Annotated in this window: 57 protein-coding genes, 1 tRNA gene and 1 pseudogene; 52 read left to right on the forward strand and 7 right to left on the reverse strand. The window is 63.1% G+C overall.

All coding sequences use genetic code 11. From position 1 onward, the window contains the following. Positions 1-279 precede the first annotated feature (279 nt). On the reverse strand, positions 280-1,065 hold the full coding sequence (locus EAV90_RS31435) for an SDR family NAD(P)-dependent oxidoreductase (protein ID WP_129145679.1): 786 nt from the start codon (positions 1,063-1,065) through the stop codon (positions 280-282). Positions 1,066-1,197: 132 nt separating this feature from the next. On the opposite strand from EAV90_RS31435, the gene EAV90_RS31440 reads away from it, so the two are divergent. Both EAV90_RS31440 and EAV90_RS31445 read left to right on the forward strand, forming a co-directional pair. Further along, positions 1,198-1,896, forward strand: a complete 699-nt coding sequence (locus EAV90_RS31440; RefSeq protein WP_164937193.1) for a histidine phosphatase family protein — start codon at positions 1,198-1,200, stop codon at positions 1,894-1,896. Between the two features lie 33 nt (positions 1,897-1,929). Continuing rightward, on the forward strand, positions 1,930-2,697 hold the full coding sequence (locus tag EAV90_RS31445) for an SDR family NAD(P)-dependent oxidoreductase (RefSeq protein ID WP_122402678.1): 768 nt from the start codon (positions 1,930-1,932) through the stop codon (positions 2,695-2,697). 175 nt (positions 2,698-2,872) lie between these two features. Here EAV90_RS31445 and EAV90_RS31450 read toward each other — a convergent pair whose 3' ends face one another. Continuing rightward, positions 2,873-4,108 carry a serine hydrolase domain-containing protein gene (locus tag EAV90_RS31450; RefSeq protein WP_164937194.1) on the reverse strand — a complete coding sequence of 412 codons (1,236 nt, stop codon included), beginning with the start codon at positions 4,106-4,108 and terminating at the stop codon, positions 2,873-2,875. 149 nt (positions 4,109-4,257) lie between these two features. Here EAV90_RS31450 and EAV90_RS31455 point away from each other — a divergent pair. Together EAV90_RS31455 and EAV90_RS31460 are read left to right on the forward strand one after the other, a co-directional pair. Beyond that, positions 4,258-4,333: transfer RNA gene (locus EAV90_RS31455), tRNA-Trp, on the forward strand. 600 nt (positions 4,334-4,933) lie between these two features. Next, complete coding sequence (locus tag EAV90_RS31460) at positions 4,934-5,125, forward strand: hypothetical protein (RefSeq protein ID WP_129145681.1); 192 nt, start codon at positions 4,934-4,936, stop codon at positions 5,123-5,125. A 294-nt stretch (positions 5,126-5,419) separates the two neighbouring features. On the opposite strand, the gene EAV90_RS31465 is transcribed toward EAV90_RS31460, so the two are convergent. Next, positions 5,420-5,605, reverse strand: a complete 186-nt coding sequence (locus EAV90_RS31465; protein ID WP_129145682.1) for a PRC-barrel domain containing protein — start codon at positions 5,603-5,605, stop codon at positions 5,420-5,422. A 187-nt stretch (positions 5,606-5,792) separates the two neighbouring features. Here EAV90_RS31465 and EAV90_RS31470 point away from each other — a divergent pair, with 187 nt between their 5' ends. Continuing rightward, complete coding sequence (locus tag EAV90_RS31470) at positions 5,793-5,975, forward strand: hypothetical protein (protein WP_122402684.1); 183 nt, start codon at positions 5,793-5,795, stop codon at positions 5,973-5,975. A gap of 132 nt (positions 5,976-6,107) precedes the next feature. Here the strand turns inward: EAV90_RS31470 and EAV90_RS31475 are convergent, their stop codons facing one another. Next, positions 6,108-6,380 carry a hypothetical protein gene (locus EAV90_RS31475; RefSeq protein WP_122402685.1) on the reverse strand — a complete coding sequence of 91 codons (273 nt, stop codon included), beginning with the start codon at positions 6,378-6,380 and terminating at the stop codon, positions 6,108-6,110. A gap of 88 nt (positions 6,381-6,468) precedes the next feature. Beyond that, positions 6,469-6,774, reverse strand: a complete 306-nt coding sequence (locus EAV90_RS31480; RefSeq protein WP_122402686.1) for a hypothetical protein — start codon at positions 6,772-6,774, stop codon at positions 6,469-6,471. A 2-nt stretch (positions 6,775-6,776) separates the two neighbouring features. Between EAV90_RS31480 and EAV90_RS31485 the strand changes: the two genes are divergently transcribed. The 43 genes and pseudogenes from EAV90_RS31485 (at position 6,777) to rplQ (ending at position 46,395) form a co-directional block, all read left to right on the forward strand. Continuing rightward, a complete protein-coding gene (locus EAV90_RS31485) occupies positions 6,777-7,856 on the forward strand; it encodes a class I SAM-dependent methyltransferase (protein WP_244607968.1) in 1,080 nt (359 codons plus the stop codon). 323 nt (positions 7,857-8,179) lie between these two features. After that, positions 8,180-8,371: a preprotein translocase subunit SecE gene (secE, locus tag EAV90_RS31490; protein ID WP_122402687.1), complete on the forward strand. Its 192-nt coding sequence runs from the start codon at positions 8,180-8,182 to the stop codon at positions 8,369-8,371. Then, positions 8,371-8,925 carry a transcription termination/antitermination protein NusG gene (gene nusG, locus EAV90_RS31495; protein ID WP_028146088.1) on the forward strand — a complete coding sequence of 185 codons (555 nt, stop codon included), beginning with the start codon at positions 8,371-8,373 and terminating at the stop codon, positions 8,923-8,925. Before secE ends, nusG begins: the two co-directional genes overlap by 1 nt. Positions 8,926-9,058: 133 nt before the next feature. Beyond that, positions 9,059-9,487 (forward strand): 50S ribosomal protein L11, encoded by a 429-nt coding sequence (gene rplK, locus EAV90_RS31500; protein ID WP_011088164.1) that lies wholly within the window; start codon positions 9,059-9,061, stop codon positions 9,485-9,487. A gap of 6 nt (positions 9,488-9,493) precedes the next feature. Then, positions 9,494-10,186 (forward strand): 50S ribosomal protein L1, encoded by a 693-nt coding sequence (gene rplA / locus EAV90_RS31505; RefSeq protein ID WP_025037003.1) that lies wholly within the window; start codon positions 9,494-9,496, stop codon positions 10,184-10,186. 90 nt (positions 10,187-10,276) lie between these two features. Continuing rightward, positions 10,277-11,229, forward strand: a pseudogene (locus EAV90_RS31510) (2-hydroxyacid dehydrogenase). Positions 11,230-11,815: 586 nt separating this feature from the next. Next, positions 11,816-12,334, forward strand: a complete 519-nt coding sequence (gene rplJ, locus EAV90_RS31515; protein ID WP_025037001.1) for a 50S ribosomal protein L10 — start codon at positions 11,816-11,818, stop codon at positions 12,332-12,334. 54 nt (positions 12,335-12,388) lie between these two features. Continuing rightward, positions 12,389-12,769 (forward strand): 50S ribosomal protein L7/L12, encoded by a 381-nt coding sequence (gene rplL, locus EAV90_RS31520; RefSeq protein ID WP_122402689.1) that lies wholly within the window; start codon positions 12,389-12,391, stop codon positions 12,767-12,769. Between the two features lie 517 nt (positions 12,770-13,286). Beyond that, entirely contained in the window at positions 13,287-17,411 is a 4,125-nt protein-coding gene (gene rpoB, locus EAV90_RS31525; protein ID WP_122402690.1) for a DNA-directed RNA polymerase subunit beta, read from the forward strand. Positions 17,412-17,540: 129 nt separating this feature from the next. Next, positions 17,541-21,737, forward strand: a complete 4,197-nt coding sequence (gene rpoC / locus EAV90_RS31530; RefSeq protein ID WP_122402691.1) for a DNA-directed RNA polymerase subunit beta' — start codon at positions 17,541-17,543, stop codon at positions 21,735-21,737. Positions 21,738-21,930: 193 nt separating this feature from the next. Continuing rightward, positions 21,931-23,985: an FAD-dependent oxidoreductase gene (locus EAV90_RS31535; RefSeq protein WP_122402692.1), complete on the forward strand. Its 2,055-nt coding sequence runs from the start codon at positions 21,931-21,933 to the stop codon at positions 23,983-23,985. Positions 23,986-24,117: 132 nt separating this feature from the next. After that, positions 24,118-26,097: an ABC transporter ATP-binding protein gene (locus EAV90_RS31540; protein ID WP_129145683.1), complete on the forward strand. Its 1,980-nt coding sequence runs from the start codon at positions 24,118-24,120 to the stop codon at positions 26,095-26,097. A gap of 905 nt (positions 26,098-27,002) precedes the next feature. Continuing rightward, entirely contained in the window at positions 27,003-27,374 is a 372-nt protein-coding gene (rpsL, locus tag EAV90_RS31545) for a 30S ribosomal protein S12 (RefSeq protein WP_007603006.1), read from the forward strand. A 15-nt stretch (positions 27,375-27,389) separates the two neighbouring features. Further along, on the forward strand, positions 27,390-27,860 hold the full coding sequence (gene rpsG / locus EAV90_RS31550) for a 30S ribosomal protein S7 (protein WP_018647239.1): 471 nt from the start codon (positions 27,390-27,392) through the stop codon (positions 27,858-27,860). A 33-nt stretch (positions 27,861-27,893) separates the two neighbouring features. Then, positions 27,894-29,966 (forward strand): elongation factor G, encoded by a 2,073-nt coding sequence (fusA, locus tag EAV90_RS31555; RefSeq protein WP_122402694.1) that lies wholly within the window; start codon positions 27,894-27,896, stop codon positions 29,964-29,966. 40 nt (positions 29,967-30,006) lie between these two features. Continuing rightward, positions 30,007-31,197: an elongation factor Tu gene (gene tuf / locus EAV90_RS31560; RefSeq protein WP_027574053.1), complete on the forward strand. Its 1,191-nt coding sequence runs from the start codon at positions 30,007-30,009 to the stop codon at positions 31,195-31,197. A gap of 81 nt (positions 31,198-31,278) precedes the next feature. Next, complete coding sequence (rpsJ, locus tag EAV90_RS31565; protein WP_002712302.1) at positions 31,279-31,587, forward strand: 30S ribosomal protein S10; 309 nt, start codon at positions 31,279-31,281, stop codon at positions 31,585-31,587. A 52-nt stretch (positions 31,588-31,639) separates the two neighbouring features. Further along, positions 31,640-32,353 carry a 50S ribosomal protein L3 gene (gene rplC / locus EAV90_RS31570; protein WP_122402695.1) on the forward strand — a complete coding sequence of 238 codons (714 nt, stop codon included), beginning with the start codon at positions 31,640-31,642 and terminating at the stop codon, positions 32,351-32,353. 1 nt (position 32,354) lies between these two features. Continuing rightward, complete coding sequence (gene rplD, locus EAV90_RS31575; protein WP_091894751.1) at positions 32,355-32,975, forward strand: 50S ribosomal protein L4; 621 nt, start codon at positions 32,355-32,357, stop codon at positions 32,973-32,975. Further along, complete coding sequence (locus EAV90_RS31580; RefSeq protein ID WP_025036992.1) at positions 32,972-33,274, forward strand: 50S ribosomal protein L23; 303 nt, start codon at positions 32,972-32,974, stop codon at positions 33,272-33,274. The genes rplD and EAV90_RS31580 overlap by 4 nt, the downstream gene beginning before the upstream one ends. A gap of 12 nt (positions 33,275-33,286) precedes the next feature. After that, positions 33,287-34,120 (forward strand): 50S ribosomal protein L2, encoded by an 834-nt coding sequence (gene rplB / locus EAV90_RS31585; RefSeq protein ID WP_060736369.1) that lies wholly within the window; start codon positions 33,287-33,289, stop codon positions 34,118-34,120. A gap of 12 nt (positions 34,121-34,132) precedes the next feature. Then, a complete protein-coding gene (rpsS, locus tag EAV90_RS31590; RefSeq protein ID WP_008136357.1) occupies positions 34,133-34,411 on the forward strand; it encodes a 30S ribosomal protein S19 in 279 nt (92 codons plus the stop codon). 10 nt (positions 34,412-34,421) lie between these two features. Then, positions 34,422-34,808 carry a 50S ribosomal protein L22 gene (gene rplV / locus EAV90_RS31595; RefSeq protein ID WP_008549264.1) on the forward strand — a complete coding sequence of 129 codons (387 nt, stop codon included), beginning with the start codon at positions 34,422-34,424 and terminating at the stop codon, positions 34,806-34,808. Positions 34,809-34,825: 17 nt separating this feature from the next. Beyond that, entirely contained in the window at positions 34,826-35,548 is a 723-nt protein-coding gene (gene rpsC, locus EAV90_RS31600) for a 30S ribosomal protein S3 (RefSeq protein ID WP_122402696.1), read from the forward strand. A 30-nt stretch (positions 35,549-35,578) separates the two neighbouring features. Then, entirely contained in the window at positions 35,579-35,992 is a 414-nt protein-coding gene (gene rplP, locus EAV90_RS31605; protein ID WP_008136349.1) for a 50S ribosomal protein L16, read from the forward strand. A gap of 5 nt (positions 35,993-35,997) precedes the next feature. Further along, the gene (rpmC, locus tag EAV90_RS31610) at positions 35,998-36,204 is read left to right on the forward strand and encodes a 50S ribosomal protein L29 (RefSeq protein WP_011088144.1); all 207 of its coding nucleotides are present in this window, start codon (positions 35,998-36,000) and stop codon (positions 36,202-36,204) included. A gap of 13 nt (positions 36,205-36,217) precedes the next feature. Further along, entirely contained in the window at positions 36,218-36,466 is a 249-nt protein-coding gene (gene rpsQ, locus EAV90_RS31615) for a 30S ribosomal protein S17 (protein ID WP_024342452.1), read from the forward strand. 84 nt (positions 36,467-36,550) lie between these two features. Further along, on the forward strand, positions 36,551-36,919 hold the full coding sequence (rplN, locus tag EAV90_RS31620) for a 50S ribosomal protein L14 (RefSeq protein ID WP_007603030.1): 369 nt from the start codon (positions 36,551-36,553) through the stop codon (positions 36,917-36,919). Further along, positions 36,919-37,233 (forward strand): 50S ribosomal protein L24, encoded by a 315-nt coding sequence (gene rplX, locus EAV90_RS31625; protein ID WP_122402697.1) that lies wholly within the window; start codon positions 36,919-36,921, stop codon positions 37,231-37,233. Before rplN ends, rplX begins: the two co-directional genes overlap by 1 nt. Beyond that, complete coding sequence (rplE, locus tag EAV90_RS31630; RefSeq protein ID WP_122402698.1) at positions 37,226-37,783, forward strand: 50S ribosomal protein L5; 558 nt, start codon at positions 37,226-37,228, stop codon at positions 37,781-37,783. Before rplX ends, rplE begins: the two co-directional genes overlap by 8 nt. Before the next feature lie 46 nt (positions 37,784-37,829). After that, positions 37,830-38,135, forward strand: coding sequence for a 30S ribosomal protein S14 (gene rpsN, locus EAV90_RS31635; protein ID WP_122402699.1), 306 nt, complete (start codon positions 37,830-37,832; stop codon positions 38,133-38,135). Between the two features lie 14 nt (positions 38,136-38,149). Beyond that, positions 38,150-38,548 (forward strand): 30S ribosomal protein S8, encoded by a 399-nt coding sequence (rpsH, locus tag EAV90_RS31640; protein ID WP_122402700.1) that lies wholly within the window; start codon positions 38,150-38,152, stop codon positions 38,546-38,548. A gap of 16 nt (positions 38,549-38,564) precedes the next feature. Further along, on the forward strand, positions 38,565-39,098 hold the full coding sequence (rplF, locus tag EAV90_RS31645) for a 50S ribosomal protein L6 (RefSeq protein WP_122402701.1): 534 nt from the start codon (positions 38,565-38,567) through the stop codon (positions 39,096-39,098). A gap of 11 nt (positions 39,099-39,109) precedes the next feature. After that, positions 39,110-39,472, forward strand: a complete 363-nt coding sequence (gene rplR, locus EAV90_RS31650) for a 50S ribosomal protein L18 (protein ID WP_122402702.1) — start codon at positions 39,110-39,112, stop codon at positions 39,470-39,472. A 47-nt stretch (positions 39,473-39,519) separates the two neighbouring features. After that, positions 39,520-40,116, forward strand: coding sequence for a 30S ribosomal protein S5 (gene rpsE / locus EAV90_RS31655; protein WP_014494507.1), 597 nt, complete (start codon positions 39,520-39,522; stop codon positions 40,114-40,116). Positions 40,117-40,141: 25 nt separating this feature from the next. Then, positions 40,142-40,336, forward strand: a complete 195-nt coding sequence (rpmD, locus tag EAV90_RS31660; RefSeq protein ID WP_122402703.1) for a 50S ribosomal protein L30 — start codon at positions 40,142-40,144, stop codon at positions 40,334-40,336. Between the two features lie 75 nt (positions 40,337-40,411). Then, on the forward strand, positions 40,412-40,897 hold the full coding sequence (gene rplO / locus EAV90_RS31665; protein ID WP_036011044.1) for a 50S ribosomal protein L15: 486 nt from the start codon (positions 40,412-40,414) through the stop codon (positions 40,895-40,897). A 148-nt stretch (positions 40,898-41,045) separates the two neighbouring features. Beyond that, positions 41,046-42,377 carry a preprotein translocase subunit SecY gene (gene secY / locus EAV90_RS31670; RefSeq protein ID WP_129145684.1) on the forward strand — a complete coding sequence of 444 codons (1,332 nt, stop codon included), beginning with the start codon at positions 41,046-41,048 and terminating at the stop codon, positions 42,375-42,377. A gap of 277 nt (positions 42,378-42,654) precedes the next feature. Beyond that, positions 42,655-43,518 carry an adenylate kinase gene (locus tag EAV90_RS31675; RefSeq protein ID WP_122402705.1) on the forward strand — a complete coding sequence of 288 codons (864 nt, stop codon included), beginning with the start codon at positions 42,655-42,657 and terminating at the stop codon, positions 43,516-43,518. A 187-nt stretch (positions 43,519-43,705) separates the two neighbouring features. Then, positions 43,706-44,074, forward strand: coding sequence for a 30S ribosomal protein S13 (gene rpsM / locus EAV90_RS31680; protein ID WP_027574068.1), 369 nt, complete (start codon positions 43,706-43,708; stop codon positions 44,072-44,074). A 122-nt stretch (positions 44,075-44,196) separates the two neighbouring features. Then, the gene (gene rpsK, locus EAV90_RS31685; RefSeq protein WP_007603045.1) at positions 44,197-44,586 is read left to right on the forward strand and encodes a 30S ribosomal protein S11; all 390 of its coding nucleotides are present in this window, start codon (positions 44,197-44,199) and stop codon (positions 44,584-44,586) included. A gap of 112 nt (positions 44,587-44,698) precedes the next feature. Continuing rightward, the gene (locus EAV90_RS31690) at positions 44,699-45,730 is read left to right on the forward strand and encodes a DNA-directed RNA polymerase subunit alpha (RefSeq protein WP_029674561.1); all 1,032 of its coding nucleotides are present in this window, start codon (positions 44,699-44,701) and stop codon (positions 45,728-45,730) included. 248 nt (positions 45,731-45,978) lie between these two features. After that, entirely contained in the window at positions 45,979-46,395 is a 417-nt protein-coding gene (rplQ, locus tag EAV90_RS31695) for a 50S ribosomal protein L17 (RefSeq protein WP_122402706.1), read from the forward strand. A 79-nt stretch (positions 46,396-46,474) separates the two neighbouring features. On the opposite strand, the gene EAV90_RS31700 is transcribed toward rplQ, so the two are convergent. Beyond that, complete coding sequence (locus EAV90_RS31700; RefSeq protein ID WP_122402707.1) at positions 46,475-47,452, reverse strand: Bug family tripartite tricarboxylate transporter substrate binding protein; 978 nt, start codon at positions 47,450-47,452, stop codon at positions 46,475-46,477. 186 nt (positions 47,453-47,638) lie between these two features. Between EAV90_RS31700 and EAV90_RS31705 the strand changes: the two genes are divergently transcribed. The 3 genes from EAV90_RS31705 (at position 47,639) to EAV90_RS31715 (ending at position 49,300) form a co-directional block, all read left to right on the forward strand. Beyond that, positions 47,639-48,427 (forward strand): SDR family NAD(P)-dependent oxidoreductase, encoded by a 789-nt coding sequence (locus tag EAV90_RS31705; RefSeq protein ID WP_122402708.1) that lies wholly within the window; start codon positions 47,639-47,641, stop codon positions 48,425-48,427. Positions 48,428-48,435: 8 nt separating this feature from the next. Beyond that, entirely contained in the window at positions 48,436-48,732 is a 297-nt protein-coding gene (locus EAV90_RS31710) for a DUF1330 domain-containing protein (RefSeq protein ID WP_122402709.1), read from the forward strand. 61 nt (positions 48,733-48,793) lie between these two features. After that, positions 48,794-49,300, forward strand: a complete 507-nt coding sequence (locus EAV90_RS31715) for a hypothetical protein (protein ID WP_244607970.1) — start codon at positions 48,794-48,796, stop codon at positions 49,298-49,300. Between the two features lie 196 nt (positions 49,301-49,496). Here EAV90_RS31715 and EAV90_RS31720 read toward each other — a convergent pair whose 3' ends face one another. Next, positions 49,497-50,510 carry a zinc-binding alcohol dehydrogenase family protein gene (locus EAV90_RS31720; RefSeq protein ID WP_122402710.1) on the reverse strand — a complete coding sequence of 338 codons (1,014 nt, stop codon included), beginning with the start codon at positions 50,508-50,510 and terminating at the stop codon, positions 49,497-49,499. A 121-nt stretch (positions 50,511-50,631) separates the two neighbouring features. Between EAV90_RS31720 and EAV90_RS31725 the strand changes: the two genes are divergently transcribed. After that, on the forward strand, positions 50,632-51,006 hold the full coding sequence (locus tag EAV90_RS31725) for a winged helix-turn-helix transcriptional regulator (RefSeq protein WP_122402711.1): 375 nt from the start codon (positions 50,632-50,634) through the stop codon (positions 51,004-51,006). The last annotated feature ends 165 nt before the right edge of the window (positions 51,007-51,171 follow it).

The following is a 51,171-nucleotide window of genomic DNA, read 5'->3' on the forward strand; positions in this document are numbered from 1 at the left end:
GAACGGCTCAGTTCCAATGACACAAAAATTGCGCCAAACTGCGTGCGGATAGCGGCCAGTCCGTCGGAAGGATGATCGAGCAACATCGTCGTCTCCAGGTTGAATGGATTCAGCAACCCTCAGTCTGACCTCAGACCTGGTCGCTATCCACTCCCCATGGAATCTTCGCTCCGCTCGCAATGACGATGTTGAGGCAGCTGTGCGCGACGCCTGCTGGGTCCCGGCTCTGCGCCGCAACGCTTGCGCGCTGCAGCGCGTCCGGGACACAAAGTGTACGAACTAAACCGGCTTCCCCGTATACGGCATGGATGCCGTCAAGCCTCCGTCGACGGGGAACGCCTGGCCGTTCACATAGGACGCTTCGTCGCTCGCCAAAAACAACCCCATCGCGGCGAGCTCGTGCGGCTGTCCCGCACGCTTCAGCGGGTTGAGCTGGCCGATCTTGTCATGGGTGCCGCGCTCCTTGGCGCGGTCGAAGATCGGCTTGGTCATGCCTGTTTCGATCAGGCCCGGGCATACCGCGTTGATGCGCACGCCGGTGCCGGTGAGCGAATAGGCCGTGGTCTGCACCAGGCTGATCACGCCGGCCTTGCTCGCCGCATAGGGATGCCCGCTGGCGCCGGCCTTGAGGCCCGCGACGGACGCGGTCAGCACGATCGCGCCGGACTGCTGCTTGACCATATGCGGCATCGCGTATTTCACCGCGAGGAACGGCCCGATCAGATTGACGCGCAAAATCTCCTGCCAGTGCTCCACTGTCTGCTCGGCGAGCGGAACGAGGCCGCCGGAGATGCCGGCATTGGCCCAGATCACGTCGAGCCGGCCATGCGTCTTCACCGCTTTGTCGATCACGGCGATGACGTCGGCCTCGGAGCCGGCATCCGCCACCATGGCTTCCGCAATGCCGCCGGCCTTCTTCACCTCCTCGACGGTCTCCTTCACCGCCTCGGTACGATCGACCGCGATCAGCTTTGCGCCTTCCCTGGTGAACAGCAGCGAAGCCGCACGGCCGATGCCGCTGCCGGCGCCGGTGATGATGACGGATTTGCCTTGCAGGCGGCCCATGCGTTTCTCCCTTTGCTCGCACGCGGCCCTTGCCGCGCGACGGAATTTCAAACAAGATTTCAAACGGTAAAGTGTCTTGAGACACGTTCGTTACTGACGTACAGCGACATCACACGGGATGGAAGGGTTTCGATGGCTGGTGCAGACAGGCCGAATGTGGTCATAACACGATGGTGGTGGGTCCGGCACGCGCCAGTGCGCAATGACGGCGGCAACATCTACGGCCAGTCCGACATCGCCTGCGATACCAGCGACACCTATGTGTTCAACGCTGTTGCCAAGGTGCTGCCACGCAAGGCAGTCTGGTATTCGAGCAATCTGATGCGCACGCATCAGACCGCCGAGGCGATCTGGGCCGCCGGCTTTCCAAGGCCTGCGTCGATGAAGTGGGAAGCGGATCTTGCCGAGCAGAATCTCGGCCGCTGGCAGGGCATGAACCGCGCTGAATTCATCGCGAGCCGTCCCGTCGGCGCCAGTTGGTTCGCCGATATCAACGAGCCCGCGCCAGGCGGCGAAAGCTTCATGGATCTCTACAACCGCACGCGCCGCACCATCGACCGGATCAACAACGAGGCGGCAGGGCAGGACATCATCGCGGTCGCGCATGGCGGCACCATCAAGGCGGCACTCGGGCTTGCGCTCGACGGCCAGCCGGAGCGGGGGCTCTCGTTCGACATCGACAATTGCTCGGTGACGCGGCTGGACTATTTTGCCAGTCCCGAACGCACGGTCTGGCGGCTGCCGATGGTCAACCAGCAGCCCTGGATCGCAGATGACGCGCACGCGGCGATGCATCAGCCGGCAGGACCGGAGGTCAAGAAGCTCGCCTGACACTGAATACGAAAGTCAATCTGGGAGAGAAACATGACCTTGTTCGACATGAAGGGGAAAGTCGCCGTCATCACGGGATCGACGCGCGGCATCGGGCTCGCGATCGCCGAGCGCATGGCCGAGCACGGCGCCAAGGTGGTGATCTCCTCGCGCAAGGCCGACGTGTGCGAGCAGGTGGCGAAGAGCATCAACGACAGATTCGGCAAGGCCACCGCCGTTGCGATCGCCGCGAACATCTCGTCGAAAGAGAATTTGCAAAACCTCGTCGACGAGAGCAACCGCGCCTTCGGCAAGATCGACGTGCTGGTCTGCAATGCGGCGTCGAATCCGTATTACGGTCCGCTCGCCGGCATCTCCGACGATCAGTTCAGGAAGATCCTCGACAACAACATCGTTGCCAACAATTGGCTGATCTCGATGGTGGTGCCGCAGATGATCGAGCGCAAGGACGGCTCGATCATCATCGTCTCCTCGATCGGCGGCCTCAAGGGCTCGACCATCCTCGGTGCTTACGCGATCTCGAAAGCCGCCGACATGCAGCTCGCGCGCAATCTCGCCTGCGAATACGGCAAGCACAATATCCGCGTGAACTGTATCGCGCCCGGCCTCATCAAGACCGATTTCGCGAAAGCGCTGTGGGACAATCCGGAGAACCTGAAGGCTTCGACCTCACGCTCGCCGCTGCTGCGTATCGGCATCCCCGACGAGATCGCGGGCGCGGCGGTGTTCCTGGGCTCGAAGGCCGGCGACTTCATGACCGGCCAGACCATGGTGATCGACGGCGGCGCGACGATCAGTTGAGGCGATAGAGCGCAGAAGGGAAGCGGCACGCAGCCTACCCACAACCAGTGTCATCGCCCGCGAAGGCGGGGCGATCCAGTACTCCGCGGCGGAAGTTGCGTGAACGAACTGCTGCCGCAGGTCGTACTGGATGCCCCGTAAATGTGGGTATAAGGGTCGCGCCTAAGCGCGGACCTCACTCCACCGCCGCGTAAACCAGATCCCGCACCAGGGTTCGCGTGTAGTCGCGCTGGCCCGGGCCCTGGCTCATGAAGACCGCGAACAGATCCTCCTTCGGATCGATCCAGAAGAACGTGCCGGCAATGCCGCTCCAGAAATACTGGCCGACGCTGCCAGGGAAGGGGGCGATGCCGGCCTCTCGGCGCACGGCAAAGCCGAGACCGAAGCCGTGGCCGGGCGACAGCAGCGTGCCATTCGTCACAACATGCGGCCCGAGATGATCGGACGCCATCAGCGCCAGCGTCTTGCGGCCGATGATCCTGTTGCCGTCGAGCGTGCCGCCATTGCGCAGCATCAGGCAGAAGCGGGCATAGTCCATCGTGGTCGAGACCAGGCCGCCGCCGCCGGACTCCATCACCGGCTGCTCGAGCATGTTGAACAGCGCGACCTTGTCGCCGGTCCAGGGGTCGGTCGCGAATGGCTCGGCAAGACGTCCGGCATTGGCCGCGGGGGTCGAGAAGCCGGTCTCGGCCATCTGGAGCGGCGCGAGCACGCGCTCGGTGAGGAACGTGCCGAGCGTTTTGCCGCTGACGACCTCGATGATGCGGCCAAGGATGTCGGTGGACCGACTGTAGTTGAACTCCGCGCCGGGCTGGCAGACCAGCGGAAAGCTCGCCACCAGTGCGGCATGCTCGGCATTGGTGATCTTGCGGCTGCGGACGCGGGAGTCCTGGTAGAGCTTGTGCACGGGGCCGTCGCCCTGGTGCTCGTAGGTGAGGCCGGAGGTGTGGCGGAGCAGGTCCTGCACGGTCATGGGCCGCGTCGGCGGCACCAGCTCCAACTTGCCGTCCTTGACGACGCCGACCTGCTGGCTCGCGAACTCCGGGATGAATTTTGCGACCGCGTCGCTGAGCAGGAGCTGGCCGTCCTCGACCAGCGCCATGATGCCGACCGAGACGATCGGCTTGGTCATCGAGAAGATGCGGAAGATCGAATCGCGCGCCATCGGCGCCGCGCCCGCCGGGCCCTGCTTGCCGAGCGCCTCGAACCAGCCGATTTGGCCGCCCCTCGCCACCAGTACGGTGACCCCGGGAACGGTTCCCTTGTCGATCTCGCGGCTGAAGGCATCAGACATGGCCTGGAGACGGGGGCGCGACAGCGCGAGCGTCTCGGGGCGGGCCTCCGGCAAAGGCGGGGTGTGGAGCGCGATCGGTGCCTGTTGGGCGGCTGTGGCGGTCGTTGTAACGGTCATGGGCACTCCCGATTGTTTTTCGTTATGGCCAATGGACTGTGGCCCAGAAAGCCCGGCACAAACAAGCGAAGCCGGCGCGGTTCACCCTTGCAAACCGGCCGCTCTCTGTGCTTGAAAGCGCCCCTGATCCGCGGCGACGCTGGGTCTATAGGAGTGTAGCTCAATTGGTAGAGCACCGGTCTCCAAAACCGGGGGTCGCAGGTTCGAGCCCTGCCACTCCTGCCAGTCAAATCAGTGACTTAGCGGCGGACCAGATCGAACGTTTTCGGAACGCGGACACTTTTCCGGACACTTCTCGGATCAGGTCATCGCTTTCGACAGGTTGGCGATAGCCTCGGCCACCTTCGCATCAGTTTTCTTCGTCCACCTCGCATAGGACCGCAACAGTGGGGCGATCGTCTCCGACGACCGCGGCCATAGCGGCCCAAGTCCGCCGATCGTGCTGTTCCGATAACCGAACGCACAGCAGATAATGAGACATCTGAACCCCGAAAATGAGTGCGTTTGCCTGCATCCTTTGCGTCGCCAAGTCTGGTTTCGATGAGCCACCAAAAAAAACGGCTCCAGTTGTGGGACTGGAGCCGTCACCTTCCTTAACAGCGCTTCCGAAAATTGGGGGGCTTGAGGTTCGGAAGAGCACCTTCATTCTGCGATGCGTTTTTGGATCGCGTCAATGCTTAGCACTCGTCCAGACAAAAAGTCAGACGATTGCGCTGTCATCTAAACCAGTCAAACACCGGACTTTCACTCGTCATTTTAATCTGCGAGACTTTCAATCCGACACAAACAATGGCTTGCGAAAAGCAAGTCCGAAGGAGGTTCGCAGTGGAGAAGGTGCGACGCTTGCGCGCGATGGGTTCTCTGTGCCGTCAACAGGCCGCGTACAACAGCATGAACCAATGGAAACTCCTCGCGGACGCGGAATGCTGGGAGCACTTGGCTGAGCTTGAGCTGTCGTCCCACTTCCGCGAATGCAACGTCGGTAGCTCGACCAGCTCGCTTGATCTGGCCGGGTGAGAAAACCCTTGCAACAGGGAATGAGAACCGACAAGGAGCCAACTCTTCAAACATCGGGGGGCCTGCAATGAGTAACCGTAATCGGGCGTACAACCGCGTTGTCCTGTGCCTGCGCGCTCAGGCGCTTCTTTCTCAGCTTGCCGAACTTGAGACCCTTCGAGGCCGAGTGCGAGAGGCCGAGGAGAATAGTACAGCTCTCGATCAATCGGCAGACCCGGTGAAGTCAACCATTCACTGATTGATCGCAGGTCGTCGAGCGCGCGCTGCTGGGAGGGGATGCTGCCACCGGGCGCGTCAGCCCTCAATGTGTTTCACCGTCGAAACCGGCCAGCGACCTTCATGTCCCGCGACCGAGATGCGAAGTCCGTGCTCATCATCGAGGAAGACGCGATCAATTGTGCCAGCCTTGCCGTCAGTCAAAACGACGGTCTTGCCGACCAGCTCCATCTCGGCCTCGTGCAGTTCGCGCAAGATGTTCATCGCTCGCGCGTCGCCGGTACTTGCAGCACTCACGAATGCACCCTGTTTGGTGCCAATTCTTATATCACCACTCTGGTATTTTGACGCGAGCACGCAATCGGAACTCTTGCAGTCCGCAATGAGTTACAGAGCAACGCGATTGTCGAGACAGGTTTGCGCGCCCTTCGGCGTTCGAAAGAGGCCAAAGTTGGTCGATGTGGTGGAGACTGAGACCGTGCCGAAACCGACGGTCGCCGGCTGGTTCTTCGTCACTAAAGGCGATGAACGCGAGCCGATCGGAATGCGCATCATCGAGACGCCGACGGACGTCGGGCGCTTCGTCAACCGCGACGCGCGCGTCCGCTTTACCGCCTACGTGCCGCCCCGGTAGCGTCCCCGCCGGCCGCGGGCTGGCCGCGAAGCCGGAGATCGCCTGCGCCGCCTGCCATGGCGAGAAGCTGACCGGCACCGACGTCGTGCCGGGCATCGCCGGGCGTTCGCCCACCTACATCTTCCGCCAGCTCTACGAATACCAGCACGGCTTTCGCCCGCATGGATTAGGGCGTTTGGTGAAGTCGGATACCCGCTCCCAACATGCCTCGTAAAAAGCTTTTCCCGTCAAGCTGCCCGAGGCTTGCCAGTCGGTATAGAGCCAGTACCCGGCCCCAAGTGCCAGTACCAGCCAAAACATTCCTTTCATGATTTCCCCCGCCGCGCTCTCGTCGTGTTTAACAGAGGAATCAAAGGCAATGCCCGCCAGAAGGCGCTGGAGCTTCGCCCGCTCGGCCAGCAGCAAAGTGACGGTCCCCTCGTCCCGAGCGATCGTGCGCTTTCCGCGCCACGTCTTAGGTATCTTAAAGGGATCCCGAACTTCTTGGTGATCTCTAGAGCTCGCTCGACCCTGAGGGTCTTTTGCTCTGGAGTGAAGTCGATCCAGCGGAGGCCAGAAGCTCGTTGCGGCGAACGCCAGTCGCGGCATCGACCGCGACCGGAGCGTACATGGCCGGGGAGGGCTTGAACCCGTTCACCAGGTTCTTGAGGTCCGGCTCATCAAGCGCCAAGCCGTGATCGCTCTCGCCGGCCGAGGGAAGTTGTTCGATCCGGGTCATCGGGTTGCTGGTAAGCATCCCTTTCCGCTCTGCGGTCGACAGGCACGAGTTGAAACACCGGTGCACGTGGTTGACGGTCATCGGTGCCAGCTTTTGCTCGAGCTTCCCATATAGCTCGTCAATTTCAATGGCCTTCAGATGACGAGCTCTCGCTCGGCCTGCGAGAGCATTTCGCAGGCTATGCCAACGACGTCGTCAGCCGCTTCGGCATCGCGCCGGGTTCGCTGGTCGTCGAGCTCGGCAGCAACGACGGATCGCTGCTCGGCTTCTTCAAGGAGCGCGGCATGCGTGTGCTGGGTGTCGATCCTGCAGTCGACATCGCGCGGCGCGCGACGGAAGCGGGAATCGAGACTATCGGCGATTTCTTCACCGATGCGATCGGGCACCGCATCCTGCAGAGCCATGGTGCGGCGAGCGTCGTGATCGCCAACAACATGATCGCCAATGTCGACAATCTCGATCCGCTGGTGATCGGGGTTCGCGACGTGCTTGCGCCGGACGGATTGTTCGTGTTCGAAACGCAATACGGCGTCGATGTCACCGAGAAGAACCTGCTCGACACCGTCTATCACGAGCATCTGTCGTATTTTAACATCAAGCCGCTGACGCGCTTTTTCGCCCGGCTTGGCATGGAAGTGATCGACGTCCAGCACATCTGGACCAAGGGCGGCTCGATCCGCGTGACGGTCCAGCGCGCCGGCGGTGCGAAGAAGCCGTCCGCGGAGGTCGCGCGCTTCATCGCGGAGGAGGACCGGCTCGGTGTCGATCAGCCGGCCTATTATGCGCCCTATGTGAAGAGGATCGCTGCCATCCGCGACGAGCTGGTCGCGATGGCGGATGCCGCCCATGCGCGTGGTCAGCTGGTCGCCGGCTACGGCGTCTCGGTCGGCACCACGACCCTGCTTCCGCAGTTCGGCCTGGAGAACAAGATCGACTTCCTGGTGGACGACGACCCAAAAAAGGGGAACGTGATGGCCGGCCCGGGTTACGACATTCCGATTCTGCCTCCGGCCGCCCTTTACGAGCGCAAGCCCGCCTTCGTCGTGGTCTTCGCCTGGCGCTATGTCGACCCGATCCGGGCAAAGCACGCTCGCTATTTCGCCGAAGGTGGAAAGTTCGTGGTGCCGCTGCCTGGCATTTCCATGGTGGATCGGGCCGACTGACTGTGCCGGGCTGCCGATGGTCTCCCCGGCGCCTTGCGGGCGGTGGATAACCCCTTGATCCACATGGTCTCTGCACGGCCGTCCGGGGGAAGGCGGCTTGCCCGCACGAACTCTCTATATCTTGACCTTTGGCCCCATCCGCAGTAGATACCCCGCACTCGCAGCCGGCCCGTTAGACGCGGATCTCCGGCGCGGCTTTGAAATCCCCGAACAATCGAGCCCGGTTTCCGGCTCATCCTTCGAGACAGAGGGCTGGGCCAACGTCGGCTGTTCGGATCCCTGAAATTCATTCGCGTCTGTCGACGGACGCTGGACCCTAGACGATGGCAGTCAGCCCGTTCAAGTTCTTGCAGGAAGTGCGCTCGGAGACTGCCAAGGTCACTTGGCCGACCCGCCGCGAGACCACGATCACCACCATCATGGTGTTCGTCATGGTCGCGCTGGCCTCGATCTTCTTCTTCGCCGCCGACCAGATCATCCGCTACCTCATCACCTTCGTCCTGGGCATTCACTGATGGCAACAGCAACCGCTCAAGTGTCCGACAAGCGCTGGTACATCGTCCACGCCTATTCGAACTTCGAGAAGAAGGTCGCCGAATCGATCCGCGAGCAGGCCAAGCAGCGTGGGCTCGAGGATTTGTTCGAGCTGGTGCTGGTTCCGACCGAGAAGGTCACGGAAGTGCGCCGCGGCCGCAAGATCGACGCCGAGCGCAAGTTCTTCCCGGGTTACGTGCTGGTGAAGATGAAGTTGACCGACGAGGCGTTCCATCTGATCAAGAACACGCCGAAGGTCACCGGCTTCCTCGGCGCGGAAAACAAGCCGATGCCGATCTCGGAAGCCGAGGCCATGCGCATCCTGCACCAGGTGCAGGAAGGCGTGGAACGGCCGAAGGCGTCGGTGTCGTTCGAGATCGGCGAGAACGTGCGCGTGGCCGACGGCCCGTTCGCCTCGTTCTCGGGTGTGGTCGAGGAAATCGATGAGGCGCGCTCGCGCGTGAAGGTCGCGGTGTCGATCTTCGGCCGCGCGACGCCGGTCGAGCTGGAATTCGGTCAGGTCGAGAAGGTCTGACCGGGTAACGCGTGAGGCCGAAAGGCTTCGCGCAAAGAGAGGCCGTGGGAGGGAGAGGGCGGTTGCCAGCCGCATCCGACCCAGACCACGAACCTGAAACCGCCGGCAATCGCCGGCACAACAGGAGTGATACATGGCAAAGAAAGTGACCGGATACCTGAAGCTTCAGGTCCCGGCCGGTGCGGCGAATCCTTCGCCCCCGATCGGTCCCGCGCTCGGTCAGCGCGGTCTCAACATCATGGAGTTCTGCAAGGCGTTCAACGCCCAGACCCAGAAGGAAGAGAAGAACACCCCGATCCCGGTGATCATCACCATCTATGCGGACCGTTCCTTCACCTTCGAGATGAAGACGCCGCCGATGTCCTACTTCCTCAAGCAGGCGGCCAAGATCCAGTCCGGCTCGAAGGCGCCGGGCCGTGACAAGGCCGGCAAGGTGACCAAGGCGCAGGTGCGCGAGATCGCCGAGAAGAAGATGAAGGACTTGAATTGCGACACCATCGAATCGGCCATGAAGATGGTCGAGGGCTCCGCCCGTTCGATGGGTCTGGAAGTTGCGGGGTAAGCGGCCATGGCAATCGGAAAGCGTTTGAACAAAGCCCGCGAAGGCATTGACCGCGAAAAGCTTTACCCGCTCGCGGACGCCATCAAGATGGTCAAGGAGCGCGCGAAAGCGAAGTTCGACGAGACCATCGAGGTCGCCATCAATCTCGGCGTCGATCCGCGTCACGCCGACCAGATGGTCCGCGGCGTCGTGACCCTGCCGAACGGCACCGGCCGTACGCTCCGCGTCGGCGTGTTCGCCCGCGGCGCCAAGGCCGATGAGGCCAAGGCTGCGGGTGCCGACGTCGTCGGCGCCGAGGACCTGGTCGAGAAGGTGCAGAACGGCACGATCGATTTCGACCGCTGCATCGCCACCCCCGACATGATGCCGCTGGTCGGCCGCCTCGGTAAGGTGCTCGGCCCGCGCGGCCTGATGCCGAACCCGAAGATCGGCACCGTGACCATGGACGTCACAGGTGCGGTGAAGGGTGCCAAGGGCGGCTCGGTCGAGTTCCGGGTCGAGAAGGCCGGCATTCTGCAGGCCGGTGTCGGCAAGGCCTCGTTCTCCGAGGAGAAGCTGGTCGAGAACATCAAGGCTCTCGCGGACGCCGTCTCCAAGGCGAAGCCGGCCGGTTCCAAGGGCACCTACATCCAGCGCGTTGCGGTGTCCTCGACGATGGGCCCCGGCGTGAAGGTCGAGCCGGGGACCATTCTCGGCTGAAGTTTGAAAATTGCATGAGGCGGGGGGCGGAATTGGGCGACCGATTCCGCCCCTCGTCGTTTGTGGTGGCGTTGACTGGAAACAAGAACAATGGCTGACAAGGTCCTGATCTACTCGCGCTTTCCCAAGTCGATGATGGTGCGTTTCGCCGAGCGGTTCGAACTGCTCGACACCGGCGGCAAGCCGGCGCGGGAGGTGTTTCCGGCCGACGTGCTCGGCGGCATCCGTGCGCTGCTGACCGCGGGCGGCTCGCCGCTGGGGGCAGAGGCGATGGACCTGTTTCCAAAGCTCGGCGTCATCGTCTGCTACGGCACCGGCTATGACGGCGTCGACCTGAAGGCCGCCGCCGCCCGCAATATCGCGGTCGGCCACAGTCCGGGCGCAAATGCGGCTTCCGTCGCTGACATTGCGATGACCCTGATGCTGGCGACGACGCGGCGGATTTTGGTGGCCGACCAGTATGTCCGCAGCGGCGACTGGGCGGCCTCGAAACAATCGCCGATGATGCGTCCCCAGGCCGGCATGCCCGGCCGCCGCATCGGCGTCTATGGCATGGGCGAGATCGGACGCAAGATCGCCGCGCGCTGCGTCGCTTTCGAGAGCGAGGTCGGCTACTACAGTCGCACCAAATACGATCTGCCCTATCAATATTTCCCGTCGCTGGAGGCGCTGGCCGACTGGTGCAGCGTGCTGATGATCGCGGTGCGGGCAGGGGCCGAGACCCAACATGTCGTCAACGCCGATATCCTCAGGCGAATCGGCGCGGACGGCTACGTCGTCAACATCTCCCGCGGCTCCGTCGTCGACGAGAAGGCCCTGGTCGCGGCGCTCACCGACAAGACCATCGCGGGGGCCGGCCTCGACGTCTTCGAGAAGGAACCGCACGCGCCCGACGCGCTGACCGCGCTCCCGAACGTCGTGTTCGCCCCCATATCGGCGGCCACACCCTGGACTCGCACGTTGCCATGCAGAATTGTGTGCTGGCGAACCTGGCGGCGTTTTTCGAGGGCAAGCCGCTGCCTTACGCCGTCAAATCGGCCTGAATCGGTCCCTGTTGGGCCATCCCAAGCCCTGTCGGCAATAGCTTGGAACTGGTGTGAATTTTGCTCTTGGCAAGCAGGCCCGGAGCGGTTAAAGAACCGCCTCCGGACGTGCCGGCCTCGGCTGGCGCGTCCGTGCACGCATTCCGAAAACCCGACACGGCAGGAGATCATTCCTTTTCAGGACGTCCGCAAGGATTTGCCGGAAAAGGAAGGAAAACCCGTCGGTTGGCTGGGGTGCGGGCAGAGGTCGGACGGTTCGCCGGCTGACCTTGTCCTGTCCAAGACTGCAGGCGCCCGCGGGAAATTTCGATTTCTCAACGGCTTAATCGCATGGCCTGCATAGACGGGTGAAGACCGGATTTCACTTCGCACCCAGCTTTAAGGGCTGGCTTCGCGAAAAGAGTCTGGTTCGGACCTCGACACGCCGTGGGCCTCTAACGGGCTCCCGGAGGGCAGGCTTTGAATTGTCGTCTTGCCCGGCGTGTCTGATGGGTTTTTGACCCGGAGGTTCAGGTTTGGGCGGGACGATGGGTGCAACCCGGCGGTCCCGCTTCTCGCGATGACCGCCAACCGGAGAGAGCTTGCTGTGGAACGAGCGGCAAAAAAAGAAGCGGTCGAACAGCTCAATGAGGTCTTCAAGACCACGAGCGTCGCGGTCGTTGCTCAATATTCCGGCCTCACCGTCGCCCAGATGCAGAAGCTGCGCCAGCAGATGAAGCAGGCGGGCGCTGCGGTGAAGGTCTCGAAGAACCGTCTCGCCAAAATTGCTCTTGAAGGCACTGACGTCGTTGCCATCGGTCCCATGCTGAAGGGACCGACCGTGATCGCCACTTCGAACGATCCGGTAGCGGCGCCGAAGGTCGCCATCGAATTCGCCAAGGCGAACGAAAAGTTCGTCATCGTCGGCGGATCGATGGGGAAGACCGTCCTGAATGTCGACGGCGTGAAGGCGCTTGCCTCGCTGCCGTCGCTTGACGAACTGCGCGGCAAGATCGTCGGCCTCATCGTGGCCCCGGCGACCAAGCTGGCCCAGCTCGCCAACGCTCCCGCGGGCAAGCTCGCGCGCGTCATCCAGGCTCATGCCTCAAAGGGCGAAGCGGCCTGACGCCCTTCGCAAAACTCAAACCCGAACCAGACTTACACTCAAGGAAACTGAACAATGGCTGACTTGCAGAAGATCGTTGACGACCTCTCGAGCCTCACCGTGCTCGAAGCTGCTGAACTCGCGAAGCTCCTCGAAGAGAAGTGGGGCGTTTCGGCTGCCGCGGCTGTCGCCGTGGCCGGCCCGGCGGGTGCTGGCGGCGGCGCTGCCGCTCCGGCGGAAGAGAAGACCGAGTTCACGGTCGTTCTCGCCAGCGCCGGCGACAAGAAGATCGAGGTCATCAAGGAAGTCCGCGCCATCACCGGTCTCGGCCTGAAGGAAGCAAAGGACCTCGTCGAGGGTGCTCCGAAGCCGCTGAAGGAAGGCGTGAACAAGGAAGAAGCCGACAAGATCAAGGCCCAGCTCGAGAAGGCTGGCGCGAAGGTCGAGCTGAAGTAACGCAAGTTACTTCAGCGAAATCCCGGGCTCGCGAAGCGAGGCCCGGGATCTCGTCCGAAGATCGTGGATGGCCGGGTCAAGCCCGGCCATGACGACCTGAAAGACAGGGGCCGAATGCAAAAGGCATGCGACGGAACGACCCTACGCAGGCCGAACACGAAAAAGTGTGGGGATTTGAGGGTTTGACCCTCGAATCTGCACTATTGTCGCCCCATATCGGGTCGGCAGCACGAAAGCGCGGTGGGCAGGGATGCCGGATTTCCCTGTAAGCCGTTGGGAGAGCAGGCTATTTCGGGCTTTTGCAGTCCGTGAAGACGATCGTTGTGACGGGCGGGCGCGCATCTGCGCCCCGCGCGTCGTTTTGCGTTTTGAAGGTCTGAAGAACGGATTCAGGACATTCGCACCTGAAGCTGCGTCTCTGGCCCCCAAGACGGGTTCGAAAATTCAACCCGGAAAGCGGTGGCAGCCGCGTTCCGGACGGCGCGCCCAGAGCGGGCGACGAAAATGAGAGGCCACGATGGCGCAGCAGACATTCACCGGTCGCAAACGCGTTCGCAAGTTCTTCGGACACATCAAGGAAGTCGCCGAGATGCCGAACCTCATCGAGGTTCAGAAGGCGTCCTATGACCAGTTCCTGATGGTCGACGAACCCCCGGGCGGCCGTCTCGACGAGGGTCTGCAGGCGGTGTTCCGCTCGGTGTTTCCGATCTCCGACTTCTCGGGCACCTCGATGCTGGAATTCGTCCGCTACGAGTTCGAGCAGCCGAAATACGACGTCGACGAGTGCCGCCAGCGCGGCATGACCTTCGCCGCACCCCTCAAGGTGACGCTGCGCCTCATCGTGTTCGATATCGACGAGGAAACCGGCGCCAAGTCGGTGAAGGACATCAAGGAGCAGGACGTCTACATGGGCGACATCCCGCTCATGACGATGAACGGCACCTTCATCGTCAATGGCACCGAGCGCGTCATCGTCTCGCAGATGCACCGGTCGCCCGGCGTGTTCTTCGATCACGACAAGGGCAAGACCCATTCCTCGGGCAAGCTGCTGTTCGCAGCGCGCGTCATCCCGTATCGCGGCTCCTGGCTCGACATCGAGTTCGACGCCAAGGACATCGTCTATGCGCGTATCGACCGTCGCCGCAAGATTCCGGTGACGTCGCTGATGTTCGCGCTCGGCCTCGACGGCGAAGCGATCCTGTCCACGTTCTACAAGAAGATCCTCTACAAGCGGACCAAGGAAGGCTGGCGCGTTCCGTTCGACGCCAACCGTTTCCGCGGCTACTCGACCGTCAACGACCTGATCGATGCCGACACCGGCAAGGTCGTGCTCGAGGCCGGCAAGAAGCTCACCGTCCGCGCCGCCCGCCAGCTCCAGGAGAAGGGGCTGAAGGCGCTGCGCATGGCGGACGAGGAGCTGGTCGGCAACTACGTCGCCGAGGACCTCGTCAATCCGAAGACCGGCGAGATCCACGCCGAAGCCGGCGAGGAGATCACCGACAAGCTGATGAAGGCTCTCAACGAGCAGGGCTACAAGGAGCTGCCGCTGCTCGACATCGACCACGTCAATGTCGGTCCCTACATTCGCAACACGCTCGCGGCCGACAAGAACATGACGCGTGAGGACGCGCTGTTCGACATCTACCGCGTCATGCGTCCGGGCGAGCCGCCGACGCTGGAATCGGCCCAGGCCATGTTCCAGTCGCTGTTCTTCGACGCCGAGCGCTACGACCTCTCCGCGGTCGGCCGCGTCAAGATGAACATGCGCCTCGACCTCGATGCGCCGGACACCCAGCGCACGCTGCGCAAGGAGGACATCCTCTCCGTCATCAAGACGCTGGTGGATCTGCGCGACGGCAAGGGCGAGATCGACGACATCGACCATCTCGGCAACCGCCGTGTGCGTTCGGTCGGCGAGCTCATGGAGAACCAGTACCGCATCGGCCTGCTGCGCATGGAGCGCGCGATCAAGGAGCGCATGTCCTCGGTCGACATCGACACGGTCATGCCGCAGGACCTGATCAACGCGAAGCCTGCGGCTGCCGCCGTGCGCGAGTTCTTCGGCTCCTCGCAGCTCTCGCAGTTCATGGACCAGACCAACCCGCTCAGCGAGATCACCCACAAGCGCCGTCTCTCGGCGCTTGGACCGGGCGGTCTGACCCGCGAGCGCGCCGGCTTCGAGGTGCGCGACGTGCATCCGACGCATTACGGCCGCATCTGCCCGATTGAGACGCCGGAAGGTCCGAACATCGGCCTGATCAACTCGCTCGCGACCTTCGCGCGCGTGAACAAGTACGGCTTCGTCGAGACGCCGTATCGGAAGGTCAAGGATGGTCGTGTCACCGACGAGGTCGTGTACCTGTCGGCGATGGAGGAAGGGCGCTATTCCGTGGCCCAGGCCAACGTGCCGGTCGACGCCAAGGGCCGCTTCACCGAAGACCTCGTGGTCTGCCGCTCGAGCGGGACGCGCGACGTCGTGCCGATGACGCCCGACAAGGTCGACTACATGGACGTGTCGCCGAAGCAGCTCGTTTCGGTCGCCGCGGCGCTGATCCCGTTCCTCGAGAACGACGACGCCAACCGCGCGCTGATGGGCTCGAACATGCAGCGCCAGGCGGTGCCGCTGGTCCGCGCCGAGGCGCCGTTCGTCGGCACCGGCATGGAGGGCGTCGTTGCCCGTGACTCCGGCGCCGCGATCGCGGCGCGCCGCTCGGGCGTGATCGACCAGATCGACGCCACCCGCGTCGTCATCCGCGCCACGGAAGATCTCGATCCGACCAAGTCGGGCGTCGATATCTACCGTCTGATGAAGTACCAGCGCTCAAACCAGTCGACCTGCATCAACCAGCGTCCGCTGGTGAAGGTCGGCGACATCGTCAAGAAGGGCGACATCATCGCCGACGGTCCGTCGACCGATCTCGGCGAGCTCGCGCTCGGCCGGAACGTGCTGGTCGCGTTCATGCCGTGGAACGGCTACAACTTCGAAGACTCGATCCTGCTCTCCGAGCGGATCGTGAAGGAAGACGTCTTCACCTCGATCCACATCGAGGAGTTCGAGGTGATGGCCCGCGACACCAAGCTCGGACCTGAGGAAATCACCCGCGACATTCCGAACGTCTCGGAAGAAGCGCTGAAGAACCTCGACGAAGCCGGTATCGTCTACATCGGTGCGGAAGTGCGCGCCGGTGACATCCTCGTCGGCAAGATCACGCCGAAGGGCGAAAGCCCGATGACGCCGGAAGAGAAGCTCCTGCGCGCCATCTTCGGCGAGAAGGCCTCCGACGTCCGCGACACCTCGCTGCGCGTTCCTCCGGGCGTGCAGGGCACGATCGTGGAAGTGCGCGTGTTCAACCGTCACGGCGTCGACAAGGACGAGCGTGCGCTGGCGATCGAGCGGGAAGAGATCGAGCGCCTCGCCAAGGACCGCGACGACGAGCAGGCGATCCTGGACCGCAACGTCTACAACCGTCTTGCCGAGCTGCTCGAGGGGCGGCAGGGCATTGCGGGTCCGAAGGGCTTCAAGAAGGACACCAAGATCACCCGTGCGGTGCTCGAGGAGTACCCGAAGTCGCAGTGGTGGCTGTTCGCTTCGCCCAACGACAAGCTGATGGCCGAGATCGAGGCCATGCGAAAGCAGTACGACGAGTCGAAGAAGGGGCTGGAACAGCGCTTCCTCGACAAGGTCGAGAAGCTTCAGCGCGGCGACGAATTGCCGCCCGGCGTGATGAAGATGGTCAAGGTCTTCGTCGCGGTGAAGCGCAAGATCCAGCCCGGCGACAAGATGGCCGGCCGCCACGGCAACAAGGGCGTGGTGTCGAAGATCGTGCCGATCGAGGACATGCCGTTCCTCGAAGACGGCACGCATGCCGACATCGTGCTCAATCCGCTCGGCGTGCCCTCGCGCATGAACGTCGGACAGATCCTCGAGACCCATCTCGGCTGGGCCTGCGCCGGTCTCGGCAAGCGTATCGGCCAGACGGTCGATGCCTATTTGTCGAAGCAGGACATCAAGCCGCTGAAGGAAACCTTGAAGAGAGTCTACGGCGAGGACGAGACGATCAAGTCGCTCAACGACAACGAGCTGCTCGAACTCGGCCATAACCTCAGCCGCGGCGTGCCGATCGCGACGCCGGTGTTCGACGGTGCCAAGGAAGCCGATATCGAGGAGATGCTGAAGCTTGCCGGTCTCGATGCTTCGGGGCAGTCGACCGTCTATGACGGCCGCACCGGCGATCCGTTCGATCGCAAGGTGACGGTGGGCTACATCTACATGCTCAAGCTGCACCATCTCGTCGACGACAAGATCCATGCGCGTTCGATCGGTCCGTACTCGCTCGTCACCCAGCAGCCGCTGGGCGGCAAGGCGCAGTTCGGCGGTCAGCGCTTCGGCGAAATGGAGGTGTGGGCGCTCGAGGCTTACGGCGCGGCGTACACGCTCCAGGAGATGCTGACGGTGAAGTCGGACGACGTCGCCGGCCGCACCAAGGTGTACGAGGCGATCGTGCGCGGCGACGACACGTTCGAGGCCGGTATTCCGGAATCGTTCAACGTGCTGGTCAAGGAAATGCGCTCGCTCGGCCTCAACGTCGACCTGCACAACTCCAAGATGGGACCGGCGCCGACGTCGGAAGCGGCCGAGTAATTCGACCTGTCATGCCCGGCCTTCACGGCCGGGCATTGGCGCCCCTCCCGAGGCCTTGAGGGCAGGGCGCCCCGCTTGAGTGATTTTCGAATTTGCGGCCGGAGGCGACCGGCACGCGAGGAGAAGACGATGAACCAAGAAGTTATGAATCTCTTCAACCCGACGACGCCGGCTCAGGTCTTCGACCAGATCCGGATCTCGATCGCGTCCCCCGAGAAGATTCTGTCCTGGTCCTACGGCGAGATCAAAAAGCCCGAGACCATCAACTACCGGACCTTCAAGCCCGAGCGCGACGGTCTGTTCTGCGCCCGCATCTTCGGGCCGATCAAGGATTACGAGTGCTTGTGCGGCAAGTACAAGCGCATGAAGTACAAGGGCATCATCTGCGAGAAGTGCTCGGTCGAGGTCACGCTGTCGCGCGTCCGGCGCGAGCGCATGGGCCATATCGAGCTCGCAGCCCCCGTCGCCCACATCTGGTTCCTGAAGTCGCTGCCCTCGCGCATCGGCCTCCTGCTCGACATGACGCTGAAGGATCTCGAGCGGATCCTCTACTTCGAATACTACGTCGTGCTCGAGCCGGGCCTCACCGCGCTGAAGGACCGCCAGCTCCTGTCGGAAGACGAGTATCTGAAGGCGCAGGACGAGTACGGCCAGGATTCCTTCACCGCCATGATCGGTGCCGAGGCGATCCGCGAGCTGCTCAAGGGCATGGACCTCGAGAAGCTCGAAGCCTCGCTGCGTGCCGAGATGCAGGAGACCGACTCCGACATCAAGCACAAGAAGCTCGCCAAGCGCCTGAAGATCGTGGAAGCGTTCCGCCACTCCGGCAACAAGCCGGAATGGATGATCATGACCGTGGTCCCGGTGATCCCGCCGGACCTGCGTCCGCTGGTGCCGCTCGACGGCGGCCGCTTCGCGACGTCGGACCTGAACGACCTCTACCGCCGCGTCATCAACCGCAACAACCGCCTGAAGCGGCTGATGGAGCTGCGCGCGCCCGACATCATCATCCGCAACGAGAAGCGCATGCTTCAGGAGGCGGTCGATGCGCTGTTCGACAACGGCCGGCGCGGCCGCGTCATCACCGGTGCCAACAAGCGCCCGCTGAAGTCGCTCGCCGACATGCTCAAGGGCAAGCAGGGCCGCTTCCGCCAGAACCTGCTCGGCAAGCGCGTCGACTATTCGGGCCGTTCGGTGATCGTGGTTGGTCCCGAGCTGCGCCTGCATCAGTGCGGCCTGCCGAAGAAGATGGCGCTCGAGTTGTTCAAGCCGTTCATCTATTCGCGGCTCGACGCCAAGGGCCTGTCCACCACCGTGAAGCAGGCCAAGAAGCTGGTCGAGAAGGAGCGACCCGAGGTCTGGGACATCCTGGACGAGGTGATCCGCGAGCATCCGGTGCTGCTCAACCGCGCGCCGACGCTGCATCGCCTCGGCATCCAGGCGTTCGAGCCCGTGCTGATCGAGGGCAAGGCGATCCAGCTTCACCCGCTGGTCTGCTCCGCGTTCAACGCCGACTTCGACGGCGACCAGATGGCCGTGCACGTCCCGCTGTCGCTCGAGGCGCAGCTGGAAGCGCGCGTCCTGATGATGTCGACCAACAACATCCTGCATCCGGCGAACGGCCAGCCGATCATCGTGCCGTCGCAGGACATCGTGCTCGGTCTGTACTACGTCTCGATCATGCGCGAAGGCCTGCCCGGCGAAGGCAAGGTGTTCGGCGACATGGCCGAGCTCGAGCACGCGCTGCATGCGAAGGTCATCCACCTCCACACCAAGATCAAGTACCGGTGGGAAGGCATGGATGAGACCGGCAAGGTCTCCAAGCGCTGGATCGAGACCACCGCCGGCCGCGTCATGCTCGGCAACCTGCTGCCGAAGAATCCGCGGATCTCGTACGAGATCATCAACAAGCTGATGACGAAGCGCGAGATCTCGGGCGTCATCGACCAGGTCTACCGCCACTGCGGCCAGAAGGAGACGGTGATCTTCTGCGACCGCATCATGGCGCTCGGCTTCTACAATGCGTTCAAGGCCGGCATTTCGTTCGGCAAGGACGACATGGTCGTGCCGCACGGCAAGTGGAAGATCGTCGACACCACTCGTACGCTGGCGAAGGATTTCGAGCAGCAGTACAACGACGGTCTGATCACCCACGGCGAGAAGTACAACAAGGTCGTCGATGCCTGGTCGAAGGCCACGGAAGAAATCGCCAAGGCGATGATGAAGGAGATCTCCGCCACCAAGAAGACGGCGAGCGGAGCCGACGCCGACATCAATTCGATCTACATGATGGCTCACTCCGGTGCCCGCGGTTCGCCGGCCCAGATGCGCCAGCTCGCCGGCATGCGCGGCCTGATGGCCAAGCCGTCGGGCGAGATCATCGAGACGCCGATCATCTCGAACTTCAAGGAAGGCCTCTCGGTGCTCGAGTACTTCAACTCGACCCACGGCGCCCGCAAGGGCCTCGCGGACACCGCGTTGAAGACCGCGAACTCCGGCTACCTGACCCGTCGTCTCGTCGACGTGGCGCAGGACTGCATCATCACGCAGAGTGACTGCGGCACCAAGCTCGGCATCAAGATGCGCGCCATCGTCGACGCCGGCACCGTGGTCGCCTCGCTCGGCTCGCGCATCCTCGGACGCACGGCCTGCGAAGACGTGCGTGACGGCTCGGGTAAGGTGATCGTCAAGCGCGACACGCTGATGGAAGAAAGCCACGTGGATGCCATCCATCAGGCCGGCATCCAGGAGGTGAAGATCCGCTCGGCGCTGACCTGCGAACTCGTCAACGGCATCTGCGGCAAGTGCTACGGCCGCGACCTCGCCCGCGGCACGCCGGTCAATCACGGCGAAGCGGTCGGCGTCATCGCGGCGCAGTCGATCGGCGAGCCGGGCACCCAGCTCACCATGCGCACCTTCCATATCGGCGGTGCGGCGCAGCTCAACGAGCAGTCTTTCGTCGAAGCCAACTTCGACGGCAAGATCGTGATCAGGAACAAGTCCATCGCCCGCAACAGCGAAGGTCACCTGATCGCGATGGTGCGCAACATGGTCGTTGCGATCGTCGATGCCGACGGCACCGAGCGTGCGACGCACCGTATCCAGTACGGTTCGCGCCTGCACGTCGACGAGGGCGACATGGTCAAGCGCGGCCAGCGTATCGTGGAGTGGGATCCCTACACCCGTCCGCTGCTCACCGAAGTCGAGGGAACCATCGGCTTCGAGGATCTGGTCGAGGGTCAGTCGATCTCGGAAACGCTCGACGAAGCCACGGGTATCGCCAAGCGCGTGGTCATCGACTGGCGCTCGACGCGCGGCGGCTCGGACCTGCGTCCGGCCATCGTGGTCAAGGGCAAGGACGGCAAGGTGCTCAAGCTCGCCCGTGGCGGCGATGCCCGCTACATGCTGTCGGTCGACGCCATTCTCTCGGTCGATATCGGAGCCAAGGTCCAGCCGGGCGATATCCTCGCCCGTGTCTCGACCGAAAGCGCCAAGACGCGTGACATCACCGGCGGTCTGCCGCGGGTGGCGGAACTGTTCGAGGCTCGGCGCCCGAAGGATGCGGCGATCATCGCCGAAATCGCGGGCACCATCCGGTTCGGGCGCGACTACAAGAACAAGCGTCGCATCTCGATCGAGCCGATGGACAAGACCGACGAGCCGCGCGAGTACCTGATCCCGAAGGGCAAGCACATCCACCTTCAGGACGGCGACGTCGTCGAAAAGGGCGACTTCATCGTGGAAGGCAACCCGGCGCCGCACGACATCCTTGCGGTGAAGGGCATCGAGGAACTCGCGGCCTATCTGGTCAACGAGATCCAGGAGGTCTACCGGCTGCAGGGCGTGCTCATCAACGACAAGCACATCGAGGTGATTGTCCGTCAGATGCTCCAGAAGGTGGAAATCACCGATCAGGGCGATACGGACATGATCTCCGGCGAGCAGGTCGACAAGATCGAGTTCGACGCGCTGAACGCGAAGGCCAAGGAAGAGGGCAAGAAGCCCGCCACGGGAACGCCGGTCCTGCTCGGCATCACCAAGGCGAGCCTCCAGACCCGGTCCTTCTTCTCGGCGGCATCGTTCCAGGAGACCACCCGCGTCCTCACAGAGGCGGCGGTCAACGGCAAGATCGATCCGCTCGAAGGCCTCAAGGAGAACGTCATCGTCGGCCGGCTGATCCCGGCGGGTACCGGCGCCTCCATGGCCAAGATCCGCGAAGTCGCCATGAAGCGCGACAAGCTGATCCTGGATGAGCGCGAGAAGCAGGCGGCCGTCGTGTCGCCCGCGCCGGAAGCGGAGCCGATGGCGCTGCCGCCTGCGGAATGATGATTCATCCGTAGGAATACTGGGGACAATGAAAAGGCCGGCTTTTGCCGGCCTTTTTTTGCTGTTTCCTTCGCCTGCTGCGATGCGGGAAAATCTTTGTTCATCTTTCCTTCAGCCGCAAAAGCGCTTCTGCTAGGAGAGCTTAGCCCGGTGGTCCCGCGACGGGGCAGGGGCCGAAGACCACGGAACTCTCATGCTTGATCTCGCAATCGTAGGCGGCGGCCCCGGCGGGCTGATGAGCGCCTGGTATCTGAAGCGCAAACTCGGCGATCTCTGCCGCGTCACCATCTACGAGGCCTCCGACCGGCTCGGCGGCAAGATCGTCACGCGCAAATTCGATTCGGCGCCCGCCATGTACGAGGCCGGCGTTGCCGAGATCTACGATTACTCGATGACCGGCCCCGATCCGCTGCGCGAGCTGATCCAGCATTTCGGCCTCCAGACCATTCCCATGGACGCCGAGCAGGTGCATTTCGGCGGCGAGCTCCTCAATGACGTGCCGGGCATGCGCCGCAAGTACGGCGCCAAGACCGCGGCCGCGATCGAGGCGTTCCGCAAGCGCTGTACCGAGGTGATGTCGCCGATCGAATATTACGAGGGCGTCGGCGCGCACGACAACGAGAATCCCTGGGCCTACAAGACCGCCGAGCAGGTGCTCGACGAGGAGGTCGAGGACGACACGGCAAAGCGTTTCTTCAAGGTGATGGCGCGCTCCGACATCGCGACCGAGAGCCACAACACCAACGGTCTCAACGCGCTGAAGAACTATCTGATGGATGTCGACGGCTATATCGGCCTCTATTCCATCCAGAATGGCAACGAGCAGCTGATCGAGTGCCTGCAGTCGGAGGTCAATGCCGACATCCAGCTCAATCACCGCGTGCTCACCGTCGGCAAGGCGCCGACCGGCCGCTATCAGCTCAAGATGATGAACGGCAAGGGACCGGAGACCCGCGACTTCGATCTCGTGCTGGTCTGCCTGCCGCATTCCTGGCTCGCCACCCTCGGCTGGGAGGGCGAGCAGCTGCGCAAGTCGATGGTCAAGCACGTCGCCTATTTCGACCGCCCCGCGCATTATCTGCGCGTCTCGATCCTGTTCGACGAGCCGTTCTGGGGCGAGAAGATTCCGGGCGCCTGGTTCATGTCGGAGGCCTTCGGCGGCTGCTGCGTTTACAACGAGGGCGCGCGCCACGACGTCGGCAAGCATGGCGTTCTGAACTGGCTCATTCCCGGCTCCGACGCGCTGGCTTTTGCCAATCTGTCGGATCAGGAGCTGATCGATGCCGCCCTGAAATCGCTGCCGGCTTCCCTCGGCGATGCGCGTTTGCATTTCATGGAAGGCAAGATCCACCGTTGGCTGTCGTCGGTGAATGCGCTGCCGGGCGGCTTGCCCGTGCGCGACGTCATGACCAATCACCGGCCCGAGCCGAAGGAGCATCCCGGCATCGTGGTGGTCGGCGACTATCTGTTCGATTCGACGCTGAACGGCCTGCTCGACTCCTCGGACGCGGCGACCGACATCATCCTGACCGAGATGATGCGCCTGCGCCGCGAACGCGCGCAGCAGAACGAGCCGCTCTCGAACAAGATCGATCGCGATTATTTCGAGAACTATCGCGGCCTCGGCCCCTATCACGAAGCGTGGCGGCACTTCACCGATCCCGATTACCTCGCCAGGCTGATCGACATCGTCTGGGGCAAGGCTGCGGGGGCCAAGCTGCTGGTCGCGGGCTCCGCCAGCGGCGAGCTGGTCGGCGCGCTGCGCGATCGCGGCATCGACGCATGGGGAATCGAGAACAATCGGGCCATCCATGCCAAGACGCCGAAAGCGCTGAAGAAGTACAACAAGCTCGGATCAATCACCGACCTGCCGTTCAAGGACGGCACGTTCGACTTCGTCTTCGAGACCAGCCTCTGCCACGTCTCCCCGAAGCAGGTGACCCGCGCCATCCGCGAGCTCAACCGCGTGGTCAAGACCGGCCTCGTGTTCGGCTCGATCACCTCGGACATGGCGCCGGCATTGATCGACCGCTACGACCTCCTGCGTGGGGTCAAGAAGCTCGGCACCTGGTGGGAATGGTCCGAACTGTTCTTCGGCAACGGTTTCGAGCTTTCGATGCACCGCAAGGATTGTACCGATGCGCTCTGGGAGGCGACGCTCGCCGCCAACAAGGGGCCGGGGCAGTGGTATGCGGACGCGGACTCCTTGCGCTATTCGTTCTTCGATAAAGTCGAGGACGAGGACTAGCCGCGGGGCAGGTCGGATTCGCCAATTGTTTTGCCGAATTCATCCTGATCGCATAGAATCGGTGCAATAGCGGTTGCCGCTATTTTCTGGTTCTCTCTGCGGTCAGGCCGGCCGTCAGCATCGGTTGGTTTCATGGCGTCCAAGCCCCTCCCGCCCGACAAACAGAAGCTCGCCGCGGAAGAGGCGGCCGAGCTCGACGACAAGCTTGCCCTCGCCAAGCCGGACCTCGAAGACGACGAGGATCAGGAGGATGACGAGCTGGAGCTCGACGACGAGGACGAGGACCTCGTCGTCTTTACCGCGCGGGAAGCCGCCGGCGCGCTCGCGACCATCGTCGGGTTCGTCAAACCCTATCTCTCCAACTACAAGCGGATGCTGTCGTTCGTCGCATTCGGCGTCGTGGTCGAGACGTTGTTCAACGTCATCATGCCGCTCAGCCTCAAGTTCCTGATCGACGACGCACTCGGCGAGGAGGATTTTCAGGCGCTCTATAAGATACTCGGCGCGCTCGCCGTCGCCGGCATCTTCACTTCGATCGTTGCGGTCTGGTACGAGCGCTGGGACGCGCGGCTTGCCGCCTGCATCATCTCCGATGTCCGCAAGCGCCTGTTCGAGCACGTCCAGGACCTGCCGGCGGCCTATTTCGGCCGCACCAAGCGCGGCGAGATCCTGTCACGCTTCTCGGTCGACCTCTCGGCCTTCGAAGGCTCGGTCAAGACCTTTGCCAACAGCGCCGCGCTGCCGTTCCTGGAGTTGATCGCCGGCATCATCCTGATGCTGTTCCTGAACTGGCAGCTCGCGGTGGTCGCGCTTCTGGTGTTCCCGATCACGCTGATTGGCCCGCGCATCCTCACGCCGAAAGCGGTGCAGGCCAATTACGAGCAGAAGCTCAACGAGAGCGCGCTGCTCGGAATGGTGCAGGAGAACGTGGCGGCGCAGGCCGTGATCAAGGCGTTCAGCCTGCAACGCAAGATGTTCGGCTTCTTCACCTTGCGCAACGACGAGACCCGCAACAAGATCGCCTCGGCCGCGTTCCTGTCGACCATGGTGGAGCGGACGGTCACCGTCTCGGTGCTGCTCCTGCACCTCGTGGTGCTCGCGATCGGCGCCTATCTGGCGACCAAGGGCCAGATCACCATCGGCACCTTCGTCACCTTCGAGAGCGCGTTCTGGGAGGTCTCCTACAACATCGCCCACGTGATGCACTTCATCCCGGTGTCGATCTCCTCGGCCGCCGCGATCCGCCACATCCAGGAGCTGCTGGACGAGCCGACCCGCGGTGCCGATCGCCCCGGCGCGCCCGATCTGCCGCGCATCACCAACGACATTACTTTCGATCACGTCACCTTCCAGTACGAGGGCAGTCAGACACCGGTACTGGACAATCTCAGCCTCAAGCTCAAGGCCGGCAAGCGCATCGCCATCGTCGGCCCCTCAGGCTCCGGCAAGAGCACGCTGCTCAATCTGATTCTGCGGCTCTACGTGCCCAATGAAGGCCGCGTCACCATCGACGGCGTCGATGTCCGCAAGGTGACGTTGGATTCGCTGCGTCGGAGCATGGCGGTGGTGTTCCAGGAGAATATGCTGTTCAACATGTCGATCCGCGAGAACATCCGGCTCGGCAAGGAGGGGGCGACCGACGAAGAGGTGGAGGAGGCGGCCAAGAAGGCCGAGATCCACCGCTACATCATGAGCCTGCCGCAGCAATACGACACGCAGGTCGGCGAGCGCGGAGACACGCTGTCGGGTGGCCAGCGCCAGCGCATCGCGATCGCGCGTGCGATCATCCGTAACCCATCCGTTCTGCTGCTGGACGAAGCCACCTCGGCCCTCGACCAGACCACGGAAGCCGCGATCAACCGCACGCTGCTGAAGCTCGCCAAGGGCCGCACCATGATTTGGTCGACCCACCGCCTCGCGTCGGTGGTCGAGATGGACGAGATCATCGTGATTTCAGGGGGCAGGGCGATCGAGCGCGGCTCCCATGCCGAGCTGCTCGCCAAGAACGGCACCTATCGCAAGCTGTGGAACGATCAGATCCACCAGCCGCATGGCGTGTCGGCTCACGCCGACGACGACAGCGACGAGGACGACGAGGACGAGGAGGAGTGACCGGAGGCGTTCGGCTCCAAGGGAGCCGGCTTGGCCGATCCATGTCTCGTCTCCCAAGCGCGTGTGGTCCAGCACCGACTCATTGATTCTGTTGCGCAAGGCGTTCGGCCGACGTGGAGCCGCCAACTTTTTTCGACAAGCGGTTTGGGGGATCGGCCCCCGCGGATCGACCACTCCCATCGAAATCCCCGCGAGACCGCCCAACGCGGCACGCCGGGAATGCTGGAAAGCCTGTTCGCCAGCCGTCAGATCTGTGTATGGGCAGAAAAAAGCCCTCTGTTTGATAATAAAACTATATTTAATCCGGGTATAATCCTCTTTCGAGCCTAGCAGATCGGACTCTTCGTTCCCATGTCGGACGGGTGCGCGGAGGCGGCCAGGAGGCTATTTCTGCAGGCACGTGAGGCGCTTTGTGACTGTCGTTTCACCTTGACTTGACCGATTCTCACTTATAGAAAGCGCCTCACTTAACGACAGGCGGTGAGCATCGCCAGCGTCGGAACGGGCCACCCGTTGATCCCCAAGGACTAGATCCATAAGGGGTCGTAAAGGCGGGCACCAACCTCGACGAATGCCGCTCAAACGCTGTCGATCATAGCTAGGCAATGCCAGTGCGACTTTAGTTCTCTTGAGCATGTTCTCTTGAGATCGAATTCGGATGCATGACCTCAGTGCGCGGGCCGCGGCGTTACGCTGAACGGCCTCACTACTGCGGTCCTCTGTGGCGTCGAAGCGCTTTCCGCTCGTTGATGGAGCGGTTGGCGCAATTTCGCTTTGCGTGGGTTATTTCGCGCAAGGTGGCCCCTCGGGCGGGTGGCTCGAACAGAATTTGCGGACCCGGTGACGGGCCGCGGCAAGACAGCGGACCCGAGAGGGGCCGCGGCAGAAAAAGGGTGAAGGCCAGAATGCCGACGATCAACCAGCTGATCGCTCAACCGCGGGAAGTGCAGAAGTCGCGCAAGAAGGTGCCGGCGCTGCAGCAATCGCCGCAGAAGCGTGGTGTTTGCACGCGCGTCTACACCACGACCCCGAAGAAGCCGAACTCGGCGCTTCGTAAGGTTGCCAAGGTGCGCCTGACCAACGGCTTCGAGGTGATCGGCTACATCCCCGGCGAGGGTCATAACCTCCAGGAGCACTCGGTGGTCATGATCCGCGGCGGCCGCGTCAAGGACTTGCCCGGCGTGCGCTACCACATCCTCCGCGGCGTTCTGGATACCCAGGGCGTCAAGAACCGTAAGCAGCGCCGTTCGAAGTACGGCGCCAAGCGTCCGAAGTAAGCGGGAACCAAGCCTATGTCTCGTCGCCACTCTGCGGAAAAGCGCGAAGTTCTCCCGGATCCGAAGTTCGGGAACATCATCGTCACGAAGTTCATGAACTCGGTGATGTACGCCGGAAAGAAGTCGGTCGCCGAAGGTATCGTCTACGGCGCGTTCGGCATCATCGAGTCCAAGACCAAGCAGAACCCGCTCGGCGTGTTCGAGCAGGCGCTCGAGAACGTCATGCCGACGATCGAGGTGCGCTCCCGCCGCGTCGGCGGCGCGACCTATCAGGTTCCGGTCGAGGTTCGCTCGACCCGCCGGCAGGCCCTGGGCATCCGCTGGCTGATCGCGGCCGCGCGCGAGCGCAATGAGAAGACGATGACCGAGCGGCTCTCGGCGGAGCTCTTGGACGCATCGAACAACCGGGGGAACGCCGTCAAGAAGCGCGAAGACGTGCACCGCATGGCGGAAGCCAACCGCGCCTTCTCGCATTATCGCTGGTAACGGCGAAACAAACGGACTCGCAAGGAACACCCCATGCCCCGCCAACATGCCATCGAGGACTACCGTAACTTCGGTATCATGGCGCATATCGACGCCGGCAAGACCACGACGACCGAGCGCATCCTCTATTACACCGGCAAGAGCCACAAGATCGGCGAAGTGCACGAAGGTGCCGCGACGATGGACTGGATGGAGCAGGAGCAGGAGCGTGGCATCACGATCACCTCGGCTGCGACCACCGCCTTCTGGAACGGCAAGCGCCTGAACATCATCGACACGCCCGGCCACGTCGACTTCACCATCGAAGTCGAGCGTTCTCTGCGCGTGCTCGACGGCGCCGTCTGCGTGCTCGACTCCAACCAGGGCGTCGAGCCCCAGACCGAGACCGTCTGGCGCCAGGGCGACAAGTACAAGGTTCCGCGTATCGTCTTCGCCAACAAGATGGACAAGATCGGTGCGGACTTCTTCAAGTGCCTGTCCGACATCGTTGACCGTCTGGGTGCCAAGCCCGTCGCGATCCAGCTCCCGATCGGTGCCGAGAACAACTTCAAGGGTCTCGTCGATCTCGTGAAGATGAAGGGCGTCGTCTGGAACGATGAATCGCTCGGTGCGAAGTTCGATTATGTCGATATTCCGGAAGATCTCGTCGACCAGGCCAAGGAATACCGCGAGAAGATGGTGGAAGCCGCCGTCGAGCTCGACGACGACGCCATGGCCGCCTATCTCGACGGCAAGGAGCCGGACGAGGCGACGCTGAAACGCCTGATCCGCAAGGCGGTGCTGACCGGCGCGTTCTATCCCGTGCTGTGCGGCTCGGCCTTTAAGAACAAGGGCGTGCAGCCGCTGCTCGACGCCGTCGTCGACTATCTGCCGTCGCCGCTCGACGTGCCCGCGATCAAGGGCACGGACGACAAGGGCAACGAAGTCGTGCGCAAGGCGGACGACAAGGAGCCGCTGGCGCTGCTCGCGTTCAAGATCATGGACGACCCGTTCGTCGGCACCATCACCTTCTGCCGCATCTATTCCGGCATTCTGCAGAGCGGCACCGGCGTCGTGAACTCGACCCGCGAGAAGAAGGAACGGATCGGGCGCATGCTGTTGATGCATGCAAACAACCGCGAGGACATCAAGGAAGCCTATGCCGGCGACATCGTCGCGCTGGCCGGCCTGAAGGAAGCGCGCACCGGTGACACGCTGTGCGATCCCGACCATCAGGTCATCCTCGAGAAGATGGAATTCCCCGAGCCGGTCATCGAGATCGCGATCGAGCCGAAGTCCAAGGCCGACCAGGAGAAGCTGGGCGTGGCGCTGGCCAAGCTCGCGGCGGAGGATCCGTCCTTCCGCGTGTCGACCGACCATGAGTCCGGCCAGACCATCCTCAAGGGCATGGGCGAACTCCATCTCGACATCAAGGTCGACATCCTCAAGCGCACCTACAAGGTCGACGCCAACATCGGCGCGCCGCAGGTGGCGTTCCGCGAGCGCATCACCAAGCGGGTGGAGCACAGCTACACCCACAAGAAGCAGACCGGCGGTACCGGCCAGTTCGCGGCCGTGTCGTTCATCGTCGAGCCGAACGAGCCCGGCAAGGGCTTCGAGTTCGAATCGAAGATCGTCGGCGGTGCGGTGCCGAAGGAATACATCCCCGGCGTCGAGAAGGGCCTGGAGAGCGTGCTGTCGTCCGGCGTGGTCGCGGGCTTCCCCGTGGTCGACGTCAAGGTGCAGCTCGTCGACGGCAAGTATCACGACGTCGACTCGTCGGCGCTCGCCTTCGAAATCGCTTCGCGTGCCTGCTTCCGCGAAGCGCTGCAGATGGGCAAGTCCGTCCTGCTCGAGCCGATCATGAAGGTCGAAGTTGTGACCCCGGAAGACTACACCGGCTCGGTCATCGGCGACCTGAATTCCCGGCGCGGTCAGATCCAGGGGCAGGACATGCGCGGCAACGCCAACGTCATCAATGCGATGGTGCCGCTCATGAACATGTTCGGTTACGTGAACAACCTGCGCTCCATGAGCCAGGGTCGCGCGACCTTCACCATGCAGTTCGACCACTACGCAGAAGCGCCGGCCAACGTGTCGGCAGAAGTCCAGAAGAAGTTTGCCTGATTATCGTCGGTCTCAAGCCGACGATTGAACGGAGAGTCAAATGGCCAAAGCAAAGTTTGAACGTACCAAGCCGCACTGCAACATCGGCACCATCGGTCACGTCGACCATGGCAAGACGTCGCTGACCGCGGCGATCACCAAGATCCTCGCCGAGACCGGCGGTGCGACGTTCACCGCGTACGATCAGATCGACAAGGCGCCGGAAGAGAAGGCGCGCGGCATCACCATCTCGACCGCGCACGTCGAGTACGAGACCACGAACCGCCACTACGCCCACGTCGACTGCCCCGGCCACGCCGACTACGTCAAGAACATGATCACCGGCGCCGCCCAGATGGACGGTGCGATCCTGGTCGTGTCGGCCGCTGACGGCCCGATGCCGCAGACCCGCGAGCACATCCTGCTCGCCCGCCAGGTCGGCGTGCCCGCGCTCGTCGTGTTCCTCAACAAGTGCGACATGGTCGACGACCCGGAGCTGCTCGAGCTCGTCGAGCTCGAAGTCCGCGAGCTGCTCTCCAAGTACGAATTCCCCGGCGACAAGATCCCGATCATCAAGGGTTCGGCGCTTGCCGCTCTCGAAGACTCCGACAAGAAGCTCGGCCACGACGCCATCCTCGAGCTGATGCGCAACGTCGACGAGTACATTCCGCAGCCGGAGCGTCCGATCGACCAGCCGTTCCTGATGCCGGTTGAAGACGTGTTCTCGATCTCGGGCCGCGGCACCGTCGTGACCGGCCGTGTCGAGCGCGGCGTCGTCAAGGTCGGCGAGGAAATCGAGATCGTCGGTCTGCGTGCGACCCAGAAGACCACCGTCACCGGCGTCGAAATGTTCCGCAAGCTGCTCGATCAGGGCCAGGCCGGCGACAACATCGGCGCGCTGCTCCGCGGCACCAAGCGCGAGGACGTCGAGCGCGGCCAGGTTCTGGCCAAGCCGGGTTCGGTCAAGCCGCACACCAAGTTCAAGGCTGAGGCCTACATCCTCACCAAGGAAGAGGGCGGTCGCCACACCCCGTTCTTCACCAACTACCGTCCGCAGTTCTACTTCCGCACCACCGACGTGACCGGTGTCGTGCACCTGCCGGAAGGCACCGAGATGGTGATGCCGGGCGACAACATCGCGATGGAAGTGCACCTGATCGTGCCGATCGCGATGGAAGAGAAGCTTCGCTTCGCGATCCGCGAAGGCGGCCGCACCGTCGGCGCCGGCGTCGTCGCCTCGATCATCGAGTAATTACGAGAAAAGGGACGGCGAGTAGCGAATGGTGACATTCGCTATTCGCTATTCGCCACCCACTGAAGAGAGACCACGGCAATGAACGGCCAAAATATTCGTATCCGTCTCAAGGCGTTCGACCATCGTATCCTCGATACGTCGACCCGTGAGATCGTGAACACGGCGAAGCGCACCGGCGCGCAGGTCCGCGGACCGATTCCGCTGCCCACCCGCATCGAGAAGTTCACCGTCAACCGTTCGCCCCACGTCGACAAGAAGAGCCGCGAACAGTTCGAGATGCGCACTCACAAGCGCCTGCTCGACATCGTCGATCCGACCCCGCAGACCGTCGATGCTTTGATGAAGCTCGACTTGGCCGCCGGTGTCGACGTCGAGATCAAGCTCTAAGATTTTGGATCCCGTTCGCCAAAAGCGGACAAAGAGAACAGGAAGCAAGCCGATGCGCTCCGGAGTGATCGCACAAAAGGTCGGGATGACGCGGGTCTTCACGGAGGCTGGCGAACATATCCCCGTGACCGTGCTGAAGCTCGGCAATTGCCAGGTCGTAGGCCACCGCACCGAAGAGAAGAACGGTTACGTCGCGCTCCAGCTCGGTTCGGGCAGCCGCAAGACCGTTTACATGCCCAAGGCCGAGCGCGGCCAGTTCGCGGTCGCCAAGGTCGAGCCGAAGCGCCGGGTCGAGGAATTCCGCGTCTCTGCGGATGCCATGATCCCGGTCGGCGCCGAGATCCAGGCCGACCACTTCGTCGTCGGCCAGTTCGTCGACGTCACGGGCACCTCGGTCGGTAAGGGCTTCGCCGGCGGCATGAAGCGCTGGAACTTCGGCGGTCTGCGCGCCACGCACGGTGTGTCGATCTCGCACCGCTCGATCGGTTCGACCGGTGGCCGTCAGGACCCCGGCAAGACCTGGAAGAACAAGAAGATGCCCGGCCACATGGGTGTCGATCGCATCACCACGCTCAACCTTCGCGTCGTCCAGACCGATGTCGAGCGGGGCCTGATCCTCGTCGAAGGCGCCGTTCCGGGCTCCAAGGGCGGTTGGATCCGCGTGCGCGATGCCGTCAAGAAGCCGCTGCCGAAGGAAGCTCCGAAGCCCGGCAAGTTCAAGGTTGCTGGCGACGCGGAAGCCGCTCCGGCTACGCAGGAGGCGTGAGATGGAATTGAAGGTCACCACCCTCGAAGGTAAGGAAGCCGGCTCGGTCCAGCTCTCCGACGCCATTTTCGGCCTCGAGCCGCGCGAGGACATCATCGCGCGCTGCGTGCAGTGGCAGCTCAACAAGCGCCAGGCCGGCACGCACAAGGCCAAGGGCCGCGCCGAGATCTGGCGCACCGGCAAGAAGATGTACAAGCAGAAGGGCACCGGCGGTGCTCGTCACGGCTCGGCCCGCGTGCCGCAGTTCCGCGGCGGCGGCCGTGCCTTCGGTCCGGTGGTGCGTTCGCACGCCACCGACCTGCCGAAGAAGGTCCGCGCCCTGGCGCTCAAGCATGCGCTCTCGGCCAAGGCCAAGGACGGCGATCTCGTCGTGATCGAGAAGGCCGCGCTCGAGACCGCCAAGACCAAGGCGTTGCTCGGCCACTTCTCGGGCCTCGGGCTCACCAATGCGCTGATCATCGACGGCGCCGAGCTCAACAACGGTTTCGCCGCCGCGGCTCGCAATATCCCGAACATGGACGTGCTGCCGATCCAGGGCATCAACGTCTATGACATCCTGCGCCGTCAGAAACTCGTTCTGACCAAGGCCGCCATCGATGCGCTGGAGGCGCGCTTCAAATGAGCAAGAACATCGAGCCTCGCCACTACGACGTGATCCTGTCGCCGGTCGTGACCGAAAAGGCGACGATCGCTTCGGAGCACAACAAGGTGCTTTTCAAGGTGGCCGCCAAGGCGACCAAGCCGCAGATCAAGGAAGCGATCGAGAAGCTGTTCGACGTCAAGGTCAAGAGCGTCAACACGCTGGTCCGCAAGGGCAAGGTCAAGGCCTTCCGCGGCACCATCGGCTCGCAGTCGAACAGCAAACGCGCGATCGTGACTCTCGAAGAGGGTCACCGGATCGACGTCACCACCGGTCTGTAAGGTCGTACGACGATGGCACTGAAGACATTCAATCCCACGACGCCAGGCCAGCGCCAGCTGGTCATGGTCGATCGTTCGGCCCTCTACAAGGGCAAGCCGCTCAAGGCGCTCACCGAGGGCAAGAAGTCCTCGGGCGGCCGCAACAACACTGGTCGCATCACCGTGCGTTTCCGCGGCGGTGGTCACAAGCAGACGCTGCGCACCGTCGACTTCAAGCGCGAGAAGGTCGACGTCCCCGCGACCGTCGAGCGGCTGGAGTATGATCCGAACCGCACCGGCTTCATTGCGCTGATCAAGTATCAGGACGGCGAGCAGGCCTACATCCTGGCGCCGCAGCGCCTGGCCGTGGGTGACACCATCATTGCCGGCAACTATGTCGACGTGAAGCCGGGCAACGTCATGCCGCTCGGCAACATGCCGGTCGGCACGATCATCCACAACATCGAGGTCAAGATCGGGAAGGGCGGCCAGCTCGCCCGTTCCGCCGGCACCTACGCCCAGCTCGTCGGTCGCGACCAGGATTACGTGATCATCCGCCTGAACTCGGGCGAGCAGCGCCTGGTGCACGGCCGTTGCCGCGGCACGATCGGCGCGGTGTCGAACCCGGATCACATGAACACCTCGATCGGCAAGGCCGGTCGCAAGCGTTGGATGGGCCGCAGGCCGCACAACCGCGGTGTCGCGATGAACCCGATCGACCATCCGCACGGCGGTGGTGAAGGTCGCACTTCGGGCGGTCGTCACCCGGTCACTCCGTGGGGCAAGCCGACCAAGGGCAAGAAGACCCGTACCAACAAGTCGACCAACAAATTCATTCTCCTAAGCCGCCACAAGCGGAAGAAGTAAGGAACGCCGGACATGGTTCGTTCAGTCTGGAAAGGCCCGTTCGTCGAGGGTTCTCTGCTCAAGAAGGCAGATGCCGCCCGTGCGTCCGGCCGTCACGACGTCATCAAGATCTGGAGCCGTCGCTCGACGATCCTGCCGCAGTTCGTCGGCCTGACCTTCGGCGTCTACAACGGTCAGAAGCACGTGCCGGTGGCCGTCAACGAGGAAATGGTCGGTCACAAGTTCGGCGAGTTCTCGCCGACCCGGACCTTCCATGGCCACTCCGGCGACAAGAAAGCCAAGAAGGCTTGAGGATTAAACGATGAGCAAACCTAAGCGCGAACGGAGCCTCGCCGACAACGAGGCCAAGGCGGTCGCCCGGATGCTGCGGGTGAGCCCGCAGAAGCTCAACCTGGTCGCCCAGCTCATTCGCGGCCGGAAGGCGTCTGCTGCGCTCGCCGACCTGCAGTTTTCGCGCAAGCGGATCGCGGTCGACGTGAAGAAGTGCCTGGAATCGGCTATCGCCAACGCCGAGAACAACCACGACCTCGACGTCGACGATCTCGTCGTTGCGCAGGCCTTCGTCGGCAACGGCCTCGTGATGAAGCGCTTTGCCGCTCGTGGCCGCGGCCGCTCGGGCCGTGTCTACAAACCATTTTCGCAGCTGACGATCATCGTTCGTCAGGTCGAAGCTGAAGCCGCCGCTTAAGGGCGCAGGAGAACACGATGGGTCAAAAGATCAATCCGATCGGTCTGCGTCTCGGCATCAACCGGACCTGGGATTCCCGCTGGTTCGCCGGCAAGCAGGAATACGGCAAGCTGTTGCACGAGGACGTCAAGATCCGTGAGATCCTGCACAAGGAGCTCAAGCAGGCTGCCGTTGCCCGCATCGTGATCGAGCGTCCGCACAAGAAGTGCCGCGTCACCATCCACTCGGCCCGTCCGGGTGTGGTGATCGGCAAGAAGGGTGCGGACATCGACAAGCTGCGCAAGAAGGTCGCGGACATCACCTCGTCCGACGTCGTCATCAACATCGTCGAGATCCGCAAGCCGGAGCTCGATGCGACGCTGGTGGCGGAGTCGATCGCGCAGCAGCTCGAGCGCCGCGTGGCGTTCCGCCGTGCCATGAAGCGCGCCGTGCAGTCGGCGATGCGCCTCGGCGCGGAGGGCATCCGCATCAACTGCTCGGGACGTCTCGGCGGTGCGGAAATCGCGCGCATGGAGTGGTACCGCGAAGGTCGCGTGCCGCTGCACACGCTGCGCGCCGACATCGACTACGGCGTTGCGACCGCGTTCACGACCTTCGGCACCTGCGGCGTCAAGGTCTGGATCTTCAAGGGCGAGATCCTCGAGCACGATCCGATGGCCCAGGACAAGAGAATGGCCGAAGGCGAGGGCACTGGTAGCGGTGGTGGCGGCCGGCAGCGCCGCGACGCGGCTGCAGCCTGAGCTGACCTGAGAATTTGAGGGCTTAAAGCCATGATGCAACCTAAGAAAACGAAGTTCCGGAAGGCGCATAAGGGCCGCATCCACGGCGTTGCGTCTTCGGGCGCGACGTTGGCGTTCGGCCAGTTCGGCCTGAAGGCGACCGAGCCTGAGCGCGTCACCGCGCGTCAGATCGAAGCCGCCCGTCGCGCGCTGACCCGTCACATGAAGCGCGCCGGCCGCGTCTGGATCCGCGTGTTCCCCGACGTTCCGGTGTCCAAGAAGCCGGCCGAAGTCCGCATGGGCTCCGGTAAGGGTTCGCCGGAATTGTGGGTCGCGCGCGTCAAGCCGGGCCGGGTGCTGTTCGAGATCGACGGCGTCAACACCCAGACGGCGCGTGAAGCGCTGACCCTGGCGGCCGCCAAGCTGCCGATCAAGACGCGCTTCGTCGAGCGCATTGCGGAGTAATGGCCATGGCCCAGATGAAGATCGAAGACATCCGTGCGATGAGCCCCGATCAGCAGGATGATGCCATCCTGAACCTGAAGAAGGAGCGCTTCAACCTGCGCTTCCAGCGCGCCACCGGGCAGCTCGAGAACACCTCGCGCCTGCGCGAGGCTCGCCGTGACATCGCCCGGATCAAGACCGTCGCCGCGCAGACGCGCGCGAAGAAGAAGTAAGAGGCTTACGAAGATGCCGAAACGTACTTTGCAGGGCGTGGTCGTCAGCGACAAGCAAGCCAAGACCATCGTGGTGCGCGTCGATCGCCGCTTCACGCACCCGATCTACAAGAAGACGATCCGCCGTTCGAAGAACTACCACGCGCACGACGAGAGCAACCAGTTCAAGCCGGGCGACATGGTGTGGATCGAGGAAACGAAGCCGATTTCGAAGTTGAAGCGCTGGGTCGTGATCCGGGGCGAACACAAGAAAAGCGCCTGATCTGTTGGCTCTAGCCGACTGACTTCAGGGAAATGTTGAGCGCCGGCTGGGCTGGCGCAAAGAGAAAGAGGACGAGGTGCATCAATGATTCAGATGCAGACCAACCTCGACGTGGCCGACAATTCTGGCGCACGCCGTGTCATGTGTATCAAGGTGCTTGGGGGCTCCAAGCGCCGCTACGCAACGATCGGCGACATCATCGTCGTTTCGATCAAGGAAGCTATCCCGCGTGGCAAGGTGAAGAAGGGCGACGTGATGAAGGCCGTCGTGGTGCGCGTCCGCAAGGACATCCGCCGCGCCGACGGTTCGGTCATCCGCTTCGACCGCAACGCCGCCGTCCTGATCAACAACCAGTCCGAGCCGGTCGGCACCCGTATCTTCGGGCCCGTGCCGCGCGAGCTGCGCGCCAAGAACCACATGAAGATCATCTCGCTCGCGCCGGAGGTGCTGTGATGGCTGCGAAGATCCGCAAGGGCGACAAGGTCGTCGTGCTGACCGGCCGCGACAAGGGCCGCACCGGCGAAGTGTTCGAGGTTCGTCCCGACGCCGGCACCGCGCTGGTGCGCGGCATCAACATGGTCAAGCGTCACCAGAAGCAGACGCAGGCCCAGGAGGGCGGCATCATCTCGAAAGAGGCGCCGATCCACCTGTCCAACATCGCGTATGTCGGCAAGGACGGAAAGCCGACCCGCATCGGATTCAAGATTCTGGCGGACGGCAAGAAGGTTCGCATCGCCAAGAGCTCGGGAGCTGAGATCGATGGCTGAGGCCGCTTACACACCGCGCCTGCGCGCGGAATATGACGCGAAGATCCGTACGGCTCTGACCGAGAAGTTCGGTTACCAGAACGTCATGCAGGTTCCGCGGCTGGACAAGGTCGTGCTGAACATGGGCGTCGGCGATTCGGTCAACGACCGCAAGAAGGCCGAGACCGCCGCTGCCGAATTGACCCAGATCGCCGGCCAGAAGGCGATCGTGACCTATTCGCGCATCGCGATCGCGACCTTCAAGCTGCGTGAGAACCAGCCGATCGGCTGCAAGGTCACGCTGCGCAAGGCCCGCATGTACGAGTTCATCGATCGCCTGGTGAATGTCGCGCTGCCACGCGTCCGCGACTTCCGCGGTCTGAACCCGAAGAGCTTCGACGGCCGTGGCAACTATTCGCTCGGCATCAAGGAGCACATCATTTTCCCCGAGATCGACTTCGACAAGGTCGCGGAAGCTCGCGGTATGGACATCACCGTCTGCACCACGGCCAAGACCGACGAAGAGGCGAGGGCCTTGTTGACCGCTTTCAATTTCCCGTTCCGGCAGTGAGACGCTGACCTAGAGCCTCTCAAACGCGGATACCCAGGAGCCAAGCATGGCAAAGAAGAGTTCAGTCGAGAAGAACAACCGGCGCAAGCGGATGGTGAAGAACGCCGCCGCCAAGCGCGAGCGGTTGAAGGCGATCATCGCCGACAAGACGCTGCCGATGGAGGAGCGGTTCGCCGCGACCCTGAAGCTGGCGGAAATGCCGCGCAATTCGTCGGCGACCCGCATCCGCATGCGTTGCGAATTGTCGGGCCGTCCGCGCTCGAACTACCGCAAGAACAAGCTGTCCCGTATCGCGCTGCGCGACCTTGGCTCCAAGGGCATGGTCCCGGGCCTCGTGAAGTCCAGCTGGTAAGGAGGGTCGTTTAGATGTCTACGCACGATCCAATCAGCGATCTGATCACCCGTATCCGCAATGCGCAGTTGCGTTCGAAGACCAAGGTCTCCACGCCTGGCTCGAAGATGCGCGAGAACGTGCTCGAGGTTCTGAAGGCCGAGGGCTACATCCGCGGCTACGCCACGCTCGAGCATTCCTCGGGCCGCAGCGAGATCGAGATCGAGCTGAAGTATTTCGACGGCGAGCCCGTCATCCGCGAGATTGAACGCGTTTCCAAGCCCGGGCGCCGCGTCTACGCCTCGGTGAAGAACCTGCCGCGGGTGAACAATGGACTCGGCATTTCGGTGTTGTCGACGCCGAAGGGGATCATGGCCGACCACAGCGCGCGCGACGCGAATGTGGGCGGTGAAGTCCTCTTCACGGTGTTCTGAGAAGGATTTTCGATCCATGTCACGTGTTGGCAAGAAGCCTGTGACGGTGCCGTCGGGCGTTACCGCGACCGTCGACGGCCAGACCGTCAAGATGAAGGGGCCGAAGGGCCAGCTTCAGTTCATCGTCCACGACGACGTCGAGGTGAAGCTCGAGAACGGCCAGATCAACGTCAAGCCGCGGGCCGAGACCAACCGCGCGCGGGCGCTGTACGGCACCGCTCGCGCCCAGGTCGCGAATCTGGTCGAAGGCGTCACCAAGGGTTTCGAGAAGAAGCTCGAGATCACCGGCGTCGGCTATCGTGCCGCGATGCAGGGCAAGAACCTCCAGCTCGCGCTCGGCTACAGCCATGACGTGATCTATCCGATCCCCGAGGGGATCACGATCACCGTGCCGAAGCCGACCGAGATCACGGTGGCGGGCAGCGACGTCCAGCGCGTCGGTCAGGTCGCCGCCGAGATCCGCGCCTACCGTCCGCCGGAGCCCTACAAGGGCAAGGGCGTGAAGTACGTGGGCGAATTCATCTTCCGCAAGGAAGGCAAGAAGAAGTAACGGAGCCGGTCATGTCGAAAGCCAAGGTTACGAATGCCCGGCGCAAGCGGAGTGTGCGGCTGAAGCTGCGCCGTTCCGCCGGCGGCCGTCCGCGTCTGTCGGTGTTCCGCTCGTCCAAGCACATCTACGCCCAGGTCATCGACGACCTGAGGGGCGAGACGCTGGCCTCTGCCTCGTCGCTCGAGAAGTCGATGCGCGACGGCGGCAAGACCGGTGCGGACATCGATGCAGCGAAAGCAGTCGGCAAGTTGCTGGCCGAGCGCGCGGTCGAGAAGGGCGTCAAGGAAGTCGTGTTCGATCGCGGCGGCTATCTCTATCACGGGCGCGTCAAGGCTCTGGCCGACGCGGCGCGTGAGAGTGGGCTGAGCTTCTAACAGAATTTGAGGATTGGGGCGTAAGCCTCTGAAGGATTGGAAAAACCATGGCAGCTGAACGCGAACAACGTGGTGGACGCGATCAACGCGGCGGCGGACGTGAACGCAGGGAGCGCGAGGAGCGCGACAGCGAGTTCGTCGACAAGCTCGTCCACATCAACCGCGTGGCCAAGGTCGTCAAGGGCGGCAAGCGCTTCGGTTTCGCAGCGCTGGTCGTGATCGGCGACCAGAAGGGCCGCGCCGGCTTCGGTCACGGCAAGGCGCGCGAAGTGCCTGAGGCGATCCGCAAGGCGACCGAGTCCGCCAAGCGCAACCTGACGCGCGTGTCGCTGCGCGAGGGCCGCACGCTCCATCACGACATTGCCGGTCGTCATGGCGCGGGCCGTGTCTACCTGCGTGCAGCTCCGGCCGGTACCGGCATCATCGCCGGTGGCCCGATGCGCGCCGTGTTCGAGACGCTCGGCGTCCAGGACGTGGTGGCGAAGTCGATCGGCTCGTCGAACCCGTACAACATGGTGCGCGCGACCTTCGACGCGCTGAAGCATCAGGATTCGCCGCGTTCGGTCGCAGCCCGCCGCAACATCAAGGTGTCCACCCTCCAGTCCCGTCGGATCGGCGGCGACGCCGAGGCGGCTGCCGACTAACGGAAGCTTTTCGGAGTAGATCCACATGGCCAAGGCCGCAAAGACGATCAAGGTCGAGCAGATCGGCAGCGCGATTCGCCGCCATCACTCGCAGCGCTCGACGCTGATCGGGCTCAAGCTCAACAAGATCGGCCGTACCAGCGAATTGCCGGACACTCCGGCGGTCCGCGGCATGATCGAGAAGGTTCACCATCTCGTCCGCATCGTCGACGAGAAGTAAGCAAAGGCGCACGATCCCGGAAAGCGGGAAGCGGTTTTCGGTGAAGATCGTGCGCAAGACACAAGGAGAAGGGCGATGAAGCTCAGCGATATCGCCGACAACGCCGGCTCGCGCAAAAAGCGTATGCGCGTCGGCCGCGGCATCGGTTCCGGCAAGGGCAAGCAGTCCGGCCGCGGCGGCAAGGGCCAGACCGCGCGTTCGGGCGTGCGCATCAAGGGTTTCGAAGGCGGCCAGATGCCGATGCATCGCCGTCTGCCCAAGCGCGGCTTCAACAACATCTTCCGCGTCGAGTTCGCCGAGATCAATCTCGACCGGCTCCAGGAAGCGGTCGATGCCAAGAAGATCGACGCCGGCAGCGTCGTCAACGTCGAAGCCCTGGTGAAGGGTGGCGTGCTGCGTCGCGCCAAGGGCGGCCTGCGGCTGCTCGGCCGCGGCGAGCTCAAGTCCAAGCTCAACATCGAGGTGCACGGCGCGAGCAAGACCGCTATCGCGGCGGTCGAGAAGGCCGGCGGCTCGGTGAAGATCCTCGCCCAGCCCAAGGAAGAAGGCGAGGCGGCGTAACAACTGCGTCATCGGCCCGCGGCGCGCGGGCCTTTACGCATGCGGGACGTGGACTTATCGAAGCCGAGCCCCAGATAATGTCCGGCGTCCGCTAAACTAGCCCGGCCGCGGGCATGACGGCGCAACAGGCGGCGGGAGAAAGTCCAAGATGGTCTCTGCAGCGGAACAACTGGCAGCCAATCTCAATTTCGGCGCGTTTGCCAAGGCCGACGAACTGAAGAAGCGCATCTGGTTCACCCTGGGTGCGCTGCTCGTTTATCGGCTCGGGACCTACATCCCGCTGCCGGGCATCGATCCCAACATCTGGGAGCAGGTGTTCCGCTCCCAGGCGGGCGGCATCCTCGGCATGTTCAACATGTTCGCCGGCGGCGGCATCCACCGCATGGCGATCTTCGCGCTGAACATCATGCCGTACATCTCGGCCTCGATCATCATCCAGCTCCTGACCACCGTCTCGCCGCAGCTCGAGGCGCTGAAGAAGGAAGGCGAGGCCGGCCGCAAGACGCTCAACCAGTACACCCGCTACCTGACCGTCATCCTGGCTGCGTTCCAGTCCTATGGCATCGCGGTGGGTCTCGAAGGCGCCGGCAACGTGGTCAGCGACCCCGGCATGTTCTTCCGCCTGTCCACGGCGATTACCCTGACCGGCGGCACCATGTTCCTGATGTGGCTGGGCGAGCAGATCACCTCGCGCGGCATCGGCAATGGCATTTCGCTGATCATTCTCGCCGGCATCGTCGCCGAGCTGCCCGCGGCGCTCGCCAACATGCTCGAGCTCGGCCGTCAGGGCGCGATGTCGACCGGGCTGATCCTGGTCGTCATCGTCATGGCTGTCGCCGTGATCGGCTTCATCGTGTTCATGGAGCGCGCCCAGCGCCGGCTCCTGATCCAGTATCCGAAGCGCCAGGTCGGTAACAAGATGTTCGAGGGCCAGTCCTCGCATCTGCCTCTCAAGCTCAACACCTCGGGCGTGATCCCCCCGATCTTCGCATCCTCGCTGCTCTTGCTGCCGACCACGGTTGCGAATTTCAACGCGGGCAGCGGGCCGGAATGGTTCCAGTGGATCACCACCCAGCTCGGCCATGGCCGTCCGCTGTTCCTGATCCTGTATCTCGCGCTGATCGTGTTCTTCGCCTTCTTCTACACCGCGATCGTGTTCAACCCGACCGAGACCGCGGACAATCTGAAGAAACATGGCGGCTTCATTCCGGGCATCCGTCCCGGCGAGCGCACCGCCGAATATATCGATTACGTGCTGTCGCGCATCACCGTGCTCGGCGCGATCTATCTCGCCATCGTCTGCTTGATCCCGGAGATCCTGATCTCCTACGCCTCGGTGCCGTTCTACTTCGGCGGCACCTCGCTGCTGATCGTGGTCAGTGTCACCATGGATACGGTGGCGCAGGTGCAGGGCTATCTGCTGGCCCATCAGTACGAAGGCCTGATCCGCAAGTCCAAGCTGCGCGGTCGCCGCCGCTAACCGCGGCCTCGCCTGAAGGCGGCGCTACTGCGCCGCCGATTCGCCGCGCGAAGAGCGCACGGTGCGACCGGATGCGACCAGCGAGCCACCCGGTTGCATCGGCAGAGCAGCTCCTACTGCGACGCAATCACTGGTTTCCAAGGCCTTCTTGGCGTCCGGGCGTTCGCTCCCCTATGATATGGGTAGCGGTGCGCAGCCGATTGTGGTTTGCACTGTCCTTGATCTTCAAACGCAGGTGCGCGACGTATCGCTCACCAATCCGGGGGGGCGTACGCCGATGAGAATTATACTTCTGGGACCGCCGGGGTCGGGCAAGGGGACCCAGGCGCAGCTCTTGGTGCGGCGCTATGGCATCATCCAGCTCTCGACCGGCGAGATGCTGCGTGCCGCGGTTGCGGCCGGGACGCCTGTCGGGCTGAAAGCCAAGGAGATCATGGCCAGCGGTGGCCTCGTGCCCGACGATGTCGTGGTGGGAATCATCTCCGACCGCATCGACCAGCCAGACGCCAAGAACGGTTTCATCCTCGATGGTTTCCCGCGCACCGTGCCGCAGGCCGAGGCGTTGGACGAGCTGCTCAAGCGCAAGCATCTCAAGCTCGACGCCGTGATCGAGCTCCGTGTCAATGAGAGCGCGCTGCTGAGCCGCGTCGAAACTCGCGTTGCCCAGATGCGGGAGCGCGGCGAGGAGGTCCGGCTCGACGACACCCCGGAGGTCCTGACCAAACGGCTTGCCAGCTACCGCAGCCAGACGGAACCACTGATTCACTACTATTCCGAGCGTCGGAAGCTCTCGACCATCGACGGCATGATGGCCATCGACGAGGTCACCCGCGCCATCCACCGCCAGCTCCTGGCGCTGGGCGCGGTCGAGCCCAAGACGCATGCCCGAAGCGCAGCCAAGTCGGGACCGGCCAAAAAGACCAAGACGGCGAAGAAATCGGCCAAAAAGTCGCCGAAGGCAGGCAAAAAGGCCACCAGAGCGGCTAAAACCGTCAAAAAGTCGGTCAAAAAGGCCGGGAAGGCCAAGAAGGCGACCACGAAAACGGTCAAAATGGCAGCCCAAAGGACGGCCAAGAAGGCCGTCAAAAAAGGGGCCAAAAAGGCTGCAAAAAAGGTCACGAAAAAGCGAGCCAAGCGCTAGCAGCGGTTGACGAAAGCCCCCGGAATCCCCTAATAAGCCCCGCATCCAAGTCGGATAGTTTCAGACGATGCCGGGCCCCAGGAAGACCGGGGGTGGGCGTCGTGTTCGCGTTTGTGAACACCTGCCCGAGAGAGCAAGCACTTAAAGCCCGATTCCTGACGAGGGGTCGGCAACAGGAGAGAAGGCCGTGGCCCGTATTGCCGGCGTGAACATTCCCACCAACAAGCGCGTGCTGATCGCGCTCCAGTACATCCATGGCATCGGCCCGAAGATCGCCGGTGACATCATGGAGAAGGTGAAGATCCCCGAGGATCGTCGCGTCAATCAGCTCAGCGACGCCGAAGTGCTCCAGATCCGCGAAGTCATCGACCGTGACTATCTCGTCGAGGGCGACCTGCGTCGTGAGGTCGGCATCAACATCAAGCGTCTGATGGACCTCGGCTGCTATCGCGGCCTGCGTCATCGTCGCGGTCTGCCGGTGCGCGGTCAGCGCACCCACACCAATGCGCGTACGCGCAAGGGCCCGGCCAAGGCCATCGCCGGCAAGAAGAAGTAAGTTTTCGAATCTAGTCGCGGCGTGTGGCGGAAGGGGATGACCCGTTCGCCACGCGCTTTTCGTTCCACAGGTGTAGCCGCTGGCATTACGGCGGCGTTTGAGATCTTCAGGAAAGGGACTCAATGGGCAAGGAAGCCACCCGCGTTCGTCGTCGTGAGCGCAAGAACATCGCCTCCGGCGTCGCGCATGTGAACTCGTCGTTCAACAACACGACCATCACCATCACCGACGCGCAGGGCAACACGATTGCCTGGTCGTCGGCCGGTACGATGGGTTTCAAGGGCTCGCGCAAGTCGACGCCGTACGCCGCGCAGGTCGCCGCCGAGGACGTCTCCAAGAAGGCGCAGGAGCACGGCATGCGCACGCTGGAAGTCGAAGTCGCCGGCCCCGGTTCGGGCCGCGAGTCAGCGCTCCGCGCGCTCCAGGCCGCAGGCTTCACCGTCACCTCGATCCGCGACGTGACCACGATCCCGCACAACGGTTGCCGTCCCCGTAAGCGCCGGCGCGTTTGATACCAAGTTGCGGGCCCATCGGCGCCCGCAATGACTTTACTAAGAAGCCGCGGGAGTGACCCGCGGCCTTTCTCCAACGCCAGTATTTGAACGATCAAATTGACTGGCCTGTATGGGTGAAACAGTGACGATCCAGAAAAATTGGCAAGAACTGATTCGGCCGAACAAGCTCCAGGTCACGCCCGGCAGCGATCCCTCGCGTTTCGCGACCATCGTCGCCGAGCCGCTCGAGCGTGGTTTCGGCCAAACCCTCGGCAACGCGCTGCGCCGCATCCTGCTCTCCTCGCTCCAGGGCGCGGCGGTGCAGTCGGTGCACATCGACGGCGTGCTGCACGAGTTCTCCTCGATCGCGGGCGTCCGTGAGGACGTCACCGACATCGTGCTCAACATCAAGGACATCTCGATCAAGATGCAGGGCGAAGGCCCCAAGCGTATGGTCGTGAAGAAGCAGGGCCCGGGCGTCGTCACCGCCGGCGATATCCAGACCGTCGGCGATGTGGTCGTGCTTAACCCCGATCTGCAGATCTGCACCCTCGACGAGGGCGCCGAGATCCGCATGGAGTTCACGGTCTCGACCGGCAAGGGCTACGTGCCCGCCGAGCGCAACCGTCCCGAGGACGCGCCGATCGGCCTGATCCCGGTCGACAGCCTGTACTCGCCGGTCCGCAAGGTCTCCTACAAGGTCGAGAACACCCGCGAGGGCCAGATCCTCGACTACGACAAGCTGACGATGACGATCGAGACCAACGGCGCGATCACGCCGGATGATTCCGTGGCCTACGCCGCGCGCATCCTGCAGGACCAGCTCAACGTGTTCGTCAACTTCGAAGAGCCGCGCAAGGAAGTCGCCCAGGAGATCATCCCGGACCTCGCCTTCAACCCGGCCTTCCTCAAGAAGGTGGACGAGCTCGAGCTGTCGGTGCGTTCGGCCAACTGCCTGAAGAACGACAACATCGTCTACATCGGCGACCTCGTGCAGAAGAGCGAGGCGGAAATGCTCCGCACCCCGAACTTCGGCCGCAAGTCGCTGAACGAGATCAAGGAAGTGCTGGCCCAGATGGGTCTGCATCTCGGCATGGAAGTGCCGGGCTGGCCGCCGGAGAACATCGACGAGCTCGCCAAGCGCTTCGAGGATCACTACTGAGCATTCGTCGTTCCGGGGCGATGCGGAGCATCGAACCCGGAACTCGAGATTCCGGGTTCGGCTCTGCGAGCCGCCCCGGAATGACTGAGAGCATAGTCCCGGAAAAGTGCGAAGCGGTTTTCCGATAGGGATCATGCTCAACCAAGAAAGCGAAAGCGCGTCGCGCTTTCGCGGGCGAACGCAGGCAGCCCACCTGAGCAACATGTCCGACGAACCGTCGCGGCAGTTTTAACGTAAGGACTACACACATGCGTCACGGCAAGGTTCATCGGAAGCTCAACCGCACGGCCGAGCACCGCCGCGCGATGTTCGCCAACATGGCGGCCGCGCTGATCAAGCACGAGCAGATCGTCACCACGCTGCCCAAGGCCAAGGAGCTCCGCCCGATCGTCGAGAAGCTCGTCACCCTCGGCAAGAAGGGCGGCCTGTCGCTGCGCCGCCAGGCGATCGCGGAGCTGCGCGACGTCGACATGGTCAGGAAGCTCTTCGATACGCTCGCGACCCGCTACAAGGACCGCCAGGGCGGCTACACCCGCATCATCAAGGCCGGCTTCCGCTACGGCGACAACGCCGCGATGGCCGTGATCGAGTTCGTCGATCGCGACGTCGACGCCAAGGGCCAGGATTCCGGTCCGGTGCAGGAGAAGGCAGCCGAGGCGGCGTAAGCTGTTTCTGCAGATATGTACTGAAAACGGCGCCCTCGGGCGCCGTTTTTTGTTCCCGGAATTGTGCGGATCCGCAGGACTATTCCTCCTTGATCCCCGCCTTTTGCGCGATGTCCTTCATTTCGGCGGTCTCCTTGCCGATGGCTGCCGCCCAATCGCTGTAGCGCGTGAAGCCCGGCTCGAAGCCGACCTTGGTGAAGCGCTCGGTCACGGACGGGCTGTTGATCGTCTCCTCCAGGGCTGCCGACAGCTTGTCGTGAACGGCCGGCGGCAGGCCCTTGGGAGTGACGACGGCGCCCCATGACGCGAAGTCGATATTGCCATAGCCGAGCTCGGCGAGCGTTGGTACGTCGGGCAGGAACGGCGTGCGTTTGGCCGAGAACACGGCGAGCACCTTGACCGTGCCGGCGTCGATCTGTGGCTTGACCGCGATGACAGTGTCGACGTGATACTGGATGTGTTTTCCGATCAGGTCGTTCATCGCCGGCGCGCTGCCCTTGTAGGGCAGGTGGACCATCTTGATTCCGGCGGCCGATTTGAACAGCTCGCCGGCAAAATGTGACACGGTCGCGACGCCGAACGATGCCAGCGACAGCTTGTCGGGATTGGCCTTCGCTTCGGTAACCAGCGCAGCCACGTCCTTGATCGGGTTGTCCTTGTAGGTGACCAGCACCAGCGTGATCTTGCCGACCTGGCCGAGCGGCTCGAAATCCTTGGCCGCGTCGTAAGGCACGCTTTCCTTCACGGCGGCCGGCAGCGTGAAGCTCGAGTTCGAGCTGAAGAACAGGGTATATCCATCAGGCGCCGAGCGCGCGACTTCCTTCGCCGCGATCGTGGTGCCGCCGCCGGGACGGTTCATGATGATCACGGGCTTGCCGAGCCGCGTCTCCAGCTCGCCGCCGATGATGCGCGCGACCACGTCCGAGGCGCCGCCCGGCGGGAAGGGGACGATCAATTGCAACGACTTTTCCGGATAGACCGCCTGAGCCGGTGCGGGCGCATTGCCAGCAATCAAACCGGCCACCCCGAGCACAACCGTTAAAGCCGTTCTTTTCATCGCGTTGCTTCCGTTTCCATGTGAGCAGGAGAATCTCGGAATGGCCAAGCAACAATCGTTCCAGCAGCGATGCGCGGCGTCCAAGGGGCGCAGGAAGAGCGCGGGCCCTCACTGCTTGGTGAGCACCGATTGCATCCCGATCCGCCGCGTCCGATATCCCCGTCATCGATCTGATGGAGATAGTGCATGAACATCGACCTTTCCGGAAAAACAGCGCTGGTGACCGGCTCGACCGCCGGCATCGGCCATGCCATCGCCAAGGGCCTTGCCGCCTCGGGTGCGAGCGTCGTCATCAACGGGCGCGGCCAGGACAAGGTCGATGCAGCCGTACGCAAGCTGGAAGCGACGGGCGCCAAGATCCGCGGCATCGCCGCGGACGTCTCCACTGCTGCGGGGTGCCAGGCGCTGGTGGCCGCTCTGCCCGAGGTCGACATCCTCATCAACAACGCGGGCATCTTCGAGCCGAAGGAATTTTTCGACATCCCCGACGAGGACTGGAGCCGCTTCTTCGAGGTCAACGTGATGAGCGGCGTGCGGCTGTCGCGGGCTTACATGAAGGGCATGCTCAAGCGCAACTGGGGCCGCATCGTCTTCATCTCTTCCGAGTCCGGCCTCAACATTCCCGTCGAGATGATCCACTACGGCATGACCAAGACGGCCCAGCTTTCAGTTGCGCGCGGCCTCGCGCAGCTCACTCGCGGCACCGGCGTCACCGTCAACTCCGTGCTGCCGGGCCCGACCATGTCCGAAGGCGTCGAGACATTCGTGAAGGACCTCGCGAAGCAAAACGGGCAGTCCGTGGACGAGGCCGCGGCCAATTTCGTCAAACAGCATCGTCCGAGCTCTCTGATCCAGCGTTTTGCCAGCGTCGACGAGATCGCCAACATGGTTGTCTATGTCGCGTCCAAGGAAGCGTCCGCAACCAACGGCGCAGCGCTGCGCGCCGAGGGCGGCATCGTCAACACGATCGCCTGAGGTGGCGCATGGCGGCCTATGTGATTTCCGAAGTCGAGATGCGCGACCCCGACGGATTCGAGGCCTATCGCGCGCTCGCCGCCAAGACCATCGCGCAGTACGGCGGACGTTATCTCGTCCGCGGCGCGAGGGCCGAGCTTGCCGAAGGCAACCTGCCGCCGAAGGCCATCGTCATCGTCGAATTCGCCTCGATGACGAGGTTGAAGGAATGGTACACCTCGCCGGAATATGCCGAGGCGCTGAAGCTGCGGCGGACGGCGCTGGAGCGGCGTCTGATGTTCGTCGAGGGTGTGCCGCCGGCGTGAGAACTTTCTCGCGCAATGAAGCGTTGCTATGCTCGCCCGGTAGCCCAACCGGGAGAAGAGAATGCTTCAGTCGCGATTTAAGCTTTTCGGTTTTTTTCTTGCCCTGACGATCCTGTGGCCGCTTTCGCCCTCGCGTGCAGACCAACCGTTTCAGCGGCTCCTGCCGCTCCTGATCGATCTTGCCGGATGGGAAGGCGGCAAGGCGGACGGCATGTCGATGCAGATGTCGGAGGCCAGCATGACCACCGCGACGCGCGACTACACGCGCGGCTCAGCGCGAGTCCAGGCCGCAATCATGGTTGGGCAGGCGGCCACCGGCGCGCTGGCGCCGATCCAGAGCGGAATGAATATCCAGACGCCTGACGGTCACGTCATGTCGGCAACCATGCATGGCATGCAGGTGCTCAAGAACTATAACACCCCGCAGAAATCCGGCACGCTCATCGTGGCGCTCGGCAAGGACGCATTGTTCAATTTCTCCTTCGACGGCCTCAGTGAGGAGGAAGGGCTGGCGCTCGCTGAAAAATTCGACTGGAAGGCGCTCCAGACCGCAGCCCAGGCAAAGTAGGAGAGGGCGGGGCCAGCCACCTTGTAGAGACAGGTTCGTAGCTGGGTAGCCGGGCAGATGCGCGAGGTGCATCTGCTCGGCGTGTGTTTCCGCGGAAGCAGAAGAGGCGGGTTACGCCAGGCGAGCTGCGCTTTGCGCGTTCGCATGGCTAACTCATCACTCGGCGTAGCCCACCACTGCCCTACGAGGTCTTCGCCTACCACCCCTCCAGCACGATCTTGCCGCGTGACTTGCCGCTCTCGAGCAGCGCGTGCGCGCGCTTGAGGTTGGCGGCGTTGATGGTGCCAAAGGTCTGGTCGAGCGTGGTGCGCAACACGCCCTTGTCGATGAGGTCGGCGACATCGTTGAGCAGATGATGCTGCGCGATCATGTCGGGCGTCTGGAACGAGGAGCGCGTGAACATCGATTCCCAGTGCACCGAGATCGCCTTGCCCTTGAACGTGCTCATGGTGAACTCGGGCGGATCGTCGATCAGGCCGAACCGTCCCTGCGGCGCCATCAAATCGGCGATCGCCTTATAGTGCTGATCGGTGAAGGTGAGGCTTGCGACCAGCGCGACCGGCGGCAGCTTGAGCTTCTCAATCTGCTCCTTCATCGGTTTGCCGTGGTCGATCACTGCATGGGCGCCGAGATCGAGGCACCATTTTTGCGATTCAGGCCGCGTTGCGGTGGCGAGCACGGTCAATCCGGTGAGGCGGCGCGCGAGCTGGATCAGGATCGAGCCGACGCCGCCGGCTCCGCCCGTGATCAAGAGCGTGCGCGGATCGACGCTTTTGCCGGGCACGGCGCCGAGACGGTCGAACAGCAATTCCCACGCTGTGATGGAGGTGAGGGGAAGGGCTGCTGCCTGCGCGAACGAGAGCGACTTCGGCTTGTTGCCGACGATGCGCTCGTCGACCAGGTGGAACTCGGCGTTGGTGCCCTGGCGCAGGATCGAGCCGGCATAAAACACCTCGTCACCCGGCTTGAAGAACGTCACGTCGGGGCCGACGGCATCGACCACGCCGGCCGCGTCATAGCCGAGGATCTTCGTCTCGCCCTCGGGCGGGGCGGCGCGCTTGCGCACCTTGTAATCCACCGGATTGGCCGAGATCGCCTTCACGGCGACGCGAATGTCGCGCCCCTTGGGCTCAGGCTTTGCGGTCTCGAAATCGATCAGTGAATCCGCGTCCTCGATCGGAAGCGATTTCTTGTAGCCGACGGCCTTCATGGCTTGTCTCCATCAGATGGCGTGTTCGCCCGCCGCTCTAACTGTCGCCCTGGCCTCAATTTGGCAAGTACTGTAAATTTGGGGATATAGTCCCTGTTTGGATACTATTGGGAAATCACGCATGAAACGGCGCAATTTTGCTCGTCGTCCCGGCTGCTCCGTCGAGGCGACTCTGGACCTGATCGACGGCAAGTGGAAGGGCGTAATCCTCTATCACCTGCAGAGCGGAACCCAGCGCTTCGGTGAATTGCGCCGCCGGATGCCCGGCATCACCCAGCGCATGCTGACAAAACAGCTTCGCGCGCTGGAGGAGGACAATCTCGTCATCCGCAAGGTCTATGCCGAGGTGCCGCCGCGCGTGGAGTATTGCCTGTCGGAGCTGGGTGAGAGCCTCAAGCCTGTCATCGACATCCTGAAGGCCTGGGGCGAGAGCCATCAGGAGCGGCTGTCCTGCGCGCCGCCGCCGCCGGTCGTGAAGAAGAAGCGCGCGGCGTAACTGGTTGAACGGCGCCGTCGTTCTTCACCTCTCCCCAGCGGGGAGCAACTGTGTTGAAGTAGCCCGGCGATCGGCCGGCCTCAAGGCTGGCGCTGGCGCGCCACCGCCTCCGGCGGCTTCCGGCCTTGACCCCGTCCGCTCGCCGGTCTTCAGGGCGTGCAAGCG

Origin of the sequence: Bradyrhizobium vignae, assembly GCF_004114425.1 — a bacterium.
Taxonomy (GTDB): domain Bacteria; phylum Pseudomonadota; class Alphaproteobacteria; order Rhizobiales; family Xanthobacteraceae; genus Bradyrhizobium; species Bradyrhizobium vignae.

Coding starts and splice junctions, on each gene's coding strand:
- EAV90_RS31435 (WP_129145679.1), bottom strand. CDS start 1,065: ATGGGCCGCCTGCAAGGCAAATCCGTCATCATCACCGGCGCCGGCAGC.
- EAV90_RS31440 (WP_164937193.1), top strand. CDS start 1,198: ATGGCTGGTGCAGACAGGCCGAATGTGGTCATAACACGATGGTGGTGG.
- EAV90_RS31445 (WP_122402678.1), top strand. CDS start 1,930: ATGACCTTGTTCGACATGAAGGGGAAAGTCGCCGTCATCACGGGATCG.
- EAV90_RS31450 (WP_164937194.1), bottom strand. CDS start 4,108: ATGACCGTTACAACGACCGCCACAGCCGCCCAACAGGCACCGATCGCG.
- EAV90_RS31465 (WP_129145682.1), bottom strand. CDS start 5,605: ATGAACATCTTGCGCGAACTGCACGAGGCCGAGATGGAGCTGGTCGGC.
- EAV90_RS31480 (WP_122402686.1), bottom strand. CDS start 6,774: ATGACCGTCAACCACGTGCACCGGTGTTTCAACTCGTGCCTGTCGACC.
- secE (WP_122402687.1), top strand. CDS start 8,180: ATGGCAGTCAGCCCGTTCAAGTTCTTGCAGGAAGTGCGCTCGGAGACT.
- nusG (WP_028146088.1), top strand. CDS start 8,371: ATGGCAACAGCAACCGCTCAAGTGTCCGACAAGCGCTGGTACATCGTC.
- rplK (WP_011088164.1), top strand. CDS start 9,059: ATGGCAAAGAAAGTGACCGGATACCTGAAGCTTCAGGTCCCGGCCGGT.
- rplA (WP_025037003.1), top strand. CDS start 9,494: ATGGCAATCGGAAAGCGTTTGAACAAAGCCCGCGAAGGCATTGACCGC.
- rplL (WP_122402689.1), top strand. CDS start 12,389: ATGGCTGACTTGCAGAAGATCGTTGACGACCTCTCGAGCCTCACCGTG.
- rpoB (WP_122402690.1), top strand. CDS start 13,287: ATGGCGCAGCAGACATTCACCGGTCGCAAACGCGTTCGCAAGTTCTTC.
- rpoC (WP_122402691.1), top strand. CDS start 17,541: ATGAACCAAGAAGTTATGAATCTCTTCAACCCGACGACGCCGGCTCAG.
- EAV90_RS31535 (WP_122402692.1), top strand. CDS start 21,931: ATGCTTGATCTCGCAATCGTAGGCGGCGGCCCCGGCGGGCTGATGAGC.
- EAV90_RS31540 (WP_129145683.1), top strand. CDS start 24,118: ATGGCGTCCAAGCCCCTCCCGCCCGACAAACAGAAGCTCGCCGCGGAA.
- rpsL (WP_007603006.1), top strand. CDS start 27,003: ATGCCGACGATCAACCAGCTGATCGCTCAACCGCGGGAAGTGCAGAAG.
- rpsG (WP_018647239.1), top strand. CDS start 27,390: ATGTCTCGTCGCCACTCTGCGGAAAAGCGCGAAGTTCTCCCGGATCCG.
- fusA (WP_122402694.1), top strand. CDS start 27,894: ATGCCCCGCCAACATGCCATCGAGGACTACCGTAACTTCGGTATCATG.
- tuf (WP_027574053.1), top strand. CDS start 30,007: ATGGCCAAAGCAAAGTTTGAACGTACCAAGCCGCACTGCAACATCGGC.
- rpsJ (WP_002712302.1), top strand. CDS start 31,279: ATGAACGGCCAAAATATTCGTATCCGTCTCAAGGCGTTCGACCATCGT.
- rplC (WP_122402695.1), top strand. CDS start 31,640: ATGCGCTCCGGAGTGATCGCACAAAAGGTCGGGATGACGCGGGTCTTC.
- rplD (WP_091894751.1), top strand. CDS start 32,355: ATGGAATTGAAGGTCACCACCCTCGAAGGTAAGGAAGCCGGCTCGGTC.
- EAV90_RS31580 (WP_025036992.1), top strand. CDS start 32,972: ATGAGCAAGAACATCGAGCCTCGCCACTACGACGTGATCCTGTCGCCG.
- rplB (WP_060736369.1), top strand. CDS start 33,287: ATGGCACTGAAGACATTCAATCCCACGACGCCAGGCCAGCGCCAGCTG.
- rpsS (WP_008136357.1), top strand. CDS start 34,133: ATGGTTCGTTCAGTCTGGAAAGGCCCGTTCGTCGAGGGTTCTCTGCTC.
- rplV (WP_008549264.1), top strand. CDS start 34,422: ATGAGCAAACCTAAGCGCGAACGGAGCCTCGCCGACAACGAGGCCAAG.
- rpsC (WP_122402696.1), top strand. CDS start 34,826: ATGGGTCAAAAGATCAATCCGATCGGTCTGCGTCTCGGCATCAACCGG.
- rplP (WP_008136349.1), top strand. CDS start 35,579: ATGATGCAACCTAAGAAAACGAAGTTCCGGAAGGCGCATAAGGGCCGC.
- rpmC (WP_011088144.1), top strand. CDS start 35,998: ATGGCCCAGATGAAGATCGAAGACATCCGTGCGATGAGCCCCGATCAG.
- rpsQ (WP_024342452.1), top strand. CDS start 36,218: ATGCCGAAACGTACTTTGCAGGGCGTGGTCGTCAGCGACAAGCAAGCC.
- rplN (WP_007603030.1), top strand. CDS start 36,551: ATGATTCAGATGCAGACCAACCTCGACGTGGCCGACAATTCTGGCGCA.
- rplX (WP_122402697.1), top strand. CDS start 36,919: ATGGCTGCGAAGATCCGCAAGGGCGACAAGGTCGTCGTGCTGACCGGC.
- rplE (WP_122402698.1), top strand. CDS start 37,226: ATGGCTGAGGCCGCTTACACACCGCGCCTGCGCGCGGAATATGACGCG.
- rpsN (WP_122402699.1), top strand. CDS start 37,830: ATGGCAAAGAAGAGTTCAGTCGAGAAGAACAACCGGCGCAAGCGGATG.
- rpsH (WP_122402700.1), top strand. CDS start 38,150: ATGTCTACGCACGATCCAATCAGCGATCTGATCACCCGTATCCGCAAT.
- rplF (WP_122402701.1), top strand. CDS start 38,565: ATGTCACGTGTTGGCAAGAAGCCTGTGACGGTGCCGTCGGGCGTTACC.
- rplR (WP_122402702.1), top strand. CDS start 39,110: ATGTCGAAAGCCAAGGTTACGAATGCCCGGCGCAAGCGGAGTGTGCGG.
- rpsE (WP_014494507.1), top strand. CDS start 39,520: ATGGCAGCTGAACGCGAACAACGTGGTGGACGCGATCAACGCGGCGGC.
- rpmD (WP_122402703.1), top strand. CDS start 40,142: ATGGCCAAGGCCGCAAAGACGATCAAGGTCGAGCAGATCGGCAGCGCG.
- rplO (WP_036011044.1), top strand. CDS start 40,412: ATGAAGCTCAGCGATATCGCCGACAACGCCGGCTCGCGCAAAAAGCGT.
- secY (WP_129145684.1), top strand. CDS start 41,046: ATGGTCTCTGCAGCGGAACAACTGGCAGCCAATCTCAATTTCGGCGCG.
- EAV90_RS31675 (WP_122402705.1), top strand. CDS start 42,655: ATGAGAATTATACTTCTGGGACCGCCGGGGTCGGGCAAGGGGACCCAG.
- rpsK (WP_007603045.1), top strand. CDS start 44,197: ATGGGCAAGGAAGCCACCCGCGTTCGTCGTCGTGAGCGCAAGAACATC.
- EAV90_RS31690 (WP_029674561.1), top strand. CDS start 44,699: ATGGGTGAAACAGTGACGATCCAGAAAAATTGGCAAGAACTGATTCGG.
- rplQ (WP_122402706.1), top strand. CDS start 45,979: ATGCGTCACGGCAAGGTTCATCGGAAGCTCAACCGCACGGCCGAGCAC.
- EAV90_RS31700 (WP_122402707.1), bottom strand. CDS start 47,452: ATGAAAAGAACGGCTTTAACGGTTGTGCTCGGGGTGGCCGGTTTGATT.
- EAV90_RS31705 (WP_122402708.1), top strand. CDS start 47,639: ATGAACATCGACCTTTCCGGAAAAACAGCGCTGGTGACCGGCTCGACC.
- EAV90_RS31710 (WP_122402709.1), top strand. CDS start 48,436: ATGGCGGCCTATGTGATTTCCGAAGTCGAGATGCGCGACCCCGACGGA.
- EAV90_RS31715 (WP_244607970.1), top strand. CDS start 48,794: ATGCTTCAGTCGCGATTTAAGCTTTTCGGTTTTTTTCTTGCCCTGACG.
- EAV90_RS31720 (WP_122402710.1), bottom strand. CDS start 50,510: ATGAAGGCCGTCGGCTACAAGAAATCGCTTCCGATCGAGGACGCGGAT.
- EAV90_RS31725 (WP_122402711.1), top strand. CDS start 50,632: ATGAAACGGCGCAATTTTGCTCGTCGTCCCGGCTGCTCCGTCGAGGCG.